General features: G+C 66.3%; 42 protein-coding genes. 31 read left to right on the top strand and 11 right to left on the bottom strand.

Going from position 1 to position 46,135, the window contains the following annotated elements; all coding sequences use genetic code 11:
* From AB7U46_RS10315 to AB7U46_RS10350, 8 genes are all read left to right on the top strand, one after another.
* Positions 1-730, top strand: a 730-nt coding sequence (locus tag AB7U46_RS10315; RefSeq protein WP_428336885.1) for a glycogen/starch/alpha-glucan phosphorylase, incomplete at its 5' end; no start/stop codon positions are given.
* Positions 731-739: 9 nt separating this feature from the next.
* Positions 740-2,911 (top strand): 1,4-alpha-glucan branching protein GlgB, encoded by a 2,172-nt coding sequence (gene glgB, locus AB7U46_RS10320; protein WP_428336886.1) that lies wholly within the window; start codon positions 740-742, stop codon positions 2,909-2,911.
* 15 nt (positions 2,912-2,926) lie between these two features.
* Positions 2,927-4,198, top strand: a complete 1,272-nt coding sequence (gene glgC, locus AB7U46_RS10325) for a glucose-1-phosphate adenylyltransferase (RefSeq protein WP_428336887.1) — start codon at positions 2,927-2,929, stop codon at positions 4,196-4,198.
* A gap of 109 nt (positions 4,199-4,307) precedes the next feature.
* Positions 4,308-5,741: a glycogen synthase GlgA gene (gene glgA, locus AB7U46_RS10330; protein ID WP_428336888.1), complete on the top strand. Its 1,434-nt coding sequence runs from the start codon at positions 4,308-4,310 to the stop codon at positions 5,739-5,741.
* Entirely contained in the window at positions 5,738-7,762 is a 2,025-nt protein-coding gene (gene glgX, locus AB7U46_RS10335) for a glycogen debranching protein GlgX (protein ID WP_428336889.1), read from the top strand. Before glgA ends, glgX begins: the two co-directional genes overlap by 4 nt.
* A complete protein-coding gene (locus AB7U46_RS10340; protein WP_428336890.1) occupies positions 7,759-9,384 on the top strand; it encodes an alpha-D-glucose phosphate-specific phosphoglucomutase in 1,626 nt (541 codons plus the stop codon). Before glgX ends, AB7U46_RS10340 begins: the two co-directional genes overlap by 4 nt.
* 48 nt (positions 9,385-9,432) lie before the next feature.
* Positions 9,433-11,487: a 4Fe-4S binding protein gene (locus AB7U46_RS10345; protein ID WP_428336891.1), complete on the top strand. Its 2,055-nt coding sequence runs from the start codon at positions 9,433-9,435 to the stop codon at positions 11,485-11,487.
* The gene (locus AB7U46_RS10350; RefSeq protein WP_428336892.1) at positions 11,484-12,341 is read left to right on the top strand and encodes an FAD:protein FMN transferase; all 858 of its coding nucleotides are present in this window, start codon (positions 11,484-11,486) and stop codon (positions 12,339-12,341) included. The genes AB7U46_RS10345 and AB7U46_RS10350 overlap by 4 nt, the downstream gene beginning before the upstream one ends.
* Positions 12,342-12,359: 18 nt before the next feature.
* Here the strand turns inward: AB7U46_RS10350 and AB7U46_RS10355 are convergent, their stop codons facing one another.
* Both AB7U46_RS10355 and pedF read right to left on the bottom strand, forming a co-directional pair.
* Positions 12,360-13,211, bottom strand: a complete 852-nt coding sequence (locus AB7U46_RS10355) for a substrate-binding periplasmic protein (RefSeq protein WP_428336893.1) — start codon at positions 13,209-13,211, stop codon at positions 12,360-12,362.
* A gap of 61 nt (positions 13,212-13,272) precedes the next feature.
* Entirely contained in the window at positions 13,273-13,962 is a 690-nt protein-coding gene (gene pedF / locus AB7U46_RS10360; RefSeq protein ID WP_428336894.1) for a cytochrome c-550 PedF, read from the bottom strand.
* A 201-nt stretch (positions 13,963-14,163) separates the two neighbouring features.
* On the opposite strand from pedF, the gene AB7U46_RS10365 reads away from it, so the two are divergent.
* The 3 genes from AB7U46_RS10365 to AB7U46_RS10375 are packed head-to-tail and all read left to right on the top strand — an operon-like array spanning position 14,164 to position 16,599.
* A complete protein-coding gene (locus AB7U46_RS10365) occupies positions 14,164-15,138 on the top strand; it encodes an ABC transporter substrate-binding protein (RefSeq protein WP_428336895.1) in 975 nt (324 codons plus the stop codon).
* 7 nt (positions 15,139-15,145) lie between these two features.
* Entirely contained in the window at positions 15,146-15,985 is an 840-nt protein-coding gene (locus AB7U46_RS10370) for an ABC transporter permease (protein ID WP_428336896.1), read from the top strand.
* Positions 15,982-16,599: an ABC transporter ATP-binding protein gene (locus AB7U46_RS10375; protein ID WP_428336897.1), complete on the top strand. Its 618-nt coding sequence runs from the start codon at positions 15,982-15,984 to the stop codon at positions 16,597-16,599. The genes AB7U46_RS10370 and AB7U46_RS10375 overlap by 4 nt, the downstream gene beginning before the upstream one ends.
* Here AB7U46_RS10375 and AB7U46_RS10380 read toward each other — a convergent pair.
* The 5 genes from AB7U46_RS10380 to AB7U46_RS10400 are packed head-to-tail and all read right to left on the bottom strand — an operon-like array spanning position 16,566 to position 20,644.
* On the bottom strand, positions 16,566-17,348 hold the full coding sequence (locus tag AB7U46_RS10380) for an ABC transporter permease (protein ID WP_428336898.1): 783 nt from the start codon (positions 17,346-17,348) through the stop codon (positions 16,566-16,568). The genes AB7U46_RS10375 and AB7U46_RS10380 overlap by 34 nt on opposite strands.
* Positions 17,348-18,070, bottom strand: coding sequence for an ABC transporter ATP-binding protein (locus AB7U46_RS10385; protein ID WP_428336899.1), 723 nt, complete (start codon positions 18,068-18,070; stop codon positions 17,348-17,350). Before AB7U46_RS10385 ends, AB7U46_RS10380 begins: the two co-directional genes overlap by 1 nt.
* A complete protein-coding gene (locus tag AB7U46_RS10390) occupies positions 18,063-18,506 on the bottom strand; it encodes a hypothetical protein (RefSeq protein WP_428336900.1) in 444 nt (147 codons plus the stop codon). The genes AB7U46_RS10385 and AB7U46_RS10390 overlap by 8 nt, the downstream gene beginning before the upstream one ends.
* A 9-nt stretch (positions 18,507-18,515) precedes the next feature.
* Complete coding sequence (locus AB7U46_RS10395) at positions 18,516-19,478, bottom strand: YVTN family beta-propeller repeat protein (protein ID WP_428336901.1); 963 nt, start codon at positions 19,476-19,478, stop codon at positions 18,516-18,518.
* Entirely contained in the window at positions 19,475-20,644 is a 1,170-nt protein-coding gene (locus tag AB7U46_RS10400) for an ABC transporter substrate-binding protein (RefSeq protein ID WP_428336902.1), read from the bottom strand. Before AB7U46_RS10400 ends, AB7U46_RS10395 begins: the two co-directional genes overlap by 4 nt.
* Positions 20,645-20,756: 112 nt before the next feature.
* Between AB7U46_RS10400 and AB7U46_RS10405 the strand changes: the two genes are divergently transcribed.
* The 6 genes from AB7U46_RS10405 to AB7U46_RS10430 all read left to right on the top strand — a co-directional run bounded on the left by AB7U46_RS10405 (position 20,757) and on the right by AB7U46_RS10430 (position 28,192).
* Entirely contained in the window at positions 20,757-21,302 is a 546-nt protein-coding gene (locus AB7U46_RS10405; RefSeq protein ID WP_428336903.1) for a sel1 repeat family protein, read from the top strand.
* Positions 21,303-21,401: 99 nt separating this feature from the next.
* Positions 21,402-21,800, top strand: coding sequence for a c-type cytochrome (locus AB7U46_RS10410; protein WP_428336904.1), 399 nt, complete (start codon positions 21,402-21,404; stop codon positions 21,798-21,800).
* A gap of 176 nt (positions 21,801-21,976) precedes the next feature.
* Entirely contained in the window at positions 21,977-23,746 is a 1,770-nt protein-coding gene (locus AB7U46_RS10415; protein WP_428336905.1) for a PQQ-dependent methanol/ethanol family dehydrogenase, read from the top strand.
* A gap of 290 nt (positions 23,747-24,036) precedes the next feature.
* Positions 24,037-24,756: a response regulator gene (locus AB7U46_RS10420; protein WP_428336906.1), complete on the top strand. Its 720-nt coding sequence runs from the start codon at positions 24,037-24,039 to the stop codon at positions 24,754-24,756.
* A 23-nt stretch (positions 24,757-24,779) separates the two neighbouring features.
* Positions 24,780-25,952, top strand: coding sequence for an FIST N-terminal domain-containing protein (locus AB7U46_RS10425; protein WP_428336907.1), 1,173 nt, complete (start codon positions 24,780-24,782; stop codon positions 25,950-25,952).
* A complete protein-coding gene (locus AB7U46_RS10430; RefSeq protein ID WP_428336908.1) occupies positions 25,949-28,192 on the top strand; it encodes a PAS-domain containing protein in 2,244 nt (747 codons plus the stop codon). Before AB7U46_RS10425 ends, AB7U46_RS10430 begins: the two co-directional genes overlap by 4 nt.
* 91 nt (positions 28,193-28,283) lie before the next feature.
* Here AB7U46_RS10430 and AB7U46_RS10435 read toward each other — a convergent pair whose 3' ends face one another.
* Together AB7U46_RS10435 and cbbR are read right to left on the bottom strand one after the other, a co-directional pair.
* Complete coding sequence (locus AB7U46_RS10435; protein ID WP_428336909.1) at positions 28,284-28,430, bottom strand: hypothetical protein; 147 nt, start codon at positions 28,428-28,430, stop codon at positions 28,284-28,286.
* Between the two features lie 54 nt (positions 28,431-28,484).
* Entirely contained in the window at positions 28,485-29,414 is a 930-nt protein-coding gene (gene cbbR / locus AB7U46_RS10440; protein WP_428336910.1) for a LysR family regulator CbbR, read from the bottom strand.
* Positions 29,415-29,518: 104 nt separating this feature from the next.
* On the opposite strand from cbbR, the gene AB7U46_RS10445 reads away from it, so the two are divergent.
* The 13 genes from AB7U46_RS10445 (at position 29,519) to AB7U46_RS10505 (ending at position 42,930) form a co-directional block, all read left to right on the top strand.
* The gene (locus AB7U46_RS10445; RefSeq protein ID WP_428336911.1) at positions 29,519-30,514 is read left to right on the top strand and encodes a class 1 fructose-bisphosphatase; all 996 of its coding nucleotides are present in this window, start codon (positions 29,519-29,521) and stop codon (positions 30,512-30,514) included.
* 2 nt (positions 30,515-30,516) lie between these two features.
* Positions 30,517-31,389 (top strand): phosphoribulokinase, encoded by an 873-nt coding sequence (locus AB7U46_RS10450; RefSeq protein ID WP_428336912.1) that lies wholly within the window; start codon positions 30,517-30,519, stop codon positions 31,387-31,389.
* Positions 31,390-31,406: 17 nt separating this feature from the next.
* Positions 31,407-33,383 carry a transketolase gene (tkt, locus tag AB7U46_RS10455; RefSeq protein ID WP_428336913.1) on the top strand — a complete coding sequence of 659 codons (1,977 nt, stop codon included), beginning with the start codon at positions 31,407-31,409 and terminating at the stop codon, positions 33,381-33,383.
* Between the two features lie 11 nt (positions 33,384-33,394).
* Positions 33,395-34,477, top strand: coding sequence for a class II fructose-bisphosphate aldolase (gene fba / locus AB7U46_RS10460; protein ID WP_428336914.1), 1,083 nt, complete (start codon positions 33,395-33,397; stop codon positions 34,475-34,477).
* 17 nt (positions 34,478-34,494) lie between these two features.
* On the top strand, positions 34,495-35,880 hold the full coding sequence (locus AB7U46_RS10465; RefSeq protein WP_428336915.1) for a ribulose-bisphosphate carboxylase: 1,386 nt from the start codon (positions 34,495-34,497) through the stop codon (positions 35,878-35,880).
* Between the two features lie 48 nt (positions 35,881-35,928).
* Positions 35,929-36,621 carry a ribulose-phosphate 3-epimerase gene (rpe, locus tag AB7U46_RS10470; protein ID WP_428336916.1) on the top strand — a complete coding sequence of 231 codons (693 nt, stop codon included), beginning with the start codon at positions 35,929-35,931 and terminating at the stop codon, positions 36,619-36,621.
* A 66-nt stretch (positions 36,622-36,687) separates the two neighbouring features.
* Positions 36,688-37,596 carry an MBL fold metallo-hydrolase gene (locus AB7U46_RS10475; RefSeq protein WP_428336917.1) on the top strand — a complete coding sequence of 303 codons (909 nt, stop codon included), beginning with the start codon at positions 36,688-36,690 and terminating at the stop codon, positions 37,594-37,596.
* Between the two features lie 29 nt (positions 37,597-37,625).
* Positions 37,626-38,183, top strand: a complete 558-nt coding sequence (locus AB7U46_RS10480; protein ID WP_428336918.1) for a thioredoxin family protein — start codon at positions 37,626-37,628, stop codon at positions 38,181-38,183.
* Entirely contained in the window at positions 38,183-38,842 is a 660-nt protein-coding gene (gph, locus tag AB7U46_RS10485) for a phosphoglycolate phosphatase (protein WP_428336919.1), read from the top strand. The genes AB7U46_RS10480 and gph overlap by 1 nt, the downstream gene beginning before the upstream one ends.
* A 72-nt stretch (positions 38,843-38,914) precedes the next feature.
* Complete coding sequence (locus AB7U46_RS10490; RefSeq protein WP_428336926.1) at positions 38,915-39,781, top strand: MBL fold metallo-hydrolase; 867 nt, start codon at positions 38,915-38,917, stop codon at positions 39,779-39,781.
* A 44-nt stretch (positions 39,782-39,825) separates the two neighbouring features.
* Entirely contained in the window at positions 39,826-40,266 is a 441-nt protein-coding gene (locus AB7U46_RS10495) for a TIGR01244 family sulfur transferase (protein ID WP_428336920.1), read from the top strand.
* Positions 40,267-40,299: 33 nt separating this feature from the next.
* Positions 40,300-42,069, top strand: a complete 1,770-nt coding sequence (locus AB7U46_RS10500) for a SulP family inorganic anion transporter (protein WP_428336921.1) — start codon at positions 40,300-40,302, stop codon at positions 42,067-42,069.
* Between the two features lie 105 nt (positions 42,070-42,174).
* Entirely contained in the window at positions 42,175-42,930 is a 756-nt protein-coding gene (locus tag AB7U46_RS10505) for a LuxR family transcriptional regulator (RefSeq protein WP_428336922.1), read from the top strand.
* Positions 42,931-43,248: 318 nt separating this feature from the next.
* Here the strand turns inward: AB7U46_RS10505 and tsf are convergent, their stop codons facing one another.
* Positions 43,249-44,160 carry a translation elongation factor Ts gene (gene tsf, locus AB7U46_RS10510; RefSeq protein ID WP_428336923.1) on the bottom strand — a complete coding sequence of 304 codons (912 nt, stop codon included), beginning with the start codon at positions 44,158-44,160 and terminating at the stop codon, positions 43,249-43,251.
* 102 nt (positions 44,161-44,262) lie between these two features.
* Entirely contained in the window at positions 44,263-45,018 is a 756-nt protein-coding gene (gene rpsB, locus AB7U46_RS10515; RefSeq protein WP_428336924.1) for a 30S ribosomal protein S2, read from the bottom strand.
* A 286-nt stretch (positions 45,019-45,304) separates the two neighbouring features.
* Between rpsB and AB7U46_RS10520 the strand changes: the two genes are divergently transcribed.
* The coding region (locus AB7U46_RS10520) for a PfkB family carbohydrate kinase (RefSeq protein WP_428336925.1) at positions 45,305-46,135 on the top strand (831 nt) is incomplete at its 3' end.

Genomic DNA, 46,135 nt, shown 5'->3' on the forward strand with positions numbered 1-46,135 from the left:
GATCCGGGAAAACCCGCTCGCCACCTATCAGCCGCGGGTCAAGATCTTTGGCGGCAAGGCCGCGCCCGGCTATCAGGCCGCGAAGGAAATCATTCGCCTTATCAATGACGTGGCGACCGTTGTTAATGCGGATCCCTATGTCGACGGGCGGCTCAAGATCATCTACCCGGCGAATTACAACGTCTCGATGGCGGAGCGGCTGATCCCGGCCGCGGACCTGTCGGAACAGATCTCGACCGCCGGCAAGGAGGCCTCGGGCACCGGGAACATGAAATTCGCGCTCAACGGCGCGTTGACGATCGGCACGCTCGACGGAGCCAATGTCGAGATCCGCGAGCAGGTGGGGGCGGAGAATTTCTTCCTCTTCGGCCTGACCGCGGCGGAGGTGATGGAACGTCGCAAGGATCCGGAGCATTCACGCCACGCGATCTTGCAAAGCCAATCCCTCCAGGATGTGTTGCAGATGATTGCCGAGGGCCGGTTCAGCCCCGAGGAACCTACGCGTTATCATGGCCTTGTCCACAACATGTGGCATTCCGATTACTTCCTCGTCGCCTCGGATTTCGAGGCCTATCGCGCAGCGCAGGCCGATGTCGATCGCGCGTTCGGAAATCCCGATCGCTGGTGGCGCATGGCTGCGTTGAATACCGCCCGTATGGGTTTCTTCTCCTCAGATCGCGCAATTCGTGGTTATATGGAGGATATCTGGGGGACCGAGTCGGCCCTCTAAGGAAAGAAAATGACGCTGATAGACCGCAGCGAAGCACTTGCGCTGGCCGAAGGCCGGCATGAAGATCCTTTTGCCGTTCTCGGAATTCACAAAGACGGGCGGACAAATCGAATTGTAGCCATCGTTCCCGACGCGGAAAAACTTTGGGCCGTCGGCCCCCGCGGCAAGGAAGTCGAACTCGAGGCCGTGGTGCCCGGGGTTTTTTGCGGGAAATGGGCCGGCAAGAGCGGGTATAGCCTGCGCGCCCGGAACGACGTCACCACCTGGGACTTCGAGGATCCCTATCGGTTCGGCCCGGTGCTGGGCGAGATCGACGAATATCTGCTTGGCGAGGGCACGCATCGCCACCTCTGGAAGGCGCTCGGCGCCCATCTGATCACGCATGAAGGCGTGGACGGCGTGCATTTCGCGGTCTGGGCGCCCAATGCCCGGCGCGTCTCGGTGGTGGGCAGCTTCAACAACTGGGACGGGCGGCGCCATCCGATGCGGCGGCGCGGTTCGACCGGTGTGTTCGAAATCTTCCTGCCCGGCGTGGCGGCGGGCGACACCTACAAATACGAGATCCTCGGCCCCGGTGGCAATCTGATGCCGCTGAAGGCCGACCCGATCGGCTTCGGCTCCGAACATCCGCCGGCCACCGCCTCGGTGGTGCGCGAGCTCGGGCTGCATGACTGGGCCGATGCGGGCTGGCTGCAGACGCGCGAAAGCGTGCAGAACATCCATGAGCCGGTCTCGATCTACGAGGTGCATCTGGGCTCGTGGAAGCGGATCTGGGAGCAGGGCGGCCGTTCGCTGAGCTATTACGAGCTCTCGACCGAACTGCTCGATTATGTCGTCGACATGGGCTTCACCCATATCGAGCTGATGCCGATCTCGGAGTTCCCCTTCGACGGCAGCTGGGGTTACCAGCCGATCGGCCTTTACGCGCCGACGATCCGCTATGGCCGGCCGGAGGAATTCGCGGCCTTCGTCGACGCGGCGCATCAGCGCGGCATCGGCATTCTGCTCGACTGGGTTCCGGGGCATTTCCCGACCGACGAGCATGGGCTGCGGCTTTTCGACGGCACGCCGCTTTATGAGCATGCCGATCCGAAGGAAGGCTTCCACCACGACTGGAACACGCTGATCTACAATTACGGCCGCCGCGAAGTGTCCAACTTCCTGCTTGCCAACGCCTTGTATTGGCTGGAAGAATACCACCTCGACGGGCTGCGCGTGGATGCCGTGGCCTCGATGCTCTACCGCGATTATTCGCGCAAGGAGGGCGAGTGGATCCCGAACGTCTATGGCGGGCGGGAGAATCTCGAGGCGATCGCCTTCCTGCAGGCGATGAACACCCAGGCCTATGGCGGCGCCCCGGGCATCATGACGGTGGCCGAGGAAAGCACCGCTTTCGCCGGGGTGACGAAGCCCGCCGATCACGGCGGTCTCGGCTTCGGCTACAAGTGGAACATGGGCTGGATGAACGACACGCTGCGCTATTTCTCGCGCGAGCCGATCCATCGCAGCTATCACCACAACGAGCTGACCTTCGCCAGCGTCTACACCTATAGCGAGAATTTCATCCTGCCGATCAGCCATGACGAGGTGGTGCATGGCAAGGGCTCGATGATCGCGAAGATGCCGGGCGACGATGCGCAGAAATTCGCGAACCTGCGCGCCTTCTACGCCTTCCAGTGGACGCACCCGGGCAAGAAGCTGCTCTTCATGGGGCAGGAGTTCGGTCAGTGGCGCGAATGGTCGGAGGCCGAGGCGCTCGACTGGAACCTGCTCAACTACGCCCCGCACAACGGGCTTCGCAACCTCGTGCGCGATCTCAACCGGCTCTACCGCGAGACGCCGGCGCTGCACTGGGGAGATTGCGACCCGCAGGGCTTTTCCTGGATCGAGGCGGATGACGCCGCCCGCTCCGTCTATGTGTTCGAGCGCCGCGCGCCCGGCCATCCGCCCGTCGTCATTGCCGCCAACCTCACGCCGGTCGAGCGCACGCTGCGCATCGGCCTGCCGCAGGGGGGCGCCTGGCGCGAGATCCTCAATACCGACAGCGCCCATTACGGAGGAGCGAATTGGGGCAATCTCGGCATGATCGAGACCGATGAGATCGGCTGGATGACACGTGCGCACAGCGCCGAGGTCTATCTGCCGCCGTTGTCGGTCGTGATCTTCACGCCGGCGGACTAATCGAAGGGGGGAAGTATGAAATCGCAACCGAACCAACGTCTGTCTTCGCAGGCGATGGCGTTCATTCTTGCCGGTGGACGGGGCTCGCGCCTCAAGGAACTGACCGATCGCCGCGCAAAGCCCGCCGTCTATTTCGGCGGCAAGACCCGGATCATCGACTTCGCGCTGTCGAACGCGCTGAATTCGGGCATCCGCAAGATGGCGATCGCCACGCAGTACAAGGCGCACAGCCTCATTCGCCACATGCAGCGCGGCTGGAACTTCTTCCGCGCCGAGCGCAACGAATATCTCGACATCCTGCCCGCCTCCCAGCGCGTCGACGAGACGAAATGGTACATGGGCACCGCCGACGCGGTCGCGCAGAACATCGACATCATCCAGGACTACAACGTCCGCTATGTCGTGATCCTCGCGGGCGACCACGTCTACAAGATGGATTACGAGATCATGCTGCGCCAGCATGTCGAGACCGGCGCCGACGTCACCATCGGCTGTCTCACCGTGCCGCGTGCCGAGGCCTCGGCCTTCGGCGTGATGGCGATCGACAAGACCGGGCAGATCACCGACTTCCTCGAGAAGCCGAAAAATCCCCCCGGCATGCCCGGCGATCCGGAGAACAGCCTCGCCTCGATGGGGATCTATGTCTTCGACTGGGAATTCCTGCGCGATCTGCTTTTGCGCGATGCGATCGACCCGAATTCGAGCCATGATTTCGGCCACGACCTGATCCCCTATATCGTCAAGAACGGCAAGGCGATGGCGCATAAGTTCTCCGAGAGCTGTGTGACCACCGGGCTGGAAAGCGAGCCCTACTGGCGCGACGTCGGCACGATCGACGCCTTCTGGCAGGCGAATATCGACCTCACCGATTTCACGCCGAAGCTCGATCTCTACGACAACGAATGGCCGATCTGGACCTATGCCGAGATCGTGCCGCCGGCGAAGTTCATCCATGACGAGGATGGGCGGCGCGGTTCGGCGGTGAGCTCGCTCGTCTCGGGCGATTGCATCGTCTCGGGCTCCGAGGTGCGCAATTCGCTGCTCTTCACCGGCTGCCGTGCGCACAGCTTCTCGACGCTCGACCATGTGGTGGCGCTGCCCTATGCCGATATCGGGCGGATGGCGCAGCTCAGCCATTGCGTGATCGACCGCGGCGTGCAGATTCCGAACGGTCTGATCGTCGGCGAGGATCCGGAGGAAGACGCGAAATGGTTCCGCCGCACCGAGGGCGGCGTCGTGCTGATCACCCAGCCCATGCTCGATCGCCGCGCGGCGATCCTGGGCTGAACGGCGGTTTCGAAAGGGCTCCGGCCGGTGCGCACCGGCCGGAGCGCTGTTTGCGCGGCAGCGTGGGGGCGGCGACGGCCCCGCGACGGGAGAGACGGAAGGGAATGCGATGAAACGGGTGTTGTCGGTCGCCTCGGAAGCGGTGCCTCTGATCAAGACCGGGGGGCTTGCCGATGTCGTCGGCGCGCTGCCTGCGGCGCTCGCGGGGCAGGGCTGGGAGATGCGGCTGATGATCCCGGCCTATCCCGGGGTGCTCGATAAGATCGGGCGCGGCGATGTGGTCTGGGCCGATCCGAACCTCTTCGGCGGGCTGGGCGAGCTTTACCTCGGCAAGATCGGCGATGTCGAGGTGCTCGCGCTCGACGCGCCGCATCTCTACGACCGGCCCGGCAATCCCTATGCGAGCCCGCTCGGCGATTACTGGGACAATGCCGAGCGTTTCGCCGCGCTGTGCTGGGTCGCCGCGGTGATCGCGACGAACGGGATCGAGGGCTGGAAGCCCGAGATCGTGCATGCCCATGACTGGCAGGGCGCGCTCGCCCCGGCCTATCTGAAATACTGGGGCAACCATGTGCCCACCGTGCTCACGATCCACAACATCGCCTTCCAGGGCCGGGTCGGCGCCGACAAGATGGGGGCGATGCGCCTGCCGGCGGACTGGTTCCACCCCGGCGAGTTCGAATTCTACGGCGATATCTCGGCGCTGAAGGCGGGGATCAACGCGGCCTGGGCGGTCACCACCGTCTCGCCGCGCTATGCCGAGGAGCTGATGCGGCCGGAGTTCGGCGAGGGGCTCGACGGCGTGATCTCGCAGCGCGCGGCAAGCGTCTACGGCATCCTCAACGGCGTCGACGGCGCGCTCTGGGATCCGGAGAACGACCCGGCGATCGAGCCGTTCTCGCCCACGAAACTTGCCGGAAAAGCTAAGAACCGCAAGGCTTTGCTGGACGAATTTAATCTTGATTCCGAGGTCGAGGGCCCGCTTGCCGTGCTCGTCTCCCGGCTCACGCCGCAAAAGGGGATCGACATGCTTCCCGCCGCGGCCGAGGAGCTGCTGGCCGCGGGCGGCGCGCTTTGCGTGCTCGGCTCGGGCGAGGCCTGGGCGGAGACGCTGCTGCGCGATCTGACCTTCCGCTACCCCGGGCGCGTCGGTGTGCGGCTTGGCTATGACGAGGCGCTGAGCCACCGGATGTTCGCCGGCGGCGACATCGTGCTGGTGCCTTCGCGTTTTGAGCCCTGCGGGCTGACCCAGCTTTACGGGCTGAAATATGGCTGCCTGCCGCTCGTCTCCGCGGTGGGCGGGCTGGCCGATACCGTCGTGCCCGCGACGCCGGCGACCGAGGCCGCCAATGCCGCGACCGGCGTCACCTTCCATCCGGTCGACGCGCTCGCCTTCCGGCAGGGGATGCGGCACATGGTCAAGCTTTACGCCGACCGCAAGCGCTGGACGGCGATGGTGCGGCGCGCGATGAAGAGCGATTTCGGCTGGGAACGCTCGGCGGCGACCTATGCCGCGCTTTACGACAGCCTGATCGCGAAATGAGGATCGAGCCGGGCAGGCCGGAGGTTCTCGGCGCCGTCCCCCGCGACGGCGGCGTGAATTTCGCCGTCTTCTCCGCCCATGCGGAGAGCGTCGATCTGTGCCTGTTCGAGGGCACGAAGGAGACGCGCCTGACCCTGCCGGGGCATTCCGGCCCGATCTGGCACGGTTTCGTGCCCGGGCTGAAACCCGGCGCGCAGTATGGCTATCGCGTATCCGGCCCCTGGGCGCCCGATCTCGGCCATCGGTTCAACCCCGCGAAGCTTCTGATCGACCCCTATGCGCGGGCGCTCTCGAAGCCGCTGCGTTGGGAGACGACGATGCAGGGGCTGGCCGGCCCGGGCCGGCAGGATCGGCGCGACAGCGCCGCGGCGATGCCGAAAAGCATCGTCTGCGATGTTGAGAAACCACATTGGGAACGCCCCGCAACCCGTTGGCGTAACACGATTATCTATGAGGCGCACCCGCGTGGCCTGACGATGCAGCACCCCGATGTGCCGCCCGAGATGCGTGGCCGTTACGAGGCGCTCGGCCATCCCGCGGTGGTCGCCCATCTGACCCGGCTCGGCGTCACCGCGCTCGAGCTGATGCCCTGCACCGCCTTCATCGACGACCGCTTCCTGATCGAGAAGGGGCTGAGCAATTACTGGGGCTACCAGCCCGCGGCCTTCATGGCGCCCGACCCGCGCTATGGCACGCGCGAAGGGTTCCGCCAGATGGTGCATGCGCTGCATGCCGCCGGCATCGAGGTCATCATCGACGTCGTCTACAACCACACCGGTGAGGGCGACGCGGGCGGCCCGATGCTGAGCCTGCGCGGTTTCGAGAATGCCGCCTATTACCGGCTGGCGGAGGGCGGGCGGTCCTATATCAACGATACCGGCACCGGAAATACGCTAGATCTTTCGCACCCTTACACGCTGCGCCTGGTGATGGACAGCATGCGCGCCTGGGTCGAGGAACTGGGCGTCGACGGCTTCCGCTTCGACCTTGCGGCGACGCTTGGGCGCGATGCGGCGGGGCGGTTCAATGCCGACGGCCCCTTCCTCACCGCGATCCGGCAGGATCCGGTGCTGGCGCGGATCAAGCTGATCGCCGAGCCCTGGGACATCGGCCCGGGCGGCTATCAGCTCGGCGCTTTTCCCTATCCGTTCGCGGAATGGAACGACCGCTTCCGCGATGGCATCCGCCAGTTCTGGCGCCGCGATCCGGCGCAGATGCCCGAGCTTGCGCGCCGCGTCTCCGGCTCGGCGGAGATTTTCGATCACGGCTGGCGCGGCACGCAGGCCTCGGTCAACTTTCTCACCGCGCATGACGGTTTCACCCTGCATGACCTTGTTTATTATAACGAAAAGCACAACGAGGCGAATGGGGAGAACAATCGCGACGGGCATAACGCGAATTACTCGGAGGCGGTGGCCGACCCGAAGGAACGTGCCGCCCGCAAACGCGCGATGCTCGCCACGCTGCTGCTCTCGCAAGGCGTGCCGATGCTTCTGGGGGGCGACGAGCTCTCGAACGGGCAGCGCGGCAACAACAACGCCTATGCGCAGGACAATCCGATCGGCTGGGTCGACTGGAGCGGCGCCGAGGGCGATCTGACCGATTACGTCGCGCGGCTGACGATGCTGCGCCGCGCGCATCCGGTGCTGCACCAGTCGCGCTTCCTGCACGCGCAGGTGCGCGCGCAGGACGGGGTGCGCGATCTGATCTGGCGGCTGCCCTCGGGGGCCGAGCCCTCGGCGCAGGACTGGCACGACGCGAATGCCCGCTGCCTTTGCGTCGAGATCCGCGGCGCCGCCGAAGGCCCCGAGGGCGAGGCCGCGAGCGAGGCGATCTTTGCCATCTTCAACGCGGGCGAAGCGCTCGAGGCGGCACTTCCCGAAGGGATCTGGCGCCTCGTGCTCGACAGCGCGGCGCCCGACGCGCCCGAGCGGCAATTTTCCGCCGCCACGACTTGCGTCGCGGCGCAATCCGTTCAACTTTTCACCCGGCCCATCATCGCCGCAGAGGACGAACCATGACGACCCATCCGACCACCCCGTTCGACGGTCAGAAACCCGGCACATCGGGCCTGCGCAAGAAGACGCCGGTGTTCATGCAGCCGAACTACCTCGAGAATTTCGTGCAGGCGACCTTCGACGCCGTGGACGGTGTGGCGGGCAAGCTGCTCGTGCTGGGCGGCGACGGGCGCTATTTCGGCGCCGAGGCGGCGCAGGTGATCCTGAAGATGGCGGCCGCGAATGGCGCGGCGCGGGTGATCGTCGGGCAGGGCGCCTGGCTTTCGACGCCGGCCGCCTCGAACATGATCCGCAAGCGCAAGGCGGACGGCGGCATCATCCTCTCGGCAAGCCACAATCCCGGCGGCCCGAAGGAGGATTTCGGCGTCAAGTACAACATGGCGAACGGCGGCCCGGCGCCCGAGGCGGTGACCGAGGCGATCTTCGCCCGCACGAAGACGATCACCGAGTATCGCATGCTCGATGTCGCCGATATCGACCTCTCGCACCTTGGCGAGGTGCGTCTCGGCGCGATGGTGGTCGAGGTCGTCGATCCCGTCTCCGCCTATGCCGACATGATGGAAGAGATCTTCGATTTCAAAGCGTTGCGAGATCTTTTTAAGGCAGGTTTCCGGATGCGGATGGACAGCATGTGCGCGATCACCGGCCCCTATGCGGTCGAGATCCTCGAGCGTCGTCTCGGCGCCGCGCCGGGCACCGTGACCCATGCGGTGCCGCTGCCCGATTTCGGCGGCATGCACCCCGATCCGAACCCGACCTGGGCGCATGAGCTGATGGGTGAGATGATGGGCGCGGAGGCCCCCGATTTCGGGGCGGCCTCCGATGGCGACGGGGACCGCAACATGATCGTCGGGCGCGGCATCTATGTCTCGCCCTCCGACAGCCTCGCGGTGATCGCGGCCAATGCGCATCTGGTGCCGGGCTATGCGCGCGGGCTCAAGGGCGTGGCGCGCTCGATGCCGACCTCGGCGGCGGTCGATCGCGTCGCCGCGGCGGTGGGGATCGACTGCTACGAGACGCCCACGGGCTGGAAATTCTTCGGCAATCTGATGGATGCCGGCCGCGTGAGCCTTTGTGGCGAGGAAAGCTTCGGCACCGGTTCCGACCATGTGCGCGAGAAGGACGGCGTCTGGGCGATCCTGATGTGGCTCAACATCATCGCGGCGCGCGGCATGGGCGTGGCTGAGCTGATGGCGGAGCATTGGGCGCGCTTTGGCCGCAACTACTACTCGCGCCACGATTACGAAGCGCTCCCGACCGAGGTGGCGAATGCCATGCTCGACGATCTGCGCGGCCGTCTCGATACGCTGAAAGGCAAGGAATACCAAGGCCTTGTCGTCGAAAGTTCAGACGAATTCTGCTACACCGACCCGGTCGATGGCTCGGTTTCGGCGCATCAGGGCTTCCGCATCCTGTTCGAGGGCGGCTCGCGCGTGGTGCTGCGGCTTTCGGGCACCGGCACCGAGGGGGCGACGCTGCGCGTCTACCTCGAGCGCTACGCACCCGGGCCCGAGGGGCTTGGCGAGGAGCCGCAGGAGGCGCTCGCCCCGATCATCGCCGCGACCGAGGAGATCGTGGGCATCCGCGCCCGCACCGGCCGCCCGGGCCCGAACGTGATTACCTGAGACTTAGGTCGTATTTGAAGCGCGCGGCGCGCGGAGCAGGCTGGCGCCATGTTCCGCGCGCTTTTCCTTTGCCTCTTCTTCGCCACACCGCTCCTCGCGGCCCCGCTGACGCGCGCCGAGCTCGAGCCGATGATCCTCGCGCCCTATGCGCTCGGTCAAGCGGTCAATGACAAGGGCGTCTGGACGCTTTTGAACTCGGGTGGCGGCGAGGCGGGATTTGTCTTTGAAACCGGTGAGTTGGCGCCACTTCCGGGGTTTTCCGGCGCATCGATCGACATGCTCGTGATGCTCGATCGCGAGGGGCGGTTCATCGACGTGCGGCTGATCTCGCAAAACGAGCCGATCTTCGTTTCCGGCCTGGGCGAAGCGCCGTTCCGCGCCTTTCTCGAACAGTATCGCGGCCATTCGATCAACGAGCCGCTGGTCGTCGGCACGCCCTATGGCGGCTCCGGCGCGGGCACCGATCTCGTCTATCTCGACGGGGTCACGAAGGCGACGGCTTCGGTGCGGATCGCGCATGACTCGATCCTGGCCGCGACGCTCGCCGTCGCCCGCGAGAAGATGCAGGGCGTCTCGGCCGGCCCGCCACCGCGGCCAAACCCCGATCACGACGAGGCGCTCGACTGGAATTCCGCGCTCGATCAAGGGCTTGTGGGGCATATCTCGGTCACGAACGGCGAGGAGGACGCCGCCTTCGCGGGCACGAAATGGGCCGATGACGATCCGGAGGCCAAGGCCGATCCGGCGGCGCCCTTCCTCGATCTCTATGTCGTCGATCTCGGCCCGCCGTCGCTGGCGCGGGCGGTGCTGGCCCCCGACACTCTGGCCGAGGTGCAGCGGTTTCAGGCGCGCGCGCCGGATGACGAACTTTTCCTGCTGATCGAGGCCGGGCGTCAGGGGCTCGTCTCCGAAGACTTCGTGCGCAATACCGCGCCCGACCGGCTCGCGGCCGAGCAGGACGGCCTACCGCTTGCGCTGCGCGACGCCGACATCTTGCCGAGCCTTGCGAAGAACGTCCCGGAACGCTTTGAAGACGCGACAAAAATGGTGGTTCGCCTTGATCGGCGTCTGGGCTTCGATCCGACCCGGGACTGGATCCTCAAGGCGCAGGCCGTGCGCCTTCACGGCCAGTTCCAACCCGATCCGGGCGAGGCGCATTTCGCGCTGACGCTGAAGACGCCCGAGCGTTTCTTCTTGCGTCCAAGTGCCCCCACGCCGCAAAGCCCGTTCTGCGAGGCGCTGCGCAATCGCGCCACCGACCTCTGGCTTCTCGGCGGTTTCCTCGTGCTTCTCACCGCCGCTCTGCTCGCACAATCGCGCCTGGCGGGGCTGCGGGCCTTCACGCCGGTTCGTCTGAGCATCCTCGCGCTTGTCATTGGATTCGTTGGGTTCTGGGGGCAGGGACAGCTTTCGATCGTGACCGTTCTCGCCTTCCTGCGCGGGATTTTCGCGGGCGGGCTTTCGGTGCTGCTCTACGACCCCTTCGGTCTTCTTGTCTGGGCGGCGGCGATCCTCGGCTTTCTCCTCTGGGGGCGGGGCTTCTTCTGCGGCTGGCTGTGCCCCTTCGGTGCTCTGCAGGAATTCGCCCATCACCTCGGCCGCCTGTTGCGCCTGCCGCAATGGGAGCCGCCGCCAAGCCTTGCCCGTGCGCTGCTCTGGACCGGCCCGATCGCCTTGGCGGCCCTCGTGCTGATCGCCTTTCTCGCCCCCGACAAGGCCGAGACCGCCGCCGAGATCGAGCCGTTCAAGACCGCGATCACCGTGCATTTCGCACGCCCCTTGCCCTATGTGCTTTGGGCGGGGGGCTGGATCGCGGTGTCGATGATCTGGTTCAAGGGCTTCTGTCGCTCGATCTGCCCGCTGGGCGCGGCGATGCGGATCGGCGGACTTCTGCGCCTGCGCCGCTGGATCCCGCGGCGGGAGGAGTGTGGAACGCCTTGCCAACTCTGCCGCGTACGCTGCCGATATGGGGCGATCAAGCGCACGGGAGAGATCAAGTATTCCGAATGTTTCCAATGCCTTGATTGCGTGAAGATCCACGATGATCCGGGCCAGTGCGTGCCGCTGATCCTCGCGGCGAAAAAGGGAAGGAAAGCGGCATGAAACGGCGGCGGTTTCTGCAGATCGCGACACTGGCCGCGCTGGCCGGGCAGGGCGCGCGGGCCGAGACCTGGCGCGGGCAGGCCTTTGGCGCAGATGTCGCGATCACCCTGCCGGGGGAGGTTCCGCTTGCCCGCGTGCAGCGCGAAATCGCTGAAATAGAGACTGTTTTCTCGCTCCATCGCCCGTCGGAACTGACCCGTCTCAACGCAACGGGGCGCGGCCCGGGATCGGAGCGGATGCGCGCCGTGCTCGCGCAGGCTGCGCGGGTTCACGGGGCGACCGGGGGCGCCTTCGATCCGACGGTGCAGCGGCTTTGGCGCGCGCTGGCCGAGGGCGGGGACACCACGACGGCGCGTCTCAGCATCGGCTTCGAGCGTATTGATATGGAAACGGAAATTGCCATGGGGCAGGGGCAGGAGATCACCCTCAACGGGATCGTTCAGGGCCATGCCGCCGACCGCGTCGCGGCGCTTCTGGCGGCTTTGGGTCATGACGATTGTCTCATCGACATGGGGGAATTCGCGGCGCTTGGCGGGCCGTTCCGGCTTGGCATTTCCGATCCATCCGTGGGGCTGATCGCGACGCGGCATATCGGGCGCGGCAGCGACCGCGCGCTTGCGACCTCTTCGCCCGGGGCGCTCGCGCTACCCGGTGGCAGCCATATCCTCGGCCCGCGGGGCGAGGCGCCGCGCTGGTCGACGGTGACGGTGGGGGCGGAGAGCGCGGCGCTCGCCGATGCGGCCTCGACCGCTTTCGTGCTGATGGATCAGGCCGCGATCGAACGCGCCAAGGCCCAGCTTGGCCTCGGCGCGATCACACTGGTCGATTTCGACGGGAATATGCAGACAATCTAGCGTGTTACGCGCCGATATTCATCTTTCCGGCGGCTTGTAGTCGACGCCGTATTTCGCAAAGATCGCCGCGATGCGGCCATCCTCCAGCGCGGCGGCGATCGCGTCGTCGACGGCATAGGCGAGCGGCCGATGCTGGCCGGAAACGGCGACGCCCAGCGTCCATTTCGACTTCGCCAGCCCCAGCAGCGGCGGTTCGTGCACCGCGATCCCGGGCGTGAGATTGGCGTCGAGCTCGGCGCGCGGGCCCATCACCGCCATCACCTCATGCGCCGCCAGCCCCTGCATCGCATCGGCCGTCGACTTGTAGCGATGCACCTTGTCCGCCGTCGCCCCATGCGCGACCGAGGTCAGGAAGAAATCGGAGATCGAGTCATTCTCGACCCCCACCGGATCGAAGCGGAAAACCGGCGGTGTCGGCCCCTTTTCGGGGTAATCCGCGGTGCCATAGGCGATGGCGAGGCGTTCGACCGCATATTGCCCGGTGAACACCACCTGATCGAAACGGCAGGCATAGGACACGTCATAGGGAACATGCAGCATCACGTCCGAGACGCGCCCGCCCACGACCGCGCCGCGATAGACGTAGTTCAGCAGATCGGCGTCGAGCGTCTCGCTCGAGGACACGAGCCGCATCCGCGGCTCGACGCCGAGATCCTGCGCGATCAGCTCGCCGATCTCGACGTCGATGCCCTTCGCATGGCCGTTCTCGCTCCAGGACCAGGGACGAAAATCGTCGTAAAGCGCGAATTCGATCCAGCCATCCTCGCGGATCCGGTCGAGCCTGCGCCCGATGTCCTGCGCGAAGGTGTTCTGCATCTTCTGCTCGGGGGCCATCCCCTCGCAGGCGGCACGGGCGCTTTGGGGCGACATCAGGATCGCCCCGCAAAGCATTGTAAGTGCAGTGAAAACCTCGCGCCGCCGCATCATTTCCTCACTGTGCCGCCGAAAGCCCGATCTCGAGCTGTTCCCCCGCGTGCTTGAAGGTGGCGGGATCGGCCGTCAGCACTTCGGCGGCACGGCTGACCGCGCTGTCGGCGACCGGCGCGCCGGAGGCGGTCTTGATCTTCGCGGCGATGCCTTCGAGCTCCGCCTTGATCGCGGCGCCGTCACCTTCGCCCTTCATCAGCTGATCGTGGATCGCATGCAGCCGGTCGGAATATTCGTCGAGCGCGCCATCCTCGGGCCGGGTCTCGATATAGGTGCGGATCGCCCAGCCGGCCTTTTGCCCGAGGATCGGACCGAAGGCGGGCATCTTGGTGATACCGTTCTGGGTGAAGCCGCCCTGGAAGCGCTCGGCGAACCATTCGTCGCCCGATTCCTCAGCTTCGAGATAGCGCAGATCCGGGGCGATGCCGCCCGAGACCGCGCCCAGCCCGTGGCAGCGCGCGCAGTTCTGGTTGAAGCCGGAATCGCCGATGCGCACGGCGGCCTTCCAGACATCCTCGCCGGCTTTGTCGGCGCGATAGGGGTTTTCGGTCAGCCAGTCCTCGCCGACATCGGGCAGCGCATCGGTGTTCACCGGCTGCGGCGTGACATCGCCATGGGCGAGGAGCTGCACCGGCATCGCGGCCAGGATCAGCGTGAGGGCCGCGCCAAGGCGGCGGGTGCGGGCGTCGAGCATCTTCACCTCCCTTTCGGATCTCGTCCGGTCCGGCTTAGCCGCGGCGCGGCAATGGAGCCATTGGACCTTCGTCTCGGTTCGGGCTCAGCCTGCCCGATCCGGGCGGGCCCGCGTATTGGCCATTGGTCTTATAGGCGGGGTCGGGCGGGGCGCCTTACTCTGGCGCAGGAGGGGGCTTTTCCGCCCCCGAGGGAGGATCGGATGGATTTCGGAAAGATCGGCCGCGCGATGGGCGTGGCCCTTGCGGGCGCGTTCTTCGCGCTGACGGCGCAGGCGGAGGTGCCGGTGCTGCGGATCGCCGCGCTCGAAGGCGGCACGGTGAATTGGGAGCTCGACACGATCAAGCACTACGGGCTTGATACGGCAGCGGGATTCGACCTTGAGGTGATGCCGGTCGCGGGCAATCCGGCGGCGCAGGTGGCGCTTCAGGGCGGGGCGGTCGATGCGATCGTGACCGACTGGTTCTGGGTCGCGCGGATGCGGGCCGAGGGGCAGGACTATCGCTTTCTGCCCTATTCCAAGGCGGTCGGCGGGCTGATGGTGAAGCCGGGTGCCGGCATCAGCTCGATCGCCGATCTGAAGGGCAAGAAGATCGGCATCGCCGGCGGGCCGCTCGACAAGAGCTGGCTGATCCTGCGCGCCTATGCGCAGAAGGAGGCGGGATTCGACCTTTCCGCGCAAACCGAGCAGGTCTTCGGCGCGCCGCCGCTGATCATGCAGGCCGCGCTTTCGGGCGAGGTCGATGCGGCGATCAACTTCTGGCATTTCATGGCGAAGATGGAGGCGGGCGGCATGGTCACGCTGCTGCCGGTGGCCGATGCCGCGAGGGCGCTTGGCCTCGATCCGGAAACGCCGCTGCTGGGCTATGTCCTGCCCGGGAAACTGGTCGCGGAACAACCCGATCTCGTCGCGGCGCTGGCGCAGGCCTCGCGCGCGGCGAAGGAGAAACTGGCCACCGACGATGCCGCCTTCGACCGGCTGCGCCCGCAGATGAAGGCGAAGGATGACGCGCAATATCAGGCACTTGTGGCCGGTTACCGCGCGGGGATCCCGGCGCCCGGCCCAGTGGACGAGGCCGCCGCCGCGCGCATGCTCGCGCTGATGGCTGAACTCGGCGGGCCCGATCTGGTGGGGCCGGCGACCACGCTGCCGCCGGGCACATTCCTGACGAACTGAGCGCGTCATGGCGGTGAGTTCGGCACAGCACGGGATCGGTTCGGGCAAGGAGGCCGCGCAAGGCGGCGCCTCCGACGCCCCTCGGCCGATCCCGCCGGGGGGCGGGCGCTGGCTGCGCCCGGCGCTTTCGGTCGCCGTGCTGATCGCGCTCTGGGCGCTGATCTCCTGGCTCGTCGCCGATCCGTTCCGCGCGCCGGGGCCGGCCGAGGTGCTGCCACGCCTCGTCGAGGGGCTGTCCTCGGGCAAGATGACCGCCGATCTGATCGCGACGCTGCGCCGGGTGGTGCTGTCCTTTGCGCTGGCGATGGGGATCGGCATGGCGGTGGGGCTCGCGCTTGGCCTCTCGCCGCGGCTCGACCGCTGGCTCGATCCCTGGCTGACGGTGGCGCTGAACGTGCCGGCGTTGGTCGTGGTGGTGCTATGCTACCTCTGGATCGGGCTCAATGAGACCGCTGCGGTGATCGCCGTCGCGCTGAACAAGATCCCGACCGTCGCCGTGCTTTTGCGCGAGGGGGTGCGGGTGCTCGACCCCGGGCTGCGCGACATGGGGCGCGTCTTCCGCATGTCGCCAATGGCCCGGTTGCGCCACATCATCCTGCCGCAGCTGAGCCCGCAGATCTTTGCCGCCGCCCGCACCGGGCTCTCGCTGATCTGGAAGATCGTCCTGGTGGTCGAGTTTCTCGGCCGCCCGGACGGCATCGGATTCCGCATTCATCTCGACTTTCAAATGTTTGATATTGCAGGCGTTCTGGCCAATGCACTTGCCTTCGTCGCGGTCATGCTCGCGATCGAATGGGGCGTGCTTGCGCCGCTCGCCCGCCGCGCAGCCCGCTGGAGGCCCGCATGATCGCGCTCGAGTTGACCGAGAAACGTTTCGGCGCCCAGCCGGTGCTCGGGCCGATGCAGCTGAGCGTCGCGCCGGGCGAGGTGGTCGGCATCGCCGGCGCCTCGGGCGCGGGCAAGACGACGCTGCTGAGCATCCTCGCCGGGCTCGATGCGCGGTTTTCCGGCCGTCTCGACGTCGCCGGGCGCCGCGCGATGGTGTTTCAAAGCCCGACGCTGATGCCCTGGCGCCGGGTGATCGAGAATATCACGATCCCCACCGGCTGCACCGAGGCGGAGGCGGAGCGCATGCTGGCCCGCGTCGGGCTCGAAGGGATGGGCGGGCGCTGGCCGGCGCAGCTTTCGCTCGGCCAGGCGCGGCGCGTCGGCCTCGCGCGCGCCTTCGTCGGCCGGCCCGAGGTGCTGATCCTCGACGAGCCCTTCGCCTCGCTCGACGCCGAGCGGATCGCGGCGCTGCTCGGCCTCACCGCCGAGCTGATCGCCGAGACCGGCGCGGCGGTGGTGATCGCATCGCATTCGGAGGAGGAGCTGGCGGCGCTCTCCACCCGGCGGATGCGGCTCGAGGGGCGCCCCTCGCGGCTGGTTCAGGATCCGGGCCGCGTGCGCGCTGGCTCGTAACCCCAGAGCGCACCAAGGAAAAACACGATCAGAGCGAGGCTGGTCCAGCCCAGTTCGACCCAGGCGATCTGGCCATACATCGCGAAGCGGATCAGCTCGACCGCATGGGTGAAAGGGTTGAACCGGCAGAGCGTGGCGAGGAGCGGCGAGCTTTCCTGCATCTTCCAGAGCGGATAAAGCGCGGTCGACATGAAAAACATCGGGAAGATCACGAAGTTCATCACGCCCGCGAAGTTCTCGAGCTGCCTGATGCGGGCGGAGAGGAAGAGGCCAAGCGCACCGAGCATGAGGCCGGAAAGCAGGATCGCGGGAATCGCGGAGAGGTAACCGAAGAACGTGAGCTTTAGCCCGTAAAGCGCTGCGATCAAAAGGAAAGCTGCAACCTGAATGAGACCGACGAAGGTGCCTGCAAGGAGTTTTGCCCCAAGCAGGAACCAGCGCGGCCAGGGCGCGGTGAGCATCAGCCGCATCGCGCCATTCTCGCGGTCATGCACGAGGGAAAGCGAGCTCTGCATCCCGGAAAACAGCAAGATCATCCCGCAAAGCCCTGGAATGATGTAGGTTTCGTAAGGGATATAGGTGCGATAGGGCGGGATGATCGAAAGCCCGAGCGCCGCCCGGAACCCGGCCGCAAAGACGAAGAGCCAGACGAGCGGCCGCACGAGCGCGGCGAAGAAACGCTCGCGCTGCATCAGGAACCGCGCGATCTCGCGCGAGGCGATGGCGCCCGCGGCACGCAGCGCACGCATCACGCGGCCTCCGCCCGGGTGCGGGCGAGGAACCACTCGGCAAGCGGCGCGCCCTGTGTCGCCTCGGCCACGGGGCCGGTCGCGGCGATACGCCCGCGATGAAGCAGGATCAGATCGTCCTCGGGGCGGATCTCATCTGTGAGGTGTGTCGCCCAAAGCACGGAAATCCCTTGCGAAACCAACGCATGAACGTGATCGGTGATCGCCGCGCGGGAGGGCGCGTCGAGGCCCACCGTCGGCTCGTCCAGAAGCAGAAGGCGGGGGCGGTGGATCAGCGCGCGCGCGATCTCCATCCGCCGCCGATGCCCGCCGTTCAGCGCGCGCAGCTTCTCGCCCGCGCGCTCGGCCATGCCAAGGCGGGTGAGCGCCTCTTCGATCCGCGGCTCGGCCTCGCGCTTTGATAACCCGTGCAACCCGGCGAAAAGACGCATGTTCGCCTGCACCGAAAGGTCGAGATCGAGCGTCGGCTGCTGGAACACGACGCCGATGCCCGCGAGCGCCTGGCGCGGCCTGCGCCCCATGTCGACGCCCGCAACGGTGACGATACCCGGGCGCGGCCGGATCAGCCCGGTCAGCACCGCCATCAGCGTGGATTTTCCCGCGCCGTTCGGGCCGAGCAGCGCGCAGAACCGGCCCGCCGGCAGGGTGAAGGAGACGTCGCTCAGCGCCGTCTTGCGCCCCCAGGCATGGCTCAGGCCGCGAACTGCGAGCGCGTCAGTCAATCGTGATCTCGATACGCTGATCGGCACCGGTCGAGCCGGGGATCGCCAGGGTGTAGCTGCCGGGCTTCACCGCGACGAAGCCGATCTCCATCGTGCCGGCACGGTCGAATTCGATCGAATGCAGGCCCATCGGGCGGATCTCTAGCCCTTTCACCACCACCTCGTCGACCCAGATCGCATGGAAGAAATCGCCCCCCGACAGGCCGATCTCGCCCGAGCCGTCGGCGGTGATCGCGACCTCGTAATATTTGCCGGAGGTGAGGTGCCAGGGGCCGCCGAGCGGCTCGCCGACCGAAAGGATCACTTCGGGCAGATCTTCCTTGTTCGGCCCGGCAAGAAGGCCGGCAGGCGGCGGCGCATCGTCATCCTCTTCCGCCAACGTGGGAAGCGGCGCGAAAAGCGCCAGAGACAACATGAAGATTGCGGAATAACGCATTGTTTCTCCTTATTCATTCGACGGGCGCGCAGCGGCGCCCCAGGGAAAGCGGCCGACCTTGACGGTGGCGATCGGCTCGAGCGAGGCGAGGTCGATCACCGTCACGTCGCCGGAAATGCCGTTGGTGGTGAAAAGCTTCGTCTGATCCGGCGAGATCGCCATGTGCCAGACGCGGCGGCCGACGAGGATGTATTTCTCGACCGCGAAGCTCTTGGCGTCGATCACCGCGACATGGTTCGCGGGGCCAAGCGCGACGAAGATCTTGCGCGCATCGGGGGAGAAGGCGATCCCGACCGGCTGGATCTTTTCGCTGCGTATCCCCTTGATCGCGAAGGTGATCTTCGCTTTCTGCCCCTGCGTCGCAGCGTCGAAGACAGCGACGGTTCCGCCAATTTCCGAACTCACCCAAAGCTCGGATCCATCGGGGCTGAACTCGGCATGCCGCGGTCGCGGATCGACCAGCGAATTCGCGATGATCTTATGCGTCGCGGTGTCGATCCAATGCGCCATATTGGTGGTTTCCGAGGTGGTGACCTGCACCTTGCCATCGGGCGAAATGCCCATCCCCTCGGGCTCGACGCCGACGTCGATCTGCGCCACGACCTTGCGCGTCCGGGTATCGACGACGGTCGTCACCGCGTCATTCTCGTTCGCGATGTAGAGAAGCCGGTCGTCCGGCGCGAGCACGAATTGCTCCGGATCCTCGCCCGAGGGCAGATCATGCAGCACCTTGCCGGTCTCCGGATCCATCACCTGAACCGCGTCGCTATCCGAGGCGCAGATGTAGAGATACTTGAAATCCTTGGAGAAAGTGACACCGCGGGGGCGCTCTCCGGTGGGATATGTCGCCTTCACGGCGAAACTCTTCGCGTCGATCACGCTCACCGTGTCGTCCATTTCATTGGTCACCCAGATCTCGTCGGCGCGCACCGGCGCCGCGAGAAGCGTGGTGAGGAGCAGGATGCGGATCATGGCGCGTCTCCGAAGGCTGAGCACTGGGTTTCGGGCCGGTCGATGCCGAGCGTGTCGAGCTCGCTCGCCGGATGCAGGAAGCCCTCGAAAGGGGCGAGCGCGACGACCGCGCGTTCGGTCACGATCGGGATGGGCTGGCGCATCTGGCCATTCCAGGCGCGGAAGGAAAGCGGCGTCCCGAGGAAGGCGCCAAGGCGAAAATTTCCGGAAAGCATATAGTTGCGCAGCGAAGTTGAAGTTTTGTCGGCACTTCGCGTCGCCGCCTCGCCAAGCGCGGCGATGGCGGCCCAGGCGGCGAAATCATCCGCCGTCATCTCCCGCCCGGCGGCCGCGCGAAAGCGGTCCTGCAACTGCGCGGCGCCGTTTTGCTCGACCACGCCGGACCAGCCCACGGGTTTCGCACCCTCCGACCCCGCGAGCGGGCGCGGCAACCAGGTGTTATAGGCGACGTAGCGCGCGAAATCGCCGGGCTCGTCGGCCACGAGCAAGAGGTCGTGATCGGGCAGATCCTGGGTGAACAGCGGCACCTCCGCCGCTGCCGCACGTCTCATGTTCGCGTCGTAAGCCCATGTTTTATCGGACAGAAGCTCAAGGCCGAATTTCGTCAGGCTGGACTTCAGCGCGGCCGCGAAAGCCTGATCCGCGGGCAGGGTGCCCTCGATCATCGCAAGCCGCGTCCAGCGCTTGGTGACGATGAATTGCGAGAGCGCATCGGCGCGCATCGAGAGGCTCGGCAGCGTGTGCAGCACATTGGCGCGGCAATCCGCCTCGCGCAGACGCTCGTCCGGGGCGGAGGTATTGAGGATCAGCGCACCCTTCGCCTGCGGCAGATCGGCCAGCGCAAGCAGATCTGAGGCGGGGGCACGGGTCACCAGAACCGTCGCACCTTCGTCCAGCAAAGCCTTGGCCGCGCTTAGAAAATCGCCATCCGGCGCGATCACCGTACGATGCAGATCATAGCTTTGCCCGGTGAATTTCCCGGTCGTCGAGATATCGGCCAGCGCCAGATCCGCCCCGGCGAGGCCAAGGTCTTCGGGTTCGGACTGCATGTTCGAAAGCACCGGCGGCGGCACCTCGCGATGCTCGAGCCAGTCGATGCGCAGGGGGTCGGCCTGCGCCGTGGCGGCGCCAAGCCCGCATGCGAGTGCAATGAATAGTCCGCGCATCCTGTCCTCCCCGGGGCCAGAAGAGCGCGCAGGAGACCGGGGCAGCAATACGACCAATGTCTAGGACCGTGCGCGGGCGGTGCCGCGCTAGGCTGCGCAGGAGGAGGCCGCCATGCATCATTTCACAGTCGCGCTTGCGGTGGCGCTGATCGCCGCGCCGGCCTTCGCGCAGGAGACCGCCGATCCGGGCGGCGATCTGAATCCCGAGGAGCTGACGATCGAGCGGGTGCTGCGCGACGTGGGCCGCGGCGAGACCTCGATGACGAATTGCGCGACCGGCTATTTCATCACGAAATCCGGCCGCCACGCCGAGGCGCGCCAGCTCTTCGAGCGTTGCGCGCAGGATGGCTGGACCGGCGCGATGACCTGGATGAGCGAGCTCACCGACAATGGCCTCGGCGGGGAGGAGGATCCGACCGCGGCGGCGGACTGGGACCGCAGGGCGGCCGAGGCGGGCGATCCGGTCGGCGCCTTCAACCTCGGGCTCGATCTGATGCGGGGCAGGGGCATCGCGCGCGACGCGGCGGCGGGGCGCGCCCTCGTCGACCGCGCGGCCGAGGCCGGTCTGCCGGTCGCGCGCCGGTTGCAGGGCGCGGATTACGACCTCGACGAGGTCACCCCCGACGCCGACGAACACCGCTATGCGCCGCTCTCGTGAGCGCTACGACCAAAGTCCAATGCCGGGCTTGACCTGCGTCAACCGCGCCGCCTCGCCCCGCCCGATATCTTCGAAACACCAAGACACAGGAGAAACCGCATGTTCCCGAAATCGCTCCGCTCGGCCCTGATCCTCGGCGCGGCGCTCATGGCGCCGGCGCTGGTGCAGGCCGAGAGCTTTGACAAGGTCAAGATCGCCGCGGGCAAGATGCTCTTCGACGGCTCCTGCCACCGCTGCCATTCGGTCGATGCCGACCGCAAGAGCTATGGGCCGCTGCTCGACGGGGTGGTCGGGCGCAAGGCGGGCAGCTTCCCGGGCTATCCCTATTCCGACGCGCTGAAGAGTGCCGGCTTCGTCTGGACGCCCGGCGCGCTGCGCGCCTGGATGGAGGCGAACGACCAGCTCGTGCCGGGCACGAAGATGCGCCATGTCGGCATCGAGGATCCGACGGTGCAGGATTTCATCGTCACCTACCTGACGAGCCTCAAGGCGAAATAAGCGCGAAAACAACGGCTTGATCGGGGCGTGCGGGGGCACTCGCGCGCCCCATGGGCATGTCTGCAGCCCCGCGCCCGGGGTCGTAAGACCAATGGACAATATACGGTTTCGTGAGGTCGTAAATACTGGTCCCCGATGCCGCTGCGGGAGGCGGCGAGACAACGGGAGGATGCGAGATGAATCGCTTTGTACTGGCCGCCTGCGTGGCCATCGCCTGCCTCGGCACGGCCGCGACGGCCGGGGTGACCGAGGACGATCTGCTCAAGGATCAGGACAGCGCCGAGAACGTGCTGACCAACGGCATGGGGCGCAACCTGCAGCGCTACAGCCCGCTCGAGACGCTCAACAAACAGAACGTGAAGAACCTCGTGCCGGCCTGGGCCTTCTCGCTTGGCGGGGAAAAGCAGCGCGGCCAGGAAAGCCAGCCGCTCGTCTATGACGGGGTGATGTATATCACCGGCTCCTATTCGCGCATGTATGCGATCGACCTGAAGACCGGCAAGGAAATCTGGCAATACGACGCGCGCCTGCCCGAGGGCATCCTGCCCTGCTGCGACGTGATCAACCGCGGCGCGGCGATCTATGGCGACAACGTCTATTTCGGCACGCTCGACGCGCGCATCGTGGCGCTCGACCTGAAGACCGGCGACGTGAAATGGAACAAGAAGATCGCCGATTACAAGGAAGGCTATTCCTACACCGCGGCGCCGCTCATCGTGAACGGTCTCGTCATCACCGGCAATTCGGGCGGTGAATTCGGCATCGTCGGCGAGGTGCAGGCGCGCGACGCGGAGACCGGCGAGCTCGTCTGGACCCGTCCGACGATCGAAGGCAACATGGGCACCTTCAAGGGCGAGCCCTCGACGATGACCGGCACGCTCAACGCGACCTGGCCGGGCGACATGTGGAAGACCGGCGGCGGTGCGACCTGGCTCGGCGGCGCCTATGACGCCGATACCGACACGCTGATCTTCGGCGCGGGCAACCCGGCGCCCTGGAACTCGCATCTGCGCAACGCCGGCACGCCGGTCGAGGGCAACAAGGGCGACAACCTCTATGCCGCCTCGCGCATCGGCATCGACCCGAAGACCGGCGAGATCAAGTGGCACTTCCAGACCACCCCGCGCGAGGGCTGGGATTTCGACGGCGTGAACGAGGTCGTGGGCTTCGTCGACAAGGATGGCAACAAGCGTTACGCCACCGCCGACCGCAACGGCTTCTTCTACATCCTCAACCGCGAGGACGGGCATTTCATCGCCGCCTATCCTTTCGTGAAGGACATCTCCTGGGCGAAGGGCATCGGCGCGGACGGCCGCCCGATCTACAACGAGGACAACCGCCCCGGCGCCCCCGATGCCGCGGCCGAGGACGGCAAGGGCCAGCAGGTCTTCTCCGTGCCCTCGTTCCTCGGCGGCAAGAACTGGATGCCGATGGCCTATAACCAGAAGACCGGCCTCTTCTACGTGCCCTCGAACGAATGGGGCATGGACATCTGGAACGAACCGATCAGCTACAAGAAGGGCGCGGCCTATCTGGGCGCGGGCTTCACCATCAAGCCGCTCTTCGAGGATTACATCGGCTCGCTCAAGGCGATCGACCCGAACACCGGCGAGGTGAAGTGGGAATACAAGAACTCGGCCCCGCTCTGGGGTGGCGTGATGTCGACGGCCGGTGGCCTCGTCTTCACCGGCAACCCCGAGGGTGAGTTCATGGCCTTCGACGCCGACACCGGCGAGAAGCTCTGGTCGTTCCAGACCGGCTCCGGCATCGTCGGCCAGCCGATCACCTTCGAGATGGACGGCGAGCAATATGTCTCGGTGATGTCGGGTTGGGGTGGCGCGGTGCCGCTCTGGGGCGGCGAGGTCGCCAAGAAGGTCAACTATCTCAACCAGGGCGGCATGGTCTGGACGTTCAAGCTGCCCAAGCAGCTCGCCTCGGCGAACTGATCGTCACGAGTGGCCTTGGTCAGGGCGCGCGGGGGAAACCTCGCGCGCCTTTCCGCTGTCGCGCAGCTTGCCGCGGCGGAGCCTCCGGCGGGGATATTTGGATCTCTGCAGAAAACAGGCCTGTGCGCGCTTCTATAGAGTGGAAATATCCCCGCCGGAGGCTCCCCGAGGGCCAGAGGCGGGCGGCCGGGCAGGGGCGCCTCCGACTTAAGGACAGTGTCTGGCGCAGACGGGGCTTGCTAGGCTGAGCGAAACCCCGCACCCTCTTTCGCATGACACAGGACGAGATGATGCAGCAGACGAGCCCCGTCGCCCCCCGATCCGAGTTCCGCTCGGCGCTGATCGTCGAGGATCATCCGCTGTTTTGCGACGCGCTCGCGATGACCTTGCAGGCGGTGGCCGGGATCGAGGCGATCGCCCATGCCGACCGGCTGAGCGAGGCGCTCGCGCTGATCTCGGGCGAGGCGGGGCAGGGCAGCCTGCCCGATGTCGTGGTGCTCGACCTCAATCTGCCCGACGTGAACGGGCTCGAGGGGCTGATGGCGCTGCGCCAGGCCGCGCCCGATCTGCCGATCGTCGTCGTTTCGTCAATCGACGAGCCGCGGGTGATCCGCTCGGCGATCCTGGCCGGCGCCGCGGGATTCGTGCCGAAACATTCGCGCCGCGAGCTCTTCCGCGCCGCCTTTGCCGCGATCGCGCGGGGCGAAATCTTCGTGCCCGACGCGAGCGGCGCGGCGATCGCCGAGGGCAACGGGATGAGCGCGCAGGACGAGGCGATCCGCCGCCTGAGCCAGCTCACCCGGCAGCAGGCGAATATCCTCGAGCAGATCTGCGCGGGCAAGATGAACAAGCAGATCGCCTATGATCTCTCGATCGCCGAGACCACGGTGAAGGCGCATGTGACCGCGATCATGCGCAAGCTCGGCGTCTATTCGCGCACCCAGGCGGTGCTGCTCGCGCGTGAGGCGCAGGCCACGGGACCGTTGCCCGAGAGCTGGCGGACGCGCTAAGCTCCGCTTCGGGAGGACAGCCGATGCAGGAAGTGATGAACGCGCCGGGCGATGCGGCGCGGGCCGCGGGGTGCCCGGTCAGCGCGGCGGTCTCCGCACATGCGGCCGATCCGCTGGACGAGATCGCGCATGCGATCGGGCCCGGCCCCTTTGCGCAGCTTTTCCTCTTCCTCTCGCCTCAGGCCGATGCCGAGGCGCTGGCGGCGCGCGCGGCCACGCTTTTCCCGGGCACGCCGGTCTGCGGCTGTTCGACCGCGGGCGAGGTGACCGGCGCGGGCTATGACGAGGGGCAGATCGTCGCCTTCGCCCTGCCGCGCCGCGGCTTCGACGTCGAGACTTTGGTGATCGAGGGGCTCGACCGGCTCGACACGCGGGCGCTGATCGCCGATCTGCTGCGCGCGCGGCAAAGCCTGGGCCGGCGCGCCTTTTCCCGGCGCCACGAGAGCGCGGTGCTGCTCGTCGACGGGCTTTCGGGCCAGGAGGACGCGCTCGTCGCGGCGCTTGCCGGCGGGCTCGGCCCGCTGCCGGTGGTGGGCGGCTCGGCCGGGGACGGCAAGGATTTCCGCCGCACCCGGATCATCGCGCAGGGCAGGGTGCTCGAGAATGCCGCGGTGCTGACGCTCTTGCGCTCCGACTGCCGGGTGCGGCCCTTCTCGCTCGACCACCTGCGCCCGACCGAGGCGCGGATGGTGGTGACCCGCGCCGAGCCGCACAGCCGCATCGTGCGGCGGATCAACGACGAGCCGGCCGCCGCGGAATATGCGCGGCTGCTCGGTCTGCGCCCCGACCAGCTCTCGACCTATGTCTTCGCCGCCCATCCGGTGCTCGTGCGGGCGGGCGGGCGCCACCATGTGCGCGCGATCCAGCACGCCGACCCCGACGGCACGCTGACCTTTTTCGCCGCGATCGACGAGGGGCTGGTGCTGACGCTGGCCGAACCGCAGGACATCGCCGCCCATCTCGAACGCGAGCTTGGCGCGCTTTCCGCCGAAGCCGCCCCCTCGGCGATCCTCGGCTTCGACTGTATCTTTCGCCGGATCGAGGCGGAGGGCCGGCAGCGCGGCCGCGAGGTCTCGGAAATCCTCGCGCGCCACCGCGTCACCGGGTTTTCGACCTACGGCGAGCAGATCGGCGCGCTGCATGTGAACCAGACGCTGACCGGGCTTGCCTTCTTTCCGCCGGAGGAGCCGCGATGAGCACCGAAGGGCAGGGCAAGCGCGCGCCGGTGCTCTCGCTGATCGACCCCGGCGACAGTCTCGCGCGGCAGAACGAGAAGCTGCTCACCATCGCGAGCGTGCTCATCCGCCATGCCGAGGAGACGACCGAGGATCGCGGCGCCGCTTTCGCCCAGTTCCAGCGCGCGGCGATGCTCGAGGATCAGGTGCGCGAGCGCACGCGCGACCTCGAGCGCACGCTCGATCTGCTGAACTCCTCGAACGCGCGCCTCGCCGATGCCCATCGCGAGACCGAGGCCGCGCGCCAGAACCTCGCCGCCGCGATCGAGACGGTGCAGGAGGGGTTTGCGCTTTTCGGTGCCGACGACGTGCTGGTGATGTGCAATTCGCGTTTCAACGCGCTTTTGCCCGATATCCGCGAAAAGCTTCTGCCCGGGCTCGCGTTCGAGGAGTATATCCGCATCGCGGCGAGCTCGGCGCATCTGGGCATGGCCGAGGGGATGACGCCCGAGCGCTGGATGGAAATGCGCCGCAGCCGCCATGAGCTGCATCACTTCATCCTGACGCAGCGGATGGGGCCCGACCGCTGGGTGCAGGTTTCCGAACATCGCACGCTCGATGGCGGTACGGTGATCCTGCAGACCGAGGTGACCGACCTGATCCGCGCCGAACGCGAGGAACGCGGGCGGATGCTCGACGATCAATCGGCGATCCTGCGCGCGACGCTCGAACATCTGAAACTGGGCGTCTGCATCTTCGACGCGCGGCTGCAGCTTCTGGGCTGGAACGCGCGGCTCGCCGATTTCCTGACCCTGCCGCGCACCCGGCTCCGGCAGGGGATGCAGTTCGACGCGCTGCTCGAACAGGTCCGCGACCAGTTCATTTTTCCCAATGGTTTCAGTGCTTACCGGCTGGCCGACTGGGTCCGCCGCGCGCGTCGCCGCGATCATTTCCAGATGGAGGTGACGCGCGAGGGCGGCCAGGTCTACGAGATCTTCGCCCAGGATCTGCCCGACGGCGGCTTCGTGATGTCGCTGGCCGACGTCACCTCGGAACGCGCAGCGATGGCCGCACTCGCGCGCGCGAACGAGACGCTCGAGGCACGGGTGATGGAGCGCACGCTCGAGCTCGAGGATGCGCTGGCGCAGGCCGAGCGCGCCAATGCCTCGCGCGCCCGTTTCGTCGCGGCGGCAAGCCACGACCTGCTGCAGCCGCTCTCCGCGGCAAAGCTCTATCTCGCCTCGGTGAGCGACGACGCGCTCTCCGCCACCGCCCGCGTCACGCTCGACAAGGCGCAGAATGCGCTCGGCTCGGTCGAGAGCATCCTCGGCGCGCTGCTCGACATCTCGCGCCTCGAATCCGGGCGCGCGGCGGTCGAGGTCGGGCCGGTCGCGCTTGGCCCGATGTTCCGCGCGCTTTCCGACGAATTCACCCCGATCGCGGCGCTGAAAGGGCTCGATCTGGTGATCCGCCCGACCGAGGCGGAGGTGGTCTCCGACCGGTCCTACCTGCGGCGGATCCTGCAAAACCTGATCTCGAACGCGATCCGCTACACCGACCGCGGGCGGATTTTCGTCGCCACGCGGCGGCGCGGCGGGCTGATTTACGTCGAGGTGCGCGACAGCGGCCGCGGCATCGGCGAGGAAGATCAGGATCTGATTTTCCGCGAGTTCCACCGGGTGAACGCGAAGGCCTCGGCCTCCGAGGGGATGGGCCTCGGGCTTGCCATCGTCGATCGCGCCGCGGCACTGCTCGGCCATCCGCTGAGCCTGCGCTCCGCGCCGGGCCGGGGTTCGACCTTTGCGATCGGGCTGCGCGGGGCAAGCGCGCCGGCTTTGCGTGGCGAGGATACGCTGATCGCCCAGGCCGCGCGCGATCCGGAGGCGAACGATCTGCTGGTGCTGCTCGTCGAGAATGCCGCGGATCTGGCGAAGGCGATGGTGCTGCTCCTCGAGAAATGGGGGGTGACGGTGTTCGACGTGTCTTCGGGCGAAGAGGCGCTGGAACTGCTCGAGGCGACCGGGATCGAGCCGGATCTGTGCCTGATCGACTATCAGCTCGGCGACGGGATGAACGGGCTCGACTGTCTGGCCGAGCTGCGCGCGCGGCTGGGCGACGTGCCGGCGCGGATCGTGACGGCGGATCGGTCGGAGGAGCTGCGCGAACGCGCGGCGCAGATGCAGGCGGTGGTGCTGAACAAACCGATCCGCACGAGCGATCTCGCGCAGTTCATTTTCGGGGCCGGAAAGACCGGTGTCTAAGGGAGGAAAGGTGGGCAAAAATGCCCTCCTCACCGCCACACAAGATTCGCATAACCTATATTATGTAAATTATCTATGCGATCCGGCATCATTACGGGCGCAAAACCGTAATGAAATTCAATCCGATAGCGGTCTGTCTTAAAGTGACTTCCCCGGGCCCGGGCATCGGAATGCCGATCTCGATCCGGTGCAGTTTCTCGACCCCGCCGGGGCTGGATACGGCGATTGCATAGGCCATTCGTGATCTCCTGCCGAGGCTATGACGCCAAGGATAGGCCGATGCCCGATCGCGTCAATCGCCCGGCACCTTCGGAAGATAGCGCCCCTCGAGCCCGAGGATGTCGTCCCAGATCCGCAGCGTGACGTCACGCACCCGCGCATGCTCGGGCCGCACCAGAAACCAGTGCCGCTCCACCGGCAGACCCGGCGCGCGCAGCGCCACCAGCCGCCCGCTCGCCAGCTCCTCCGTCACCGTATGCAGGCTGAGAAACGCGATGCCGAGCCCCGCCATCACCGCCTGCTTGATCGTCTCGTTGCTGTCCATCTCGAGCGCGTCATAGGTCCGCCCCTCGCCGATCCGGTCAAGCCAGCGCGTCATCAGGATCCGCGTGCCCGAGCCCTGTTCGCGCGCGATGAAGGTCTCGGCGAAAAGCGCCTCGATCTCCGCCTCGTGGCCGATCAGCGGATGCCCCGGCGGCGCGACGAGCCCGTGCGGATGCGGCCCGAGCGGCGCGGCGATCACCTCCGGGCGCCGCGGTGGCCGCCCCATGATCACCATGTCGAAAGCGTCGCGCTCGAGCCCCTCGATCGTCGCCGTGCGGTTGCCGACCTTGAGCGCGATCTCCACCTCCGGGTGCCGCTCCTGCAGCATCTTCACCAGCCGCGGCGCAAAATATTTCCCCGTCGAGACCACGCCAACGGTCAGCCGCCCGACCTGTCCGCGCCGGATCGCCTCCAGATTGGCCTCCGCCTGCGACAAAATCTCCTCGATCCGCAGCGCCGCCTCGCGCAGCGCCTGCCCCGCCTCGGTCAGCTCAGACCCGCCACCATCCGCCGCACGCTGCGTCAGTCGCACTTGAAGAGCGTCTTCCAACCCCTTGATCTGCGTATGAATTGCCGGCGTCGTCAGCCCCAGGATCTCACCCGCGGCAGTCAGCGACCCGCTCCGCGCCACCGCGTCGAGCGCGCGCAGCTGCTTCAGCGTCAGGGCATTCATCCGCATGACTTCACCAGAATTTAATGCATCTTTTCGATTATTAAATTTCACAAAAAGCCAATCCCCGCAATGCTTGGATCAAATCTGAACATCGTCGGGGAGGAGCTTCGATGTCCACCAGTTTCGACGGCCTCGGCCTTGCGGCCGATCTGGCCGATGTGATGAACCGTCTCGCCGGGGCCGGCGCGCAGCTGTCGTGGCTGATTGGCCGCCACGGCATCACCCAGGATCTCGCCGCAAGCGCCGGCACCAATGCCGGGGGCGATGGGCAGAAAGCGCTCGATCTGATCGCCGACGACATGTTTCGCGCGGCTCTGACCGGATCTGCGGTGCGCTTCTACGCTTCCGAGGAGCAAGACGAGATCCTCGATCTCGGCCCCGGCGGGCTCGCTCTGGCGATCGACCCGCTCGACGGATCGTCGAACATCGATGTCGACGTGTCGATCGGCACGATCTTCTCGATCTTCCCGGCCGCATCCAGCGCCGAGGCGAGCTTTCTGCGACCGGGCAGCGAACAGATCGCCGCTGGCTACATCATCTACGGCCCGCAAACCGCTTTGATCGTTACCTTTTGTGCGGGGGTCCAACACTGGGTGCTCGATCCGGAAACCGGTGCCTGGGCACGGATCGCCGATATCCGCCCCCTGCCCCCGGAAACCTCGGAATATGCGATCAACGCCTCGAACTACCGCCACTGGCCGGCGCCGATCCGCGCCTTCGTCGACGACATGGTCGCCGGCGCCGAGGGGCCGCGGGCGCGCAATTTCAACATGCGCTGGATTGCCTCTCTGGTGGCCGAAACCCATCGCATCCTGATGCGCGGCGGCGTGTTCCTGTACCCCGCCGACGCGCGCCGTGGCTATGAGCACGGCCGGCTGCGCCATGTCTACGAATGCGCACCGATCGCGCTGATCGTGACCCAGCTCGGCGGCGGTGCCACCGATGGCGCCGATCCGATCCTGAGCGCCCTGCCCGCCGCGCTGCACGCTCGCACGCCCTTCGTCTTCGGCACGAATGCGAAGGTCGCGCGCGTCGCCGCCTATCACGACCTGCCGGGGGACGAGACCTCGGCGTTGTTCAACACCCGCGGTCTGTTCCGGAGCTGAAAATGTCGAAAAAACACCCCATCATCTCGGTCGTCGGCTCCTCGGGCGCCGGCACCTCGACGGTCAAGAATACCTTCGACCAGATCTTTCGCCGCGAGGGGATCAAGGCGGTCTCGATCGAGGGCGACGCCTTCCACCGTTTCAACCGCGCCGACATGAAGGCCGAGCTCGACCGCCGCTATGCCGCGGGCGATCAGGGGTTTTCGCATTTCTCCTACGAAGCCAACGAACTCAAGGCCTTGGAGGGCGTCTTTCAAGCCTATTCCGAAACCGGAAAGGGCCAGACCCGGCACTATGTCCACGACGATCGCGAGGCCGCGAAATGGGGCGTCGCGCCCGGCCTCTTCACCGATTGGGCGCCTTTCGAGGAGGATACAGATCTGCTCTTCTACGAGGGGCTCCACGGCTGCGTCGCGAATGACGAGGTCAATCTCTCCGCGCTTGCCGATCTCAAGATCGGCGTGGTGCCGGTGATCAACCTCGAATGGATCCAGAAGATCCACCGCGACCGTGCCTCGCGCGGCTACACGACCGAGGCGGTGACCGACGTGATCCTGCGCCGCATGCAGGCCTATGTGCATTGCATCGTGCCGCAATTCTCGGAAACCGACATCAATTTCCAGCGCGTGCCGGTGGTCGACACCTCGAACCCGTTCATCGCGCGCTGGATCCCGACACCGGACGAAAGCCTTGTGGTGATCCGCTTCAAGAACCCGCGCGGCATCGACTTCCCCTATCTCACGCAGATGATCGCAGGAAGCTGGATGAGCCGGGCGAACTCGATCGTGATCCCCGGCAACAAGCAGGATCTGGCGATGCAGCTGATCCTGACGCCGCTGATCGAACGCCTCGTGCGCGACGCAAAACGCGCCTGACCTACATGAGGAACGCCATGAAAGACCTTCAGATCACTCAGGAAACCATGATGGCGAATGCGATCCGCGCGCTTACCATGGATGCGGTGGAAAAGGCGAAATCGGGCCATCCCGGCATGCCGATGGGCATGGCCGATGTGGCGACCGTGCTCTTCAACCGCTTCATCACGCTCGACCCCACCGCGCCGAACTGGCCTGATCGCGACCGCTTCGTGCTCTCGGCCGGTCATGGCTCGATGCTGCTCTATGCGATCAACCACCTGCTCGGCTATGCCGACATGGTGGGGATCGAGCAGATCAAATCCTTCCGCCAGCTCGGCTCGACCACCCCGGGCCATCCGGAATACGGCCATACCCAGGGCGTCGAGGTCACCACCGGACCGCTCGGCCAGGGGATCGCGACCGCGGTCGGAATGGCGCTTGCAGAGCGTATGAAGAATGCGCGCTATGGCGCTGATCTTGTGGATCATTTCACCTATGTCATGGCGGGGGACGGCTGCCTGATGGAGGGTATCAGCCACGAGGCGATCGACCTCGCAGGCCACCTGAAGCTCGGCCGGCTGATCGTGATGTGGGACGACAACCATATCACCATCGACGGCGATACCAGCCTTTCGACCTCGACCGATCAGCAGGCGCGTTTTGCCGCCGCCGGCTGGCATGTGCAGGCCTGCGACGGCCATGATCCGGAGGCGATCGCCGCCGCGATCGAAGCGGCGCGCGCCGAGGCTCGCCCCTCGCTGATCGCCTGCCGCACGGTGATCGGTTTCGGCGCGCCGACCAAGCAGGGCAGCCATGATGTGCATGGCGCGCCGCTTGGGGCCGAGGAGATCGCGGCAGCCCGTGCCCGTCTCAACTGGCCCCATGAACCCTTTGAAATCCCCTCCGAAATCGCCAAGGCCTGGGGCCGGGTTGCGGCGCGGGGGGCCTCGGCGCGGGCAGCCTGGGAAGCGCGGCTTGCCGCCTCTCCCGCCCGCGCCGACTTTCTTGCGGCCGAGGCGGGCGATACCAGCGCCCTGCCCGCGGTCATCGCCGCCTACAAGGCCGAGCTCAGCGCCGAGCGCCCCAAGCTCGCGACGCGCAAGGCGAGCGAGATGGCGCTTGGCGTGGTGAACGCCACCCTGCCCTTCACCGTCGGCGGCTCCGCCGATCTGACCGGCTCGAACCTGACCCGTTCGAAGGGTATGAAATCGGTGCAATCCGATGATTTCACCGGGAATTACCTGCATTACGGCATCCGCGAGCATGGCATGTCGGCGGCAATGAACGGCATCGCGCTGCACGGCGGTCTGCGCCCCTATGGCGGCACTTTCCTCGCCTTTGCCGACTATTGCCGCCCGGCGATCCGGCTTTCGGCGCTGATGGGCGTGCCGGTCACCTATGTCATGACCCATGACTCGATCGGCCTTGGCGAAGACGGCCCGACGCATCAGCCGGTCGAACATCTGGCAAGCCTGCGCGCGATCCCGAACCTCGTGGTGATCCGCCCTGCGGATGCGGTCGAGACCGCGGAGGCCTGGGAAATTGCCATGATGTCAAGGGACAAGCCGGTGATGTTGGTCCTTTCGCGGCAGAACCTGCCGCTGATCCGCACCGAGCATGTGGCCGAAAACCTCACCGCCCGCGGCGCCTATCTGCTGCGCGATCCGGCCGAGCGTCAGGTCACGCTGATCGCCACTGGCTCTGAGGTCGAGCTCGCGCTTTCCGCCGCCGATCGTCTGGCCCAGGAAGGCATCGCCGCAGCCGTCGTCTCCGCCCCGAGCTTCGAGCTCTTCGCCACCCAGCCCCGCGACTATGTGGCGAAGGTGCTCGGCACCGCCCCGCGCATCGGCTGCGAGGCCGCGCTGCGCCAGGGTTGGGATCTCTTCCTCGCCCCCTCCGATGGTTTCGTCGGCATGACGGGGTTCGGCGCCTCGGCCCCTGCCCCCACGCTCTACGATCACTTCAACATCACCGCTGAAGCGATTGCCGCTGAAGCGAAATCCCGCATCTGAAAGGAAGACCGATGGCGCTCATCACGCTCCGCCAACTGCTCGACCACGCTGCCGAACATGCCTATGGCGTGCCCGCCTTCAACATCAACAACATGGAACAGGGCCTCGCGATCATGGAGGCGGCGCGCGCCTGCGACGCCCCCGTGATCATCCAGGCAAGCCGCGGCGCGCGCAGCTACGCCAATGACATCATGCTCGCCAAGATGATCGAGGCGCTGGCCGCGATCTACCCCGAAATCCCGCTCTGCATGCATCAGGACCACGGCAATTCCGAGGCCACCTGCCTCACCGCGATCCGCCACGGCTTCACCTCGGTGATGATGGACGGCTCGCTCGAGGCAGATGCGAAAACCCCTGCAAGCTACGGATATAACGTCGAAATCACCGAGCGCGTCGCGCGCATCGCGCATTGGGTCGGCGCCTCGGTCGAGGGCGAACTGGGCGTGCTGGGCTCGCTCGAGACCGGCGAGAGTGAGGCCGAGGACGGCCATGGCGCCACCGGCAAGCTCGATCACAGCCAGCTGCTCACCGACCCCGATCAGGCCGTCGATTTCGTCCGCGCAACCCAGGTCGACGCGCTCGCCATCGCCTGCGGCACCTCGCACGGCGCCTACAAATTCTCGCGCAAGCCCGATGGCGACATCCTCGCGATGAGCGTGATCGAGGAAATCCACCGCCGCCTGCCCGACACGCACCTCGTCATGCACGGCTCCTCCTCGGTGCCGCAGGAGCTGCAGGACGTGATCAACCGCTTCGGCGGCGAGATGCCGCAAACCTTCGGCGTCCCGGTCGAGGAAATCGTCCGCGGCATCCGCCACGGCGTGCGCAAGGTGAACATCGACACCGATTGCCGGATGGCGATGGCGGGCCAGTTCCGCCGCATCGCCACCGAAAACCCGGCCGAGTTCGACCCGCGCAAATTCCTCAAACCGGCGATGGACGCGATGCGCGAGCTCTGCCGCAGCCGGTTCGAGGCCTTTGGCACCGCCGGAAATGCCCACAAAATCAAGGTCATCCCGATGGATGACATGGCCAAGCGCTACGCCAGCGGCGCGCTTGCCCCGCAGACCACCGAATTCCGCAAAACCGCCTGATCGAAGGGAGAGAGATCATGGACCAGTCGAACCGCTACGCCCGCCTCGACCTCAAGGAAGAAGACCTGATCGCCGGGGGGCGCCACGTCCTTTGTGCCTATATCATGAAGCCGAAACCCGGCTACGGCTATCTCGAGACCGCCGCGCATTTCGCCGCCGAAAGCTCGACCGGCACCAATGTCGAGGTCTGCACCACCGATGATTTCACCCGCGGCGTCGATGCGCTCGTCTATCAGATCGACCCGGAAAAGGAGCTGATGAAGATCGCCTATCCCGTTGACCTCTTTGACAGAAACGTCATCGACGGGCGGGCGATGCTGGCCTCCTTCCTGACCCTGACGATCGGCAACAACCAGGGCATGGGCGATGTCGAATATGCCAAGATGCACGATTTCTGGGTGCCGCCGGCCTATCTGCGCCTGTTCGACGGCCCCTCGACCACGATCGCCGACCTCTGGCGCGTGCTGGGCCGGCCGGTGGTGAACGGCGGCTTCATCGTCGGCACGATCATCAAGCCGAAGCTCGGCCTGCGCCCCGAGCCCTTCGCCAAGGCCTGCTACGATTTCTGGCTCGGCGGCGATTTCATCAAGAACGACGAACCGCAGGGCAACCAGGTCTTCGCCCCGTTCAAGGAGACGGTCGTCGCGGTGCGCGACGCGATGGTGCGCGCGCAGGACAAGACCGGGGCGCCGAAGCTCTTCTCCTTCAACATCACCGCCGACGACTATCGCGAGATGATCCACCGCGGCGAATACATCCTTGAAACCTTTGGAGAAAACGCTGATCACATCGCCTTCCTCGTCGATGGCTACGTCACCGGCCCGCAGGCGATCACCACCGCGCGCCGCCACTTCCCCAAACAATACCTGCACTACCACCGCGCCGGCCATGGCGCCGTCACCTCGCCGCAGGCGAAACGCGGCTACACCGCCTTCGTGCTCTCGAAAATGGCGCGGTTGCAGGGCGCCTCGGGCATCCACACCGGCACCATGGGTTTCGGCAAGATGGAGGGCGAGGCCGCCGACAAGATGATGGCCTATATGATCACCGATGATGCCGCGCCGGGCCCCTATTTCCACCAGGACTGGCTCGGCATGAACCCGACCACGCCGATCATCTCCGGCGGCATGAACGCGCTGCGCATGCCCGGATTCTTCGCCAATCTCGGGCATTCGAACCTGATCATGACCGCGGGCGGCGGCTCCTTCGGCCATATCGACGGGGCGGCGGCGGGCGCGATCTCCTTGCGTCAGGCCGAGCAATGTTGGAAACAGGGCGCGGATCCGCTGGACTTCGCCAAGGACCACAAGGAATTCGCCCGCGCCTTCGAAAGCTTCCCCGCCGATGCGGACAAGATCTACCCCGGCTGGCGCCAGAAACTGCGGCTCAACTCCGCCGCGTAACCCCTTGACCGGCGGGCAGAAATGCCCGCCTCACCTGATGAGGAAACGATGACCGCCTTCGACCGCTCCATCAAGATCGCCCCCTCGATCCTCTCCGCCGATTTCGCCGATTTCGGCCGCGAGATCCAGGCGATCGAGTCGCAGGGCGCCGACTGGGTCCATGTCGACGTGATGGACGGCCATTTCGTGCCGAACCTCACCTTCGGCCCGCCCGCCGTCGCAGCCTTCCGCAAGCACGTCAAGACCTTCATGGACGTGCATCTGATGATCGCCCCCGTCGATCCCTATATCGACGCCTATGCCGAGGCAGGCGCCGACATGATCACCGCCCATCTCGAGGCCGGCCCGCACATTCACCGCACCCTGCAAGCCATTAAGGCGACAGGGAAAATGGCGGGCGTCAGCCTCAACCCCGGAACGCCCGCCGAGGCCATCGCCGATGTGCTCGACCTCGTCGACATGGTGCTGGTGATGACGGTGAACCCGGGCTTCGGCGGCCAGAAATTCATTCATTCCGGTGTCGAGAAGACCCGCAAAATCCGTTCGATGATCGGCGATCGCCCGATCCACATCCAGATCGACGGCGGCGTCACCACCGAAACCGCCCCCCTCGTCGCGGCGGCCGGGGCCGATGTGCTGGTCGCCGGTTCGGCCGTCTTCAAGGGCGGTTCGGTCTCGAACCCCGAGGTCTACGGCCAGAACATCGCTGCGATCCGCAAGGCGGCGCAATCCGCGCTCTGATCGCTGGACGCGGGGCGGGACAGGCGTCATATTCGAAAGCATGAATACCTGAAGGGAGGACAGGTCATGCAAATCACACGACGCCGCCTGATGACGGGGGCCGTGGCACTGGGCGCGATGGGAGCGCTGCCCCGCCTCGGCTTTTCCGCCACCACGATCACGCTTGGCGAGACCACGATCGACACGCTGTCGGACGGCCATCTGGTGCTGCCGACGGAATTCGTGAGCCCCAACCCCGGGGCCATTGAAATGCTTGCGAAATTCGGGATCACCACGCCGCAGGTCGAGGCGCCTTGCAACGTGACGCTCCTGCGCGACGGCACGAATACGGTGCTTTTCGACGTCGGCGCCGGCCCCGATTTCATGCCCACGGCGGGCAAGCTATCCGCCGCGCTCGATGCGCTTGGCGTCACCCCCGAGGACATCACCCATGTCGTCTTCACCCATGCCCACCCCGACCATCTCTGGGGTGTGCTCGACGAATTCGACGAACCGATCTTTGCCAATGCGCAGCATATGATGGGCCGTGCCGAGCGCGATTTCTGGCTTTCACCCGAGGCCGCGACGCAGATGCCCCATGGCCGCGAAGTCTTTGCCGCCGGTGCCCTGCGCCGCCTTTCCGTACTTGAAGATCGCCTTGCAACCTTCGAGGATAGCGAAGAAATCCTGCCCGGCATCGGCGCGCGCGCAAGCACCGGCCACACCCCCGGCCACATGGCCTTCGAGATCCGCTCGGGCAATACGGCGGTGATGCTTACCGGCGATGCGATCGGCAACGGCCATCTCGCCTTCGCCGTGCCAGACTGGATCTCCGGCTCGGATCAGGACGGCGAGACCGGCATCTCGACCCGCCTCGGCCTGCTCGCGGAACTGTCAGCATCCGGCCTGCCGATGATCGGCTATCATCTGCCCGAAGGCGGCATCGGCCGCGTCGAACGCGCCGGAGACGCCTATCGCTTCGTTGCAGAAATCTAACCACTCCAAGGAGTTGAAAGGAGAAGTTCATGGCCGTTTCGCCCCCCGTCTGCAATTTTGGCTGGAAGGCTCCGGGCTTCTCCCTCTCCGCCACCTCGGGCAAGATCCTGACGCTCGACGACATCCGCGGCCCGCGTGGCACGCTGATCATGTTCATCTGCAACCACTGCCCCTATGTGCTCGCAATCCTCGACCGGCTGCAGCGCGACGCCGAGGCGCTGATGAGCGAGGGGATCGGCGTCGCCGCGATCTGTTCGAACGATGCCGAGACCTATCCCGAGGACAGTTTCATCAACATGGTGCGGATGGCGAAGGAAAAGTCCTTCGCCTTCCCCTATCTAAGCGATGAATCTCAAGAGATCGCAAAAGCTTACGATGCGATCTGCACACCGGATTTCTTCGGCTTCAACGCTGCTGACGAACTCCAGTATCGCGGCCGTCTCGACGCCTCCGGCCGCAATCCGGCGCCCCCCGACGCCCGGCGCGAGCTTTACGAAGCGATGCTCCAGATCGCCCGCACCGGCCACGGCCCCGCCGAACAAATCGCCTCGATGGGCTGCTCGATCAAATGGAAGGACGCAGCCTGATGCCCTGTTCCGTGATCTTCGATCTCGACGGCACGCTGATCGATTCCGCCCCCGCGATCCATGCGGTTTCCAACATGGTCCTGGCCGAGCACGGCTTTGCCCCGCCGACACTCCCCGAGGTGCGCGGCTTCGTCGGCAAGGGCGCGCCGCATCTGGTCCGCTGCCTGCTCGAAAACGCCGGGCAGGATCCGGACGGACCGCTCTTTTCCGAGGTTTTGCAAGATCTTGTGCGGCATTATGAAACCGAGGTCGAAGGCAATCGCCGCTACCCAGGCGTGCGCGCGGCGCTTCAGGAGCTGCGCGACGCGGGCCATCCGCTCGCGATCTGCACGAACAAGCCCTATCGCCCCGCGCTCGCCGCGCTGCGCCATGTCGGACTGCTCGAGCTCTTCGATCTGGTGATCGGCGGCGACAGCCTCGCCACCCGCAAGCCAGATCCGGAAATGGCGCTGCATTGCAAAACGAAGCTCGAACGCGAACGCGCGATCTTCATCGGCGACAGCGAGATCGACGCGGCGACGGCGCAGAACGCCACGCTGCCCTTCGCGCTCTACACCGAGGGCTATCGCCGCACCCCGGTGCATGAGCTGCCCCATTCCGTCGCCTTTTCCGATTTCAAGATGCTGCCCGGCCTCGTCGCGAACTGGCACTGGGGCTGACATCGTGTCGCGGGGCGCGCGCTTGATCGCCCCGGACGAGCGCTTATATCGCAGGGCAAAGGGAGAAAGATGATGCTCAAGCCCGAGGTCAAGGCCTTCTTCGACGAGGCCACCTTCACCGTCACCTTCGTGGTCAAGGATCCGACGAGCCTTTCCTGCGCCGTCGTCGATTCCGTGCTCGATTTCGACTATGCCTCCGGTCGCACCGACACGAAATCCGCCGATGCGGTGATCGCCTGGATCCGCGCCGAGGGGCTGCGCGTCGAATGGATCCTCGAGACCCATGTCCACGCCGACCACCTCTCCGCCGCGCCCTATATTCAGGAGCGCCTCGGCGGCAAGATCGGCATCGGCGACCGCATCACCGTGGTGCAGGACACCTTCGGCAAGATCTTCAACGAAGGCACCGAGTTCCAGCGCGACGGCTCGCAATTCGACAAGCTCTTCGTCGAGGGCGATACCTTCACCATCGGCGCGCTCGAGGGATCGGTGCTGCACACGCCGGGCCACACGCCGGCCTGCCTCACCTATGTGATCGGCGACGCGGCCTTCGTCGGCGACACGCTCTTCATGCCCGATTTCGGCACCGCGCGTTGTGACTTCCCGGGCGGTTCGGCCGAAGCGCTCTATGCCTCGATTCAAAAGATCCTGACCCTGCCGGACGAGACCCGGATCTTCGTCGCGCATGATTACAAGGCCCCGGGCCGTGACAGCTTCGCCTGGGAAACCACTGTTGCGGAAGAGAAATCCCGCAATATCCACATCGGGGGCGGCAAGAGCGCCGAGGACTTCGTGAAGATGCGCACAGAACGTGATGCGACGCTCGCGATGCCGCGCTTGATCATCCCCTCGCTGCAAGTGAATATGCGCGCAGGCCAGATGCCGCCGCCCGAGGACGACGGCAAGACCTATCTCAAGGTGCCGGTGAACGGCCTGTAATCTTCGAGGCGGGCCGCTGCCCGCCTCACCCATGAGGACGCGCGATGGATCCCCGCAAGCTTTCCGATACATTCTCGGTCTCCCCCCAGATCGAGCCCGAAGACGTGGCCGCGCTCGCCGCGCTCGGTTTTCGCACGCTGATCTGCAACCGCCCCGACGAGGAGGTCGACGCGGCGCATGGCAGCGCGGCGATGGCGCAGGCGGCGGCCGACGCCGGGATGGCGTTTCACTATCTGCCCTATTACCCGGGCGAGATGACGCTCGACCTCGTCGCGGCCTTCGAGGCGGCGATGGCCGAGGCCGAACAGCCCGCCTTTGCCTATTGCCGCTCGGGCACGCGCTCCTCGCATCTCTGGGGCATGTCGCAGGCCGGCCTGATCCCGCTCGAAGAGATCGTCACCGCCGCGGCCGCCGCGGGCTACGATCATTCCTCGCTCTTGCCGGCGCTGCAATTCCACGCCGGAAAACGTGTGAATAACGGCTGACAAGGCCCTATGTTAAAACGATATTTTCCGATATTGACCTGGGGGCGCGCGTACACGCGCACGACCTTTGAGGCCGATATCGTCGCGGCGCTGATTGTCACCATCATGCTGATCCCGCAGGCGCTCGCCTATGCGCTGCTGGCGGGACTGCCGGCTCAGATCGGGCTTTACGGCTCGATCCTGCCGCTCGTCGTCTACGCGCTGCTCGGCACCTCGCGCACCCTCGCCGTCGGTCCGGTGGCGATCATTTCGCTGATGACCGCCGCCGCCGTGGGCCAGATCGCCGCGCGCGGCACGCCCGAGTATCTCGGCGCCGCGATCGCGCTCGCCTTCCTCTCCGGGCTGATGTTCCTCGCCATGGGCTTCCTGCGGCTCGGCTTCATCACCGCCTTCCTCAGCCATCCGGTGATCTCGGGCTTCATCTCCGCCACCGGCCTGCTGATCGCCGCGGGCCAGGTGAAGCACTTCCTCGGCACCGGCGCCGAAGGGCAGACGCTCCTGCCGATGATCTCGGGCATCGTCGAGAACCTCGGCGCGATCAAGCCGGTCACCGTCCTGATCTCCACCCTTTCCATCGGATTTTTATTCTGGTCTCGAAAGCACTTGAAGGGCGTTCTTGAAGCACTCGGCATGGCCGCGCGCCCGGCGATGATCCTGTCGCGCGCCGCGCCGCTCTTTGCCGTCGCGGGCACCACGGCGCTCACCTGGGGCTTCGGGCTCGAACGCTTCGGCCTCGCCACCGTGGGCACGATCCCCCGCGGCCTGCCGATGCCCGCGCTGCCGCCCTTCGACCTCGCGCTCTGGCGCGAGCTTGCCCTGCCCGCCGCGCTCATCACCATCATCGGTTACGTCGAGACGATCTCCGTCGCCCAGACCCTCGCGGCCAAGCGCCGCCAGCGCATCGACCCCGATCAGGAGCTGATCGCCCAGGGCGGCATCAACCTCGCCTCCGCCTTCTCCGGCGGGTTGCCGATCTCGGGCGGCTTCGCCCGCTCCGTCGTCAATTTCGACGCCGGCGCCGCCACCCCCGCGGCCGGCGCCTTCACCGCGGTGGGCATGGCGCTCGCCACGCTCTTCCTCACCCCCGCGCTTTACCACCTGCCGAAGGCCACGCTCGCCGCGACGATTTTCACCGCCGTGATCTCGCTGATCGACGTCAAGGCGATCGGCAAGACCTGGCGCTATTCGCGCGCCGACGGTTTCGCGATGGTCGTCACCATCCTCGTCACCCTTTTCGAGGGCGTCGTCGCCGGGATCTCGGCCGGCGTCGTGCTCTCGATCCTGCTGCAACTCTGGCGCGCCTCGCGCCCGCATGCCGCCGTGATGGGCCAGGTTCCCGGCACCGAGCATTTCCGCAACATCCGCCGCCACCGGGTGATCGAAACCCCCGAGGTGCTCTCGATCCGCATCGACGAGAGCCTCTGGTTCCCGAACGCCCGCTTCCTCGAGGACACGATCTACGACGCTGTCGCCGCCGAGCCGGCGATCCGCCATGTCGTACTCAACTGCCCGGCGATCAACTATATCGACGCCTCCGCGCTCGAGGCGCTCGAGGCGGTGAACGCCCGGCTCAAGGATGCCGGCGTGCTGCTGCATCTGAGCGAGGTCAAGGGCCCGGTGATGGACCGGCTGATGCGCTCCGATCTGCTCGCCCATCTCGGCGGCAAGGTCTATCTGACCCAGTTCGACGCGCTGATGGCGCTGGCCCCCGAGGTCACGCGCGAGACCCTGGCGATGCCGCGCTGCGAAACCGCCCGCCGCGCCGCGGACAGCGCGGCAGGGAACGATTTCAACCCGACGTAACAATCGCAAGGCCGTTCAAGGCCTTGCATGGAATCCGAGCTTCGTGGCAAATGGTTGAACGCCTCAGAGACGCGTGAGTCCCGCGGTGGTCCTGTCGGGGGGATGATGCTCGAACACATTGAAAGACTGATCGCCCTCGAAGATGTCGAGGCGGTGTGGGCGCTGCATTGCGAGCGCATGGCGGCCTATGGGTTCGACCGCCTGGTCTATGGTTTCAGCCGGTTCGTGACGGCCCCCGGCTTCGGCAATCCCGAGGACAATCTCGTTCTCTCGAACCACGAGAAGGCCTATCTCGACGAATTCATCGGCAACGGGCTTTTCGGCGACGCGCCGATGGTGCGCTGGTCGACCGACCATGTCGGCGCCTGTTCCTGGGGCTGGGCGGCCGCGCGCGCCGCCGCCGGCCTGCTGACCCCGGCCGAGATCAGGGTGCTCGAGTTCAACCGCCGCCACGGCGTGCTCGCGGGCTATTCGATCGCCTTTCCCGACAGTTCCTCGCGCGCGAAGGGCGGCATCGGACTTTGCGCCCGGCGCGGTCTCGACCAGGAGGCGGTGGATGCGATCTGGGCCGAACAGGGCCGCGAGATCATGCTGCTCAACGCGCTGATGCATCTGAAGATCACCACGATGCCCTTCCCCACCTCCCGCCGCAAGCTGACGAAGCGCCAGCGCGAGGTGCTCGAATGGGTGGCCGATGGCAAGACCACCGCCGATATCGCGCTGCTGCTCGACCTGACCCCGGGCACGATCGAGAAACACCTGCGTCTCGCACGCGAGGCGCTTGACGTCGAGACCACGGCGCAGGCGGTGCTCAAGGCCTCGCTGCAGCGGCAGATCTTCCTGAACCTGCCGCGGGGGTGAGGAAAACCTCACTCGTTCCCCTCGCGTTCCCGGAGTAAATTCTCACCGTTCCGTGAGTGGTGGCTTCGGCCAGGAACGGGGGTGGCTGCCGGATATTTCCCGGCAAGGCCCCGACCGGGTAACCGGCAAGCGGTCCAGCGGGTGCATTTCCACCCGTCTGGGCCGTGACAGTTTCAGCCCCCCATAAGCGCCCGACATCTTCGCGCCCGCTATCTTCCGCGCCCGCCGCGGTCGCAATCACACCCCGCCCGGTTTCCACCACCGCAAATGCAAACGCCGCCCCCGAAGGAGCGGCGTCGCAAGTTCTGTCCGGAAGGATCAGGCGCCGGCCATGGTCTTGGCGACCTCGGCGGCGAAATCCTCTTCCTTCTTCTCGATGCCTTCGCCGACGGCGACGCGCGCGTAACCGGTGATCTCGACACCCGCTTCCTTCGCCGCCTGTTCGACGGTCAGGTCGGGATTGATGACGAAAGCCTGACCGAGCAGCGTGTTCTCGGCGAGGAATTTCTTCATCCGGCCCGGGATGATGTTGTTGTGGATCACCTGCTCGGGCTTCGGCTTGGCCGAGCCGGCATTCTCTTCCAGCGCCTTCGCGGTCTGCACGCGCAGCTCGTGTTCGACGACGGCCGGATCGAGCGTCGCTTCCGAAAGCGAAAGCGGGTTGGTCGCGGCGATGTGCATCGCGAACTGCTTGCCGATCTCCTGCGCCTTGGCGGCATCGCCCTTCAGCGCGACGAGCACGCCGATCTTGCCCATGCCATCGGCCGCGGCGTTGTGGACATAGGAAACCACGGTGTCGCCTTCGAGCACATGCATGCGGCGGAAGGTCATGTTCTCGCCGATCCGCGCGATCGCGTCGGTGAGCACGGCCTCGACCGTCTTGCCGTTCAGGTCGGCGGCCTTCACCACCTCGACCGACTCGCCGGTTTCCAGCGCGATCTTGGTGATTTCACGCACGAGCGACTGGAAATCGGCGTTCTTGGCGACGAAGTCGGTTTCCGAGTTGATCTCGATCGCGACGCCGCGGCCGCCGTTCACGGCCACGCCGATCAGGCCCTCGGCCGCCACGCGGTCGGCCTTCTTCGCGGCCTTCGCGAGGCCCTTGGTGCGCAGCCAGTCGATCGCGGCATCCATGTTGCCGTCGGTCTCGGTCAGCGCCTTCTTCGCGTCCATCATGCCCGCGCCGGTGGTCTCGCGCAGTTCCTTCACCATCTGAGCGGTGATCGCCATAGGACTTCTCCTCTGAATATGGTCCGGGCGGGGTTACCCCCGCCCCGTGTCAATCGGGTGACAGGGAGCGCCCGGCCGCAAGTGGGGGCGCTCCGAAAGGCCTCAGGCCTCGGCTTCTTCCTCGACGGGCGCTTCTTCGAGCGCACCGAGGTCGACGCCGGCGGCGCCCATCTGCGCGGTCATGCCGTCGAGGGCAGCGCGCGAGACGAGGTCGCAGTAGAGCGAGATGGCGCGCGCGGCGTCATCGTTGCCCGGGATGATGTAGTCCACGCCCTTCGGCGAGCAGTTGGTGTCGACCACGGCCACGACCGGGATGCCGAGCTTCTGCGCTTCGAGGATGGCGAGGTCTTCCTTGCCCACGTCGATCACGAAGAGCAGGTCCGGCAGGCCGCCCATTTCGCGGATACCGCCGAGCGAGGCCTGCAGCTTGGCCTGTTCGCGTTCCATGTGGAGACGCTCTTTCTTGGTCAGGCCTTCCGCACCCGAGGCCATCACCTCGTCGATGTGCTTGAGGCGCTGGATCGACTGCGAGACGGTCTTCCAGTTGGTGAGCGTGCCACCGAGCCAGCGGTGGTTCATGTAGTACTGCGCGCATTTTTCCGCGGCATCGGCGACGGCCTTCGAGGCCTGACGCTTGGTGCCGACGAAGAGCACGCGGCCGCCCTTGGCGACGGTGTCGCGCACGACCTGCAGAGCGGCGTCCAGCATGGGCACGGTCTGGGTCAGGTCGACGATATGGATGCCATTACGCTCGCCATAGATGAACTCCGCCATGCGCGGGTTCCAGCGTTGCGTCTGGTGACCATAGTGAACGCCAGCTTCGAGCAGCTGACGCAGCGAGAAATCGGGAAGCGCCATGTTCCATTTCCTTTCCGGTTTGCGCCTGAGCGGAGGATTTCAGGGCATCGCCCCAACCGGTGGACCTGCGGGGATGTCTCCCCCGAAGGCCCGCCTCCGCCTGTGAAGTGCGCGCGATATAGCGGCCCCTCGCCCCGCTGGCAAGCGGAGGATGCCTCCGGCGGAGGTATTTTCGGCAAGATGAATGCAGTTTTCCTTCATCTTGCCCGAAATACCTCGGGGGTCCGGGGGCGGCGCCCCCGGCTCTGCCCCTTGCGCGCCGCCGCGCGGCGGGGCACCAAGGGGCATGGACAAGACCCCCGACATCCTCTGCATCGGTTCCGTGCTCTGGGACATCATCGGCCGCGCGCCGCTGCACATGCGCGCAGGCTCCGACGTGCCCGGCCGGATCACCCGGCTGCCCGGCGGCGTCGCGATGAACATCGCGATGACGCTCACCCGCTTCGGGCTGAGCCCGGCGATCCTGACCGCGATCGGGCGCGACACGGAGGGCAGCGAGCTGATCTCCGAGGCCGGTCTCCTCGGCATCGACTGCGACTTCGTCTATCGCTCCGACGACCTGCCGACCGACCGCTACATGGCGATCGAGGGGGTGAACGGGCTGATCGCGGCGATTGCCGATGCGCACAGCCTCGAGGCCGCGGGCGACAAGATCCTGCGCCCGCTCGCCGATGGCCGGCTTGGCCACGCCGGCGCGCCCTGGGCCGGGCCGATCGCGCTCGACGGCAATCTCACGCAGATCCTGCTCGCCGAGATCGCGCGCTCGCCGCTTTTCGCCGCCGCCGATCTGCGCATCGCCCCGGCCTCGCCCGGCAAGGCCGAGCGCCTCGCGCCGCTGATCCCGCATCCGGGCGCGACGCTCTACGTCAATCTCGAGGAGGCCGGGATCCTCTGCCAGACCGAATTCGCCTCCGCCGAAGCGGCGGCCGCGGCGCTCGTCGCGCGCGGCGCGAACCATGTTCTGGTGACCGACGGCGGGCGCGCCGCGGCCGATGGCGCCGCCGGCGCCGCGGTGATCACCGCCGCCCCGCCCCCCGTTCTCGTCACCCGCGTCACCGGCGCGGGCGACACTTTCATGGCCGCGCATCTCGTGGCCGAACGCGCCGGCGCCGATCGC

This window comes from Paenirhodobacter sp., from assembly GCF_050177655.1.
Taxonomy (GTDB): domain Bacteria; phylum Pseudomonadota; class Alphaproteobacteria; order Rhodobacterales; family Rhodobacteraceae; genus Rhodobacter.

Bases quoted from the DNA above. Each gene is read 5' to 3' on its own strand.
- glgB (WP_428336886.1), top strand. From the start codon at position 740: ATGACGCTGATAGACCGCAGCGAAGCACTTGCGCTGGCCGAAGGCCGG.
- glgC (WP_428336887.1), top strand. From the start codon at position 2,927: ATGAAATCGCAACCGAACCAACGTCTGTCTTCGCAGGCGATGGCGTTC.
- glgA (WP_428336888.1), top strand. From the start codon at position 4,308: ATGAAACGGGTGTTGTCGGTCGCCTCGGAAGCGGTGCCTCTGATCAAG.
- glgX (WP_428336889.1), top strand. From the start codon at position 5,738: ATGAGGATCGAGCCGGGCAGGCCGGAGGTTCTCGGCGCCGTCCCCCGC.
- AB7U46_RS10340 (WP_428336890.1), top strand. From the start codon at position 7,759: ATGACGACCCATCCGACCACCCCGTTCGACGGTCAGAAACCCGGCACA.
- AB7U46_RS10345 (WP_428336891.1), top strand. From the start codon at position 9,433: ATGTTCCGCGCGCTTTTCCTTTGCCTCTTCTTCGCCACACCGCTCCTC.
- AB7U46_RS10350 (WP_428336892.1), top strand. From the start codon at position 11,484: ATGAAACGGCGGCGGTTTCTGCAGATCGCGACACTGGCCGCGCTGGCC.
- AB7U46_RS10355 (WP_428336893.1), bottom strand. From the start codon at position 13,211: ATGTCGCCCCAAAGCGCCCGTGCCGCCTGCGAGGGGATGGCCCCCGAG.
- pedF (WP_428336894.1), bottom strand. From the start codon at position 13,962: ATGCTCGACGCCCGCACCCGCCGCCTTGGCGCGGCCCTCACGCTGATC.
- AB7U46_RS10365 (WP_428336895.1), top strand. From the start codon at position 14,164: ATGGATTTCGGAAAGATCGGCCGCGCGATGGGCGTGGCCCTTGCGGGC.
- AB7U46_RS10370 (WP_428336896.1), top strand. From the start codon at position 15,146: ATGGCGGTGAGTTCGGCACAGCACGGGATCGGTTCGGGCAAGGAGGCC.
- AB7U46_RS10375 (WP_428336897.1), top strand. From the start codon at position 15,982: ATGATCGCGCTCGAGTTGACCGAGAAACGTTTCGGCGCCCAGCCGGTG.
- AB7U46_RS10380 (WP_428336898.1), bottom strand. From the start codon at position 17,348: ATGCGTGCGCTGCGTGCCGCGGGCGCCATCGCCTCGCGCGAGATCGCG.
- AB7U46_RS10390 (WP_428336900.1), bottom strand. From the start codon at position 18,506: ATGCGTTATTCCGCAATCTTCATGTTGTCTCTGGCGCTTTTCGCGCCG.
- AB7U46_RS10395 (WP_428336901.1), bottom strand. From the start codon at position 19,478: ATGATCCGCATCCTGCTCCTCACCACGCTTCTCGCGGCGCCGGTGCGC.
- AB7U46_RS10400 (WP_428336902.1), bottom strand. From the start codon at position 20,644: ATGCGCGGACTATTCATTGCACTCGCATGCGGGCTTGGCGCCGCCACG.
- AB7U46_RS10405 (WP_428336903.1), top strand. From the start codon at position 20,757: ATGCATCATTTCACAGTCGCGCTTGCGGTGGCGCTGATCGCCGCGCCG.
- AB7U46_RS10410 (WP_428336904.1), top strand. From the start codon at position 21,402: ATGTTCCCGAAATCGCTCCGCTCGGCCCTGATCCTCGGCGCGGCGCTC.
- AB7U46_RS10415 (WP_428336905.1), top strand. From the start codon at position 21,977: ATGAATCGCTTTGTACTGGCCGCCTGCGTGGCCATCGCCTGCCTCGGC.
- AB7U46_RS10420 (WP_428336906.1), top strand. From the start codon at position 24,037: ATGCAGCAGACGAGCCCCGTCGCCCCCCGATCCGAGTTCCGCTCGGCG.
- AB7U46_RS10425 (WP_428336907.1), top strand. From the start codon at position 24,780: ATGCAGGAAGTGATGAACGCGCCGGGCGATGCGGCGCGGGCCGCGGGG.
- AB7U46_RS10430 (WP_428336908.1), top strand. From the start codon at position 25,949: ATGAGCACCGAAGGGCAGGGCAAGCGCGCGCCGGTGCTCTCGCTGATC.
- AB7U46_RS10435 (WP_428336909.1), bottom strand. From the start codon at position 28,430: ATGGCCTATGCAATCGCCGTATCCAGCCCCGGCGGGGTCGAGAAACTG.
- cbbR (WP_428336910.1), bottom strand. From the start codon at position 29,414: ATGCGGATGAATGCCCTGACGCTGAAGCAGCTGCGCGCGCTCGACGCG.
- AB7U46_RS10445 (WP_428336911.1), top strand. From the start codon at position 29,519: ATGTCCACCAGTTTCGACGGCCTCGGCCTTGCGGCCGATCTGGCCGAT.
- AB7U46_RS10450 (WP_428336912.1), top strand. From the start codon at position 30,517: ATGTCGAAAAAACACCCCATCATCTCGGTCGTCGGCTCCTCGGGCGCC.
- tkt (WP_428336913.1), top strand. From the start codon at position 31,407: ATGAAAGACCTTCAGATCACTCAGGAAACCATGATGGCGAATGCGATC.
- fba (WP_428336914.1), top strand. From the start codon at position 33,395: ATGGCGCTCATCACGCTCCGCCAACTGCTCGACCACGCTGCCGAACAT.
- AB7U46_RS10465 (WP_428336915.1), top strand. From the start codon at position 34,495: ATGGACCAGTCGAACCGCTACGCCCGCCTCGACCTCAAGGAAGAAGAC.
- rpe (WP_428336916.1), top strand. From the start codon at position 35,929: ATGACCGCCTTCGACCGCTCCATCAAGATCGCCCCCTCGATCCTCTCC.
- AB7U46_RS10475 (WP_428336917.1), top strand. From the start codon at position 36,688: ATGCAAATCACACGACGCCGCCTGATGACGGGGGCCGTGGCACTGGGC.
- AB7U46_RS10480 (WP_428336918.1), top strand. From the start codon at position 37,626: ATGGCCGTTTCGCCCCCCGTCTGCAATTTTGGCTGGAAGGCTCCGGGC.
- gph (WP_428336919.1), top strand. From the start codon at position 38,183: ATGCCCTGTTCCGTGATCTTCGATCTCGACGGCACGCTGATCGATTCC.
- AB7U46_RS10490 (WP_428336926.1), top strand. From the start codon at position 38,915: ATGCTCAAGCCCGAGGTCAAGGCCTTCTTCGACGAGGCCACCTTCACC.
- AB7U46_RS10495 (WP_428336920.1), top strand. From the start codon at position 39,826: ATGGATCCCCGCAAGCTTTCCGATACATTCTCGGTCTCCCCCCAGATC.
- AB7U46_RS10505 (WP_428336922.1), top strand. From the start codon at position 42,175: ATGCTCGAACACATTGAAAGACTGATCGCCCTCGAAGATGTCGAGGCG.
- tsf (WP_428336923.1), bottom strand. From the start codon at position 44,160: ATGGCGATCACCGCTCAGATGGTGAAGGAACTGCGCGAGACCACCGGC.
- rpsB (WP_428336924.1), bottom strand. From the start codon at position 45,018: ATGGCGCTTCCCGATTTCTCGCTGCGTCAGCTGCTCGAAGCTGGCGTT.